Source organism: Mesorhizobium sp. M0659, assembly GCF_040320605.1.
Classification (GTDB): domain Bacteria; phylum Pseudomonadota; class Alphaproteobacteria; order Rhizobiales; family Rhizobiaceae; genus Mesorhizobium.
The window spans coordinates 1-43,923 of record NZ_JAMYPY010000034.1; the positions used below are offsets into that span (position 1 = coordinate 1).

The 43,923-nt window shown below is 63.7% G+C and carries 37 protein-coding genes, 1 other RNA gene and 1 pseudogene; 31 read left to right on the forward strand and 8 right to left on the reverse strand.

Annotation, left to right across the window (positions count from 1 at the left end; translation table 11 throughout):
* Positions 1-137 precede the first annotated feature (137 nt).
* The gene (locus NKI31_RS29715) at positions 138-1,367 is read right to left on the reverse strand and encodes a lytic murein transglycosylase (protein ID WP_502899209.1); all 1,230 of its coding nucleotides are present in this window, start codon (positions 1,365-1,367) and stop codon (positions 138-140) included.
* Positions 1,368-1,399: 32 nt separating this feature from the next.
* Entirely contained in the window at positions 1,400-2,197 is a 798-nt protein-coding gene (locus NKI31_RS29720) for a glycoside hydrolase family 25 protein (protein ID WP_502899210.1), read from the reverse strand.
* A 283-nt stretch (positions 2,198-2,480) separates the two neighbouring features.
* On the opposite strand from NKI31_RS29720, the gene NKI31_RS29725 reads away from it, so the two are divergent.
* Positions 2,481-3,860 carry a serine hydrolase domain-containing protein gene (locus NKI31_RS29725; protein WP_352653254.1) on the forward strand — a complete coding sequence of 460 codons (1,380 nt, stop codon included), beginning with the start codon at positions 2,481-2,483 and terminating at the stop codon, positions 3,858-3,860.
* A 110-nt stretch (positions 3,861-3,970) separates the two neighbouring features.
* Here the strand turns inward: NKI31_RS29725 and NKI31_RS29730 are convergent.
* From NKI31_RS29730 to NKI31_RS29740, 3 genes and pseudogenes are all read right to left on the reverse strand, one after another.
* Positions 3,971-4,630, reverse strand: a pseudogene (locus NKI31_RS29730) (class I SAM-dependent methyltransferase); the annotation flags it as partial.
* Positions 4,627-5,925, reverse strand: coding sequence for a BtaA family protein (locus NKI31_RS29735; RefSeq protein WP_352653255.1), 1,299 nt, complete (start codon positions 5,923-5,925; stop codon positions 4,627-4,629). The gene NKI31_RS29735 and the pseudogene NKI31_RS29730, both read right to left, overlap by 4 nt.
* Before the next feature lie 31 nt (positions 5,926-5,956).
* Positions 5,957-9,916 carry a hydantoinase B/oxoprolinase family protein gene (locus tag NKI31_RS29740; protein ID WP_352653256.1) on the reverse strand — a complete coding sequence of 1,320 codons (3,960 nt, stop codon included), beginning with the start codon at positions 9,914-9,916 and terminating at the stop codon, positions 5,957-5,959.
* A gap of 177 nt (positions 9,917-10,093) precedes the next feature.
* Here NKI31_RS29740 and NKI31_RS29745 point away from each other — a divergent pair, with 177 nt between their 5' ends.
* The 7 genes from NKI31_RS29745 (at position 10,094) to NKI31_RS29775 (ending at position 14,077) form a co-directional block, all read left to right on the forward strand.
* Positions 10,094-10,291 (forward strand): hypothetical protein, encoded by a 198-nt coding sequence (locus NKI31_RS29745; RefSeq protein WP_023668260.1) that lies wholly within the window; start codon positions 10,094-10,096, stop codon positions 10,289-10,291.
* Positions 10,292-10,500: 209 nt separating this feature from the next.
* Entirely contained in the window at positions 10,501-11,220 is a 720-nt protein-coding gene (locus tag NKI31_RS29750; protein ID WP_023725367.1) for a J domain-containing protein, read from the forward strand.
* Positions 11,217-11,984: an N-acetylmuramoyl-L-alanine amidase gene (locus NKI31_RS29755; protein ID WP_023725366.1), complete on the forward strand. Its 768-nt coding sequence runs from the start codon at positions 11,217-11,219 to the stop codon at positions 11,982-11,984. Before NKI31_RS29750 ends, NKI31_RS29755 begins: the two co-directional genes overlap by 4 nt.
* 184 nt (positions 11,985-12,168) lie before the next feature.
* Positions 12,169-12,873, forward strand: a complete 705-nt coding sequence (locus NKI31_RS29760) for a lytic transglycosylase domain-containing protein (RefSeq protein WP_352653257.1) — start codon at positions 12,169-12,171, stop codon at positions 12,871-12,873.
* A gap of 50 nt (positions 12,874-12,923) precedes the next feature.
* Positions 12,924-13,321, forward strand: an RNA gene (gene rnpB, locus NKI31_RS29765) — RNase P RNA component class A.
* Between the two features lie 181 nt (positions 13,322-13,502).
* Positions 13,503-13,787, forward strand: a complete 285-nt coding sequence (locus NKI31_RS29770; protein WP_023668264.1) for a type II toxin-antitoxin system ParD family antitoxin — start codon at positions 13,503-13,505, stop codon at positions 13,785-13,787.
* Positions 13,784-14,077 carry a type II toxin-antitoxin system RelE/ParE family toxin gene (locus NKI31_RS29775; protein ID WP_023668265.1) on the forward strand — a complete coding sequence of 98 codons (294 nt, stop codon included), beginning with the start codon at positions 13,784-13,786 and terminating at the stop codon, positions 14,075-14,077. Before NKI31_RS29770 ends, NKI31_RS29775 begins: the two co-directional genes overlap by 4 nt.
* 9 nt (positions 14,078-14,086) lie before the next feature.
* Here NKI31_RS29775 and NKI31_RS29780 read toward each other — a convergent pair whose 3' ends face one another.
* On the reverse strand, positions 14,087-15,202 hold the full coding sequence (locus tag NKI31_RS29780; protein WP_352653258.1) for a cystathionine gamma-lyase: 1,116 nt from the start codon (positions 15,200-15,202) through the stop codon (positions 14,087-14,089).
* Positions 15,203-15,604: 402 nt separating this feature from the next.
* Here NKI31_RS29780 and mraZ point away from each other — a divergent pair, with 402 nt between their 5' ends.
* The 21 genes from mraZ to NKI31_RS29885 all read left to right on the forward strand — a co-directional run bounded on the left by mraZ (position 15,605) and on the right by NKI31_RS29885 (position 41,760).
* The gene (mraZ, locus tag NKI31_RS29785; RefSeq protein ID WP_023682144.1) at positions 15,605-16,078 is read left to right on the forward strand and encodes a division/cell wall cluster transcriptional repressor MraZ; all 474 of its coding nucleotides are present in this window, start codon (positions 15,605-15,607) and stop codon (positions 16,076-16,078) included.
* A complete protein-coding gene (gene rsmH / locus NKI31_RS29790) occupies positions 16,075-17,091 on the forward strand; it encodes a 16S rRNA (cytosine(1402)-N(4))-methyltransferase RsmH (protein WP_352653259.1) in 1,017 nt (338 codons plus the stop codon). Before mraZ ends, rsmH begins: the two co-directional genes overlap by 4 nt.
* A gap of 4 nt (positions 17,092-17,095) precedes the next feature.
* Positions 17,096-17,488, forward strand: coding sequence for a cell division protein FtsL (ftsL, locus tag NKI31_RS29795; protein ID WP_023682142.1), 393 nt, complete (start codon positions 17,096-17,098; stop codon positions 17,486-17,488).
* Positions 17,489-17,502: 14 nt separating this feature from the next.
* The gene (locus tag NKI31_RS29800; protein WP_023829244.1) at positions 17,503-19,227 is read left to right on the forward strand and encodes a peptidoglycan D,D-transpeptidase FtsI family protein; all 1,725 of its coding nucleotides are present in this window, start codon (positions 17,503-17,505) and stop codon (positions 19,225-19,227) included.
* 54 nt (positions 19,228-19,281) lie between these two features.
* Complete coding sequence (locus NKI31_RS29805; protein ID WP_352653260.1) at positions 19,282-20,736, forward strand: UDP-N-acetylmuramoyl-L-alanyl-D-glutamate--2,6-diaminopimelate ligase; 1,455 nt, start codon at positions 19,282-19,284, stop codon at positions 20,734-20,736.
* Entirely contained in the window at positions 20,733-22,166 is a 1,434-nt protein-coding gene (locus NKI31_RS29810) for a UDP-N-acetylmuramoylalanyl-D-glutamyl-2,6-diaminopimelate--D-alanyl-D-alanine ligase (RefSeq protein WP_352653261.1), read from the forward strand. The genes NKI31_RS29805 and NKI31_RS29810 overlap by 4 nt, the downstream gene beginning before the upstream one ends.
* Positions 22,167-22,184: 18 nt before the next feature.
* Positions 22,185-23,267 (forward strand): phospho-N-acetylmuramoyl-pentapeptide-transferase, encoded by a 1,083-nt coding sequence (mraY, locus tag NKI31_RS29815; RefSeq protein ID WP_023668273.1) that lies wholly within the window; start codon positions 22,185-22,187, stop codon positions 23,265-23,267.
* Positions 23,268-23,275: 8 nt separating this feature from the next.
* Positions 23,276-24,676 (forward strand): UDP-N-acetylmuramoyl-L-alanine--D-glutamate ligase, encoded by a 1,401-nt coding sequence (murD, locus tag NKI31_RS29820; RefSeq protein ID WP_352653262.1) that lies wholly within the window; start codon positions 23,276-23,278, stop codon positions 24,674-24,676.
* On the forward strand, positions 24,676-25,827 hold the full coding sequence (gene ftsW / locus NKI31_RS29825; protein WP_023668275.1) for a putative lipid II flippase FtsW: 1,152 nt from the start codon (positions 24,676-24,678) through the stop codon (positions 25,825-25,827). The genes murD and ftsW overlap by 1 nt, the downstream gene beginning before the upstream one ends.
* 1 nt (position 25,828) lies before the next feature.
* Positions 25,829-26,953, forward strand: a complete 1,125-nt coding sequence (gene murG, locus NKI31_RS29830; protein WP_023733072.1) for an undecaprenyldiphospho-muramoylpentapeptide beta-N-acetylglucosaminyltransferase — start codon at positions 25,829-25,831, stop codon at positions 26,951-26,953.
* Entirely contained in the window at positions 26,953-28,359 is a 1,407-nt protein-coding gene (murC, locus tag NKI31_RS29835; protein WP_023668277.1) for a UDP-N-acetylmuramate--L-alanine ligase, read from the forward strand. The genes murG and murC overlap by 1 nt, the downstream gene beginning before the upstream one ends.
* Complete coding sequence (gene murB, locus NKI31_RS29840; RefSeq protein ID WP_352653263.1) at positions 28,356-29,321, forward strand: UDP-N-acetylmuramate dehydrogenase; 966 nt, start codon at positions 28,356-28,358, stop codon at positions 29,319-29,321. Before murC ends, murB begins: the two co-directional genes overlap by 4 nt.
* A 302-nt stretch (positions 29,322-29,623) precedes the next feature.
* Positions 29,624-30,550 carry a D-alanine--D-alanine ligase gene (locus NKI31_RS29845; RefSeq protein WP_023705549.1) on the forward strand — a complete coding sequence of 309 codons (927 nt, stop codon included), beginning with the start codon at positions 29,624-29,626 and terminating at the stop codon, positions 30,548-30,550.
* Positions 30,538-31,479, forward strand: a complete 942-nt coding sequence (locus NKI31_RS29850) for a cell division protein FtsQ/DivIB (protein ID WP_352653264.1) — start codon at positions 30,538-30,540, stop codon at positions 31,477-31,479. The genes NKI31_RS29845 and NKI31_RS29850 overlap by 13 nt, the downstream gene beginning before the upstream one ends.
* Positions 31,476-32,783 (forward strand): cell division protein FtsA, encoded by a 1,308-nt coding sequence (ftsA, locus tag NKI31_RS29855; RefSeq protein ID WP_023688034.1) that lies wholly within the window; start codon positions 31,476-31,478, stop codon positions 32,781-32,783. Before NKI31_RS29850 ends, ftsA begins: the two co-directional genes overlap by 4 nt.
* 66 nt (positions 32,784-32,849) lie before the next feature.
* Entirely contained in the window at positions 32,850-34,508 is a 1,659-nt protein-coding gene (gene ftsZ / locus NKI31_RS29860; RefSeq protein WP_286488131.1) for a cell division protein FtsZ, read from the forward strand.
* 271 nt (positions 34,509-34,779) lie between these two features.
* On the forward strand, positions 34,780-35,727 hold the full coding sequence (gene lpxC, locus NKI31_RS29865; protein WP_023668283.1) for a UDP-3-O-acyl-N-acetylglucosamine deacetylase: 948 nt from the start codon (positions 34,780-34,782) through the stop codon (positions 35,725-35,727).
* Positions 35,728-35,990: 263 nt separating this feature from the next.
* Positions 35,991-36,860, forward strand: coding sequence for an outer membrane protein assembly factor BamD (locus NKI31_RS29870; RefSeq protein WP_023668284.1), 870 nt, complete (start codon positions 35,991-35,993; stop codon positions 36,858-36,860).
* 218 nt (positions 36,861-37,078) lie between these two features.
* On the forward strand, positions 37,079-38,752 hold the full coding sequence (gene recN, locus NKI31_RS29875) for a DNA repair protein RecN (RefSeq protein WP_352653265.1): 1,674 nt from the start codon (positions 37,079-37,081) through the stop codon (positions 38,750-38,752).
* A 111-nt stretch (positions 38,753-38,863) separates the two neighbouring features.
* Positions 38,864-41,068 (forward strand): NAD-dependent DNA ligase LigA, encoded by a 2,205-nt coding sequence (gene ligA / locus NKI31_RS29880; protein WP_023804333.1) that lies wholly within the window; start codon positions 38,864-38,866, stop codon positions 41,066-41,068.
* Positions 41,065-41,760, forward strand: coding sequence for a DUF2461 domain-containing protein (locus tag NKI31_RS29885; protein WP_023682130.1), 696 nt, complete (start codon positions 41,065-41,067; stop codon positions 41,758-41,760). Before ligA ends, NKI31_RS29885 begins: the two co-directional genes overlap by 4 nt.
* Before the next feature lie 22 nt (positions 41,761-41,782).
* Here NKI31_RS29885 and NKI31_RS29890 read toward each other — a convergent pair whose 3' ends face one another.
* Complete coding sequence (locus NKI31_RS29890) at positions 41,783-42,541, reverse strand: SDR family NAD(P)-dependent oxidoreductase (RefSeq protein ID WP_023688040.1); 759 nt, start codon at positions 42,539-42,541, stop codon at positions 41,783-41,785.
* A gap of 112 nt (positions 42,542-42,653) precedes the next feature.
* Here NKI31_RS29890 and NKI31_RS29895 point away from each other — a divergent pair, with 112 nt between their 5' ends.
* Together NKI31_RS29895 and NKI31_RS29900 are read left to right on the forward strand one after the other, a co-directional pair.
* Positions 42,654-43,382, forward strand: a complete 729-nt coding sequence (locus tag NKI31_RS29895) for an AzlC family ABC transporter permease (RefSeq protein WP_023804334.1) — start codon at positions 42,654-42,656, stop codon at positions 43,380-43,382.
* Positions 43,379-43,675 (forward strand): AzlD family protein, encoded by a 297-nt coding sequence (locus tag NKI31_RS29900; protein WP_023690882.1) that lies wholly within the window; start codon positions 43,379-43,381, stop codon positions 43,673-43,675. Before NKI31_RS29895 ends, NKI31_RS29900 begins: the two co-directional genes overlap by 4 nt.
* A gap of 65 nt (positions 43,676-43,740) precedes the next feature.
* Here NKI31_RS29900 and NKI31_RS29905 read toward each other — a convergent pair.
* Positions 43,741-43,923, reverse strand: a 183-nt coding sequence (locus tag NKI31_RS29905; RefSeq protein ID WP_352653266.1) for a hypothetical protein, incomplete at its 5' end; no start/stop codon positions are given.

Below are 43,923 nucleotides of genomic sequence, written 5' to 3' on the forward strand. Positions count from 1 at the left end.
GGACGACCTGCGCGAGCACAAGAAGCTCGCTCTGCGCCAAGCCGCATGACCAGCATCATGGCCGCCCCATTTTGCAGAACTTGACGCACACAACCGAAACCGGCTGCTCACCCCACAAGGGGAGAAGGCAAGGAGCGCTACAGTTTCCCCAACAGCTCCGGCGTTGGCCAGCCGTCGACCGGCATGCCGAGCCGCATCTGTTCCTTGCGGATGGCTTCGCGGGTGTTGGTGCCCAGAATGCCGTCGACGGTGCCGACGTCATAGCCCCTGGCTTCGAGCTTGGTCTGCAATTCCTTCATCTGGTCGCCATTGAGCCCGGTTTCGGGATTGCGCGGGTCGAACTGCTTTGCCCCGGCCAGCCGGCTGGCGAAGTTGGCGGCGGTCAGCGCGTAGGTGAAGGACTGGTTCCATTCGAGATAGACGTCGAAATTGTCGTAGGCGAGGAAGGCCGGACCTTTGCGGCCCATCGGCAGCGCCAGGCCGGCCTTCAGGCCATTGTCGATCAGCGGCGTGCCATCGGGATTGGTGACGCCCCAGGCGGCCCATTGCGACAGCGGCAGCTTGTTGGTGCGGCCGGTCTGCTCCCAAGGCATGTCCTCGGGCACGCGCACTTCCTCGATCCAGGGCTGGTCGCGTTTCCAGCCGCGCGACAGCACCTTGTTGGCCGTGGTCATGATCACGTCGGGCACACTGCGCCTGAGATCGACGATGCCGTCGCCATCGCCGTCGACGCCGCGCGCGAGATAGTCGGAAGGCAGGATCTGCGTCTGGCCGATCTCGCCGGCCCAGGCGCCGGTGACGTCGGCCGGAACGACGCCGCGATCGATCAGCGTCAACAGCGGCACCAGTTGCGGCCGAAACAGCTGCGGCCGGCGGCAGTCGTGCGACAGCGTCACCAATGCGCTCAGCGTGTGGAAATCGCCCTGTACGGCGCCGAAATCGGTCTCCAGCCCCCAGAAGGCGGTGATGATCGGCGCCTGGACACCGAACTGCTGGTCGGCGCGCGCAAAGATTTCGGCGTATTTCTTCAGATTGGCCGCGCCCTGCTTCAGCCGGTAGGCCGAGATCATGCGGTTGGAGAACTGGATGAAGGTCTGGGCGAAGACGCCCTGGGCGCGGTCACGCGCCAGCACCCTGTCGTCGACGGTGGCGGCTTCCAGTGCGTCAAGGCCGACAGCGCCGACACCGGCCGCCTTGGCTTCCGCCGCCACGCCTTGCTTCCAGGCTTCGAAGTCGCCGCCGCATTCCTGCGCCCCCGCCGGCATCGCCGTAGCGCCGAGCAGCAGGCCCGCGAGCAGCCCGGAGCGCAATCGGCTCCTCGACTGTTTCCGGCGTGGATATCCCAGTGGTTGCAGGTAGGTGCGCATGGGACGTCGAAAAGCAGGCGGCAGAGCCGGTGTCAACGGGTGTTCTGCCGCAGCCACTTTTTCCAGGCTGCCTCAGTGCCGTTGAAGACGTTGATATCGGACTTGCCGGTCATGCCGGGAACGATACCGGTTCCGGTGTATTGCCAGAAGGTGAAGGGGTGGCTGCCGTACTTTTGGCGGGGGTGGCCGGCCACCGAGCGCAGCCAGTAGGGATAGTCGCGGAACGTCGAAAGGTCGTTATCGTCGAAGAAGTCGACCGAGGTGTAGATGATCGGCTTCTTGCCATAGTGCCGCTCGATCATCTCGAGAAAGGTGGTCATTTCGGCCCGCACCGTCGCCGAATCCGGGCGCAGCCGGCAGGTCGGCGATTGCGGGTTCCACTCCATGTCGAGCACCGGCGGCATGGCCGAGCGGTCGACGGGCACGTTCTGGATGAACCAGCGCGCCTGGGTGGCGGCAGGCGTGCAGAAATAGAAGAAATGGTAGGCCGCGCGCGGAATGCCATTGGCCTTGGTGCGCGACCAATGCTCGTTGAAATACTCGTCGAAACGGTCGCCGCCCTCGGTCGCCTTGATGAAGGCAAAGGAGATGCCGCTGGCCTTGGCCGTCGGCCAGTCGACCGAGGTCTGGTATTTGGAGACGTCGGTGCCGTGAACGGCATAGTTCCAAGGCGCGCCGCTATCCCATTCATGCGGCTTGGAATCTTCGAAACGCGGTGCGCGCACGGCAACCGTCGGGCTGCTGGATGGCGACATCGAGGGCACGAGATCGCCGGCGGTCGAGCAGGCGGCCAGCAGCGTCAACGTGATGAGGGCCGCGAAACGGCGCATCGCATTTCCCGAGCCGGAATCAGCCGGTCGCTGTTGGGTTGTCGTTGCAGGTGCCCCTCAGGCGATCGCCCCACAGCATCGCCTGATACGTTATTTTCGTGCATGTCGTTGTTCCAAAACCGCTGAGCACTTTTGGGCGACATGCACCAGTGATCGCCGATCATGGTTGATAACAGGTTGACGGCGCTCGACAAGAACACCGATTTTGCGGAAGCAATGGCGGCAAATCGATGACATAAATCGGGCCGCAAGCCACGGGCAGCGGAAAAGCAGGGGCGGAAAGATGCGGATCGCCGTGAAGATCATCAAATGGCTGCTCGGCCTGGTCGTTCTGGCGGTTGCCGCCCTGTTTGCCTGGCTCTACGTCGCGCCGCCCGACCTGATCCGCGTCGGTTCCGGCTATTCCGCCAAGATTGTCTGCTCGAATGTTTTTATCGCCGGCCGTGATCCCAATGAGGTGCTGGCCATCGACGTGCAGGCGCCCGGCCATCCGCTGCTCAGGTTGATGAAGGTGTCGGTCGACAAGAACAGGGGGACCGTCTCGGCCGGGCTGCTTGGCTTCCTCGGCAAGAGCGTTGCCGTTGCGCGCGCCGGCCTGGGTTGCGCCTCGGTTCCCGATGGCGACGTCCGCAAGGCACGGCGCACGTCAATCCCTGCCGAGGCGTCGGCGGCCACCAAGGGCGATCTGTGGCCCGAGGGAGATCGAGTCGATGCCTCGCAAAATCCCGAAATCAACAAGATCCTCGACGGTGCGGCGATGACCGGCATCGGCATGCGCGCCGTGGTGGTGGTCAAAAATGGCCGCATTGTTGCGGAGCGTTATGGCGACGGCTTTTCGGCGAAAACGCCGCTGCTGGGCTGGTCGATGACCAAGACAGTCAACGCCGCGCTCGTCGGCACGCTGGTCAAGGACGGCAAGATGGCGGTGACCAATCAGGGCCTGTTCGGCTCATGGAAGGCGGACGGCCGCGCCGCCATCAGCCTTGCCGATATGATGGCGATGTCGAGCGGACTCGAGTTCAACGAGGATTATGGCGACGTTGCCGATGTGACGCGCATGCTCTACCTCGAACCGGATATGGCGGGCTTCGCCGAGGCCAAGCCGCTGACCGGCGACGTCGGCAAGGTCTTTTCCTATTCGAGCGGCACGGCGGTGATGCTGTCGCGGCTGTGGCAGGATGCTATCGGCGACAAGGACAAGGCGCTGATGTGGCCAAGGGCAGCGCTGTTCGGGCCGCTCGGCATGCAAAGCGCGGTGCTCGAAACCGACGAGGAGGGTACCTTTGTCGGCTCATCCTACCTCTATGCCACGGGGCATGACTGGGCGCGGTTCGGCCAATTCCTGCTGCAGGGCGGCGTCTGGAACGGCAACCAGATCCTGCCGGCCGGTTTCGTCGACTGGATGCGCGAACCGGCACCGGCCTCGAAAGTCTACGGCAAGGGGCAACTTTGGATCGAAGCCCCGGGGGACGAAGGAAATCCCGGCGCCGGCGTCGCCGCCGGCCTGCCCAACGATACCTACTGGATGGAGGGCCATGACGGCCAGACGGTCGCCATCATCCCGTCGGAGCAACTGGTGGTGGTGCGGCTGGGGTTGACGCCGGCCAAGCTCGGCTACCGGCCGCAGGTGATGGTCGGCGCGCTGATGAAGGCACTGCGCTAGCTCCCTTTACCCTCCCCTTGATGGGGAGGGTCGGCGCGTAGCGCCGGGGCGGGTGCCTGGCCACCGGCGCCTTCGGCGCGACCTCCCCCATCGAGGGGGAGGTAAGAGTGCGCGATCTTGACGACCGCCAGCCAGGCATAGCCGCGATAAAGCGCGCGGAAACAGAAGCTTGCGCCGGTTCGCCGAGATTCCGATTCCAAGACTTCGCGCAATGATTCACGTGGCGTGACATGGAATTTCTTGAGCCAGCCGCGCAGCAATGTCCGGAACCAGTTGGGCAAGCCTTCCTGCTGGCCGAAATCGACGACATGCAGCGAGCCGCCGGGCGCGAGTGCCGCAAGGGCTGCCGAAACCGTCTTTTCCCAACCGGGGATCATCGACAGCGAATAGGACACGAAGATGCGGTCGAAGCGCTCGACGCCGAACAGCGTCTTGGCGTCGAAATCGGTGGCGTCGCCGCGCGCCAGCACGGCGCGGCCGGACAGGCCGTCGCGGCCGATCGCCTTGCTCGCCGTCTCCAGCATCTCGGCCGAGATGTCGAGCCCGTAGAGGCGGGCGTCGGGATAGCGGCGGGCGGCAAGCGCGATGTTGCGGCCGGTGCCGCAGCCAAGTTCGAGCACTCTGCCATTCGCCGGCACATCCAGCCCGGATATCATCTGGTCGCGGCCAAGCAGATAGTATTTGCGGGTCAGGTCGTAGATATGGCGTTGCCAGCGATAGACGCCGTCCATCAGTTCGGCATGGTCGGCCGGCAGCTCGCTCGCGCTCACGCCGCGCGCTTCACATAGAGGTGGAAGCCGCCATAGATGGCCGAGCGGTCGCGGGCCAAACAGTCGCGCGAGGCCTCGTCCTCGTAGGTCCACTGGTCGAGCAGCGAGATCGAGACGCGGCCCGGCAGCAGGCTGGGCTCGGCGGCGGTACGGAAGATGACTCGGGCGCCGACCGAGGCGGTGCGGGTGATCTCCGACCAAAGGGCATTGAGCTGGTCGTTCGTCATCCAGTCCTGCGCGTCGAGCAGGACGAAACTGTCGACGGTGCCTGCGTCCTTGCCGGCCAGAAATTCGATCAGATTGGCGTGGTGGATGCCGACGCGATCGACATTGTTGCGGATCGCCTTGTAGTTGGCCTCTTCTAGATAGGCGGGCAGGGCGGCCTCACCCGGATTGGGATAGCGACGGGCGAAGGCTTGCCAAGCGAAGTAGTTGTTCTTCAGCGGAAAATCGCAAGCGAGCTTTTCCAGCCGGGCCTTCAGCACGCTAGCCATCGAACCATCGCCCGAGGTGATCAGCGAATCGTACTGCGCCGGCGGAATGCCGAGGCCGAACAGCGAAGCCTTGCGCGAGGTAGCCCAGCGCAACAGCTTCTTGTCGAAGACCGGCGCCAGCTCTTCGGTGAAGAAGCGGCGCTGGTCGGCGAGGCTCTTCGACGCCATGAGACCGGCGGGATCGACGCCGAAGAATTTGGCGATGCGGTGGCCCATGGCGATGAACAGGCCGAGCAGGCCGGTCTGGTAGAAATTGCGGTCGAAGACGGTGATGCGCCGGCGGCCGCGCCAGCTGCGACGCTCCCAATAGTGGCGGCTGACCGGGTCGAGATGCGGCGCGATGAAGCGGTCATAGGCTTGCGAATTGTGGTTGGTGTCGGCGGCGCCGAAGAAACGGAACAGATCGCCCTGCGAGGGCAGATGCCGCACCGCCTCCAGCTTCATCCGGTTCAAGGCGATGTGGGCGGCGTTGAGGTCGACCGCATCGACGCGTTCAGGCGAGCGGGTGAGGTAGGCGAGGATGTTGCAGCCGCCCGACGCTATGGTGACGAGGCGGTGGCCCTGGCCAAGCTGCATGGCCTCCATGTCGACTTCAGGGTCTTCCCAGATCTGCGGATAGACAAGGCCGGAAAACAGCAGCGCAAACAGTCGTTCGGAAAGGCCGGCCTGCGAAAGCGGGCGGTTCTGGTAGACGGCTTTTCCAACTTCCTTGCCGCGGCGAAAAACGAGATCCGAGGAGACGTCCGTCATGGCAAAGTGATTCCCCATTTGCTTTGCCGCAAGCGGGTAACTCAGGGGCATGACAGGCGGGTGACAGCCTGTTGACGCGAGTTCAGGCCTTGCCAAATCCCCCCGGTGTCGGCGTCGTCAGGATAACGGCGTCGCCGGCGTCGAGCACGGTCTGGTCGCAGGCCTTCAGCGTCTCGACGCTGCCGTCCTGGCGGCGGACCTTGGTCGAGCCGACCTCGCCGTCACCGCCGCCGTCGAGGCCTTGCGGCGGGCGGTTGCGGTGCGAGGACAGGATGGCGCATTCCATCTTTTCGAGGAAGCGGATGGTGCGCCTGGTGCCGTCGCCGGCGCTCCATTTGCCCTTGCCGCCGGAACCTTCGCGGATGTGGAAATCCTCGAGCATGACGGGAAAGCGCAGTTCCAGCACCTCCGGATCGGTGAGGCGCGAATTGGTCATGTGGGTGTGGACGCCGGATGTGCCGGCAAAGCCGCGGCCGGAGTTCATCCGGCCTGCCGGCGAACCGGAGCAGATGGTCTCGTAATACTGGTACTGCTTGTTGCCGAAGGTCAGGTTGTTCATCGTCCCTTGCGCATTGGCCATGGCACCCATGGCGCCGAACAGGGCGTTGGTGACATGCTGCGAGGTCTCGACATTGCCGGCCACGACCGCGGCGGGGTAGGCGGGCTTCAGCATCGAGCCGTCGGGGATGATGATGTTGATCGGCCGCAGGCAGCCGGCATTCATCGGGATCATGTCCTCGACCATGACACGGAAGGCGTAGAGCACGGCTGCGCGGGCGACGGGCTCGGGCGCATTGAAATTGTTCTTCTCGACCTTCGAGGTGCCGGTGAAGTCCACGGTCGCCTCGCGCTTTTGCCGATCGACGGTAATCTTCACCTTGATCACCTGGCCGGTGTCGGTCGGGTATTCGTACTCAGAACTATCGGGCAGCCGCTCCAGCACGCGGCGCACGCTTTCGGCAGCGTTGTCCTGGACATGGCCCATATAGGCTTCGACGACGTCGAGGCCGAAATGTGTGACCATCTTGCGCAATTCCGCCACGCCCTTTTCGTTCGCGGCGATCTGCGCCTTGAGGTCGGCGATGTTCTGGTGCGGGTTGCGGGCGGGGTAGGGGTGGTCGGTGAGCAGCGTTTGCAACTCCGTCTCGCGGAATTTTCCACGATCGACAACGCGGAAATTGTCGAACAGCACGCCTTCCTCGTCGACCGTGGTGGCAAGCGGCGTCATCGAGCCGGGGGCAGTGCCGCCGATATCGGCATGATGGCCGCGTGAGGCTACGTAGAAGATTACTTCCTCCCCCCTTGAGGGGGAGGTGGCGGCGGAGCCGCCGGAGGGGGTCGTTGCGGCAGTGCTCGACGCTCTTGTGGTGCCTTCTGAGAGAACCCCACCCGGCCGCTGCGCGGCCACCCTCCCCTCGAGGGGGAGGGAAAACACCGGCGTCACCACGGTGATATCAGGCAAATGCGTGCCGCCATTGTAAGGGGCGTTCAGCGCAAAGACGTCGCCGGGATGGATGTCGCCGGAGTTCAGCCTGATGACGGTTTCGACCGAGCGGTCCATGGAGCCGAGATGCACCGGCATGTGCGGCGCGTTGGCGACCAGCGCGCCATGGCGGTCGAAGACGGCGCAGGAAAAGTCCAGCCTTTCCTTGATGTTGACGGAATAGGCGGTGTTCTGCAGGGTGACGCCCATCTGCTCGGCGATCGACATGAAGAGGTTGTTGAAGACCTCCAGCATCACCGGATCGGCTTCGGTGCCGAGGGCAGCCGTGCGCACTTTCCGTTCCGTGCGGCGGATGACGACGTGATTGACATCAGTGATTTCGGCCTGCCAGCCCGGCTCGACGACGATGGTCTGGTTCGGCTCGATGATCAAAGCGGGGCCCGGGACCAGATTGGATGGGCGCAGGTTTTCGCGGCGATGGATGCCGGCTTCATGCCAACGTCCCTCGGTATAGATGCGCCGCGTTCCGGACGCACCGGCTTCAACCCTTGCCGGTCCGGCGGGCGCAACGGCTTCGGCCGTGGTCTCGACGATCTCGGCGCCTTCCACGCCAACGGTCTCGACGATCATCGGCTTGTCGTCATAGACGAACCCGAACTGCGCCTTGTGGGCCACTTCGAAATCGCGCCTGGCCTGGAAGATCGAGTCGCCTTCGAAATTCACCGGCAGCGTGGTGTCCGTGCCGTCATAGCGGATGTGCAGCACCGGCTTTGCCGCAATCTTGTCCTCGGCGATGCCTTGCGCTGCCAATTCGGCGATGACGGCTTTTTTCAACGTGCCGATGAGGCTGCCGATCTCGGTCCTGGATTCTTCGGCAAGCGGCTTCAGGAGTGCCTGCTGGCGTGACGCGAAAACCGACGACAGGCCGATACCATAGGCTGAGAGCAGACCGGAAAAGGGGTGGATCAGTACCGCCTGCATCCCGAGCGCGTCGGCAACCAGGCAGGCATGCTGGCCGCCAGCGCCGCCAAAACAGTTCAAGAGATATTCGGTGACATCGTAGCCGCGCTGCACGGAGATCTTCTTGATGGCATTGGCCATGTTTTCCACCGCGATGGTAACGAACCCTTCGGCGACGGCTTCCGGCGTGCGGCCATCGCCGATTTCGGCGGCGAGCGCCGCGAATTTTTTATGCACGGCGGCGACGTCCAGCGGCTGGTCCTGGCCTGGGCCGAAAATTGCCGGGAAGAAATCGGGCTGCAGCTTGCCCAGCATGACATTGGCGTCGGTGACGGCAAGCGGGCCGCCGCGCCGGTAGGCGGCGGGGCCGGGATTGGCGCCGGCGGAATCCGGCCCGGCGCGGAAGCGGCCGGCTTCGTAATGCAGGATCGAGCCGCCGCCGGCAGCGACGGTATGGATGCGCATCATCGGCGCACGGATGCGCACGCCGGCAACCTCGGTGTCGAAAGCGCGCTCATACTCGCCGTCAAAATGGGCGACATCGGTGGAGGTGCCGCCCATGTCGAAGCCGATGACTTTCTCGAAACCGGCGAGTTTCGCCGTTTCGACCATGCCGACGACACCGCCGGCCGGGCCGGACAGCAGCGCGTCCTTGCCCTGAAACATGTCGGCGGCGGTGAGCCCGCCCGACGACATCATGAACATCAGGCGAGGGTTTTCCCTCCCCCTCGAGGGGAGGGTGCCGGCGGAGCCGCCGGGTGGGGTTGGATCGACCGGGCTCAGCGCATTGGCGGTGCCTTCCGAGAGGACCCCCTCTGTCGGCTTTGCCGACTGCCCTTCGCTATGGCTCCGGGCGTTCGTCGCTGAAAAAGCCAAATCGTTGGCTTTTTCTCGGCCTTTGGCCGACCGCTCCTCACCCCCCACAAGTGGGGAGATTGGCGTCGCGCCCAGTTCTCCCGCCACCCTTTGCACATAGCGCGACAGGATCGGCGACAGATAGGCATCGACCACGGTGGTGTCGCCGCGGCCGACCAGCTTGATCAGCGGCGAGACCTCATGGCTGACCGAGACTTGGCTGAACCCGATCTTGCGGCAGACTTTCGCCACCGCCTTCTCGTGGTCGGGATATTTCCAGGCATGCATGAAGACGATGGCCACCGCATCGATGCCGTCAGCCTTCGCCTGTTCGATGGCGGGGCGGCAGGCGGTGATGTCGAGCAAGCGCTCGACCTCGCCATTGGCGCGCACGCGTTCGTCGATCTCGATGACCCGCTCGTAGAGCTGTTCCGGAAGGATGATCTCCTTGGCGAAGATGTCCGGCCGGGCCTGATAGGCGATTTTCAGCGCATCGCGAAAGCCCTTGGTGATGAGCAAAAGCACACGGTCGCCCTTGCGCTCCAGCAGCGCATTCGTGGCAACGGTGGTACCCATCTTGACGTCACCGACCAGGCCCGGAGGAATAGCGGTGCCGGATTTCAGCCCCAGAAGCTCGCGGATGCCGGCTATGGCCGCGTCGGGATAGGCTTCGGGATTTTCCGACAGGAATTTCCTGGGATGCAAACCCCCTTGCGGATCACGTCCGATCACGTCGGTGAAGGTGCCGCCGCGGTCGATCCAAAAATCCCATTTCTTGTCCACGCAGAACTCCGGCATTGCATTTGGGTCCAGACTGTTAGTTCGGCATCGCCCGGCCCGCAATCGATAGTGCGCGGATGTTACATCAGGAAACGCAACGTTACGAAACTCATGGCCGTTTGATGCATTTTGCCTCCGACCGTTCACCGCAACGTGAGCGTGTGTTGAAGGAGAGATGTCATGAAAAAGCTCATTCTTGCTTCCGTTTCCGCCCTGGCCCTGTTCGGCGTTGCCGCCTGCAGCGACAGCGGTACGGATAACACCACCACCCAGAGCACCAATCCGCCAGCCGCCGAGCCCATGAAGCCGGCGACGCCGGATGCACCGAAGCCTGCAGAACCGGCTCCGGCAACACCTGCTCCTGCCCCCGCGCAGTAGCAGCAGTCTCGGTCACTTTGACGTGACGAGAGAGGAGGCCGGCTTCGCGCCGGCCTTCCTGCGTTTAGGTCGATTCGGGGCTCAAGGGCCTTGAACCGGCTCTTTCCTACGGTTTGGGATCTGGCGCGTCGGTTGCTTGCGTAAATTCGATCCACTCTGCGGCGCTGTCTTGGCTTGATAGCAATGGCCGGCGGCCCTAATAAGCGCTCATGTCGATTTGGGATCGCCTCGGCGACTTCATCACCCGCGTTTCATCTTCAGCCACGTCCGGCGTAGCCGATGTGGTCGAGGCCGTGCGCACGGTTTTCTCCGGTGACGCTGATCTGCGCCGGCGTGTCGCCTTCTCTGTGGCGATGATTGCGCTGTCAGCCAAGATGGCCAAGGCCGATGGCATCGTCACCCAGGACGAGGTTCGCGCGTTCCAGGAAATATTCGAGGTGCCGCGAGAACAGACCCGCAATGTGGCGCGGCTTTACGATCTGGCCAAGCGCGACGTCGCCGGGTTCGAGACCTATGCCGAGAGTATGGCGCAGATGTGCGGCTCGGGCCATTCGAACTGCGTCATGCTGGAAGACATACTCGACGGTCTGTTCCATATCGCCAAGGCGGATGGGCTGGTGCATGAGCGCGAAGGCGTTTTCCTGCACCGTATTGCCGAGATTTTTCGCATCGACGAGGTGCACTACGAGGCCATCATGGCCAGGCACGTCAATCTCGGCGCCGGCGATCCCTATATCGTGCTCGGCATTGAGCGCGGCAAACCGTTCGAGGAGGTCAGGAAGCGGTACCGCAAGCTGGTCTCCGACAATCATCCGGACCGGCTGATCGCGCGCGGCCTGCCGCAGGAATTCATCAAGATTGCAACGACCAGGGTCGCGGCGATCAACGCGGCCTATGAAATGATCGAGCGGGGCCTCAGGCACGCATGAGCGGCTTCCCGCCCGACGAGCCAAGCGCGGAGGTCAGGGTATCGCCGAATTTCGGCCCGCGGCGCGAAACGCTCAGGCCCGACATGATCGTGCTGCACTATACCGGCATGGCGACGGGTGCTGCCGCGGAAGCCTGGTTATGCGACCCCGCAAGCGAAGTCTCGTCGCACTACCTCGTCCATGAGGATGGCCGCATTATCCAGATGGTGCGCGAAAGCGACCGCGCCTGGCACGCCGGTGCAAGTTCCTGGTTCGGGCGTCGCGACATCAACTCCTGTTCGGTCGGCATCGAAATCGTCAATCCCGGCCATTCGCTCGGCTATTCGGCCTTTCCCAAGCGGCAGGTGGAAGCGGTGATCGGGCTTTGCCTTGGTGTCATCGAACGCCATTCCATTACGGCGCAAAGGGTGCTTGCCCATTCCGACATCGCGCCGGGGCGCAAGATCGACCCGGGCGAGAAATTCCCCTGGAAGGCGCTGTTTGCGGCCGGGGTCGGCCATCTCGTGCCTGCGGCGCCGGTCCGGCGCGGCGCGGTGCTGAAAGCCGGCGATACCGGCGCCGAGGTCGAGGCACTGCAGTCGATGCTGGCGCTCTATGGCTATGGCGTCGAGATATCAGGTGTCTTCGACCGCCAGACCGAAATCGTCGTCGAAGCTTTTCAACGGCATTTCCGACCACGCCTGGTGGATGGCGTCGCCGACGGCTCTACGTCTAGCACGCTGCAAAGCCTGCTGACTTCCCTTAGGTCAGTTGCGTCTAAATAATCTTTTCCTGATATTCAAGTTACAGCCTGTCACTGAAAGTGAATTGCCTCGCCTTGTTCGACACAAATTCCGCCCTCAAAGGCAGTTCGTGCAAGTTATCGGACCTCCAGCCCCCCGGATGCTCCGATATTGATTAGGCGTTGCTGCGTGAAGATCTTCGCGCGGCCAAACAGAACGGGACCACATGCAGAAATTGACCGTTGTAACGGCAGCTATTGCTGCCGGCGTAATGACTTTTACCTTCAGCACGGCCGATGCCGCACCACTGAGCCAGAGGGCAGACCAGGGCTTCATCGCCGCACCCGCCAAGGCCACCATGACGAAAGCAAACCCGAAAGCAAAAAGAGCAACCACCGCGAATGTGCGCAAAGCAGCCGCGGTGAAGGCCAGAAAAGCCACGGCCAAGAGGCATTTTAAGCGCAACAGGAAGAGCGTCGACCTGACGACGACCGCATCGATCCGCCCAAGCACCGCTGCGGAGTCGACTGCGGCAGCCGCGCTTGGCGGCCAGTATTCGGCAATCATTGCCCGCTATGCTGCGGCCGAAGGCGTGCCGGTGTCGCTGGCCCAGGCGGTCATCAAGATCGAGAGCAACTACCGGCCGAACATCGTCGGCGGCGCGGGTGAAATCGGCCTGATGCAGATCAAGCCGGCAACGGCGCGGATGATGGGTTATAGCGGCTCCGCCAAGGGTCTGTTCGATCCCGACACCAACATCAAATACGGCATGAAGTACCTTGCCATGGCGCGCAATCTCGGCGGCGGCACCACCTGCGGCACGATCCTGAAATACAATGCCGGCCATGCCGCGACGAGGATGAACCCGGTGTCGGCGGCCTATTGCGGCAAGGTCAAGGTGCAGTTGGCGGCATTGGGATCGCCGGCATAAGTCTGCTTTTTCATTTGCGTTTTGGAACGTGAACCCCTTTATACGCTCTGCCAGCTGGCCGGGCGGCCGCACCCGCAAAGCCGAAAGGCTGCGGGTGAGGAAAGTCCGGGCTCCATGGAAACACGGTGCCGGTTAATGGCCGGCGGGGGCGACCCCAGGGAAAGTGCCACAGAAAGCAAACCGCCACGATTTATCGGGGCAAGGGTGAAAGGGTGGGGTAAGAGCCCACCGCGCGACTGGCAACAGGAGCGGCACGGTAAACCCCACCAGGAGCAAAACCGAATAGGGACGGTGCGAGGGGAAACCTTCGAGGGCTGTTTCCGGCTCACCGTCCGGGTAGGTTGCGTGAGGCGCATGGCAACATGCGCCCAAGATGAATGGCCGCCACGTTCTCGCCCCGAAAGGGGCGAGGGCCATACAAAACCCGGCTTACAGGCCAGCTGGCAATTTTCTCCCCCATATCGCGATTAATCCTTTGGATCAGCAGTCTGCGCCTTCGGGCGCAGCTGGCGATTCAGGTGCTTGAGCGATTGAATCAAGTACGCATGCTGGGGTCGAGACAAACGCATCCTTGAAGCTGGTACGATTTAATCGTACCATGATTGTCATGGTTTGATCAGGAGCGCATCATGGGTCACGTCGACAAACGCAGCATCACGCTTTCGCCGGAACTGGCGGCGGCGGTCGACGATGTCGTGGCCGCCGGCGAATATGCCTCGGCCAGCGAAGTCATCCGTGATGCGCTGCGGCAATGGAAAGACCGCCGCGATCTTCTCGGCTACACGGTCGAGGAATTGCGCAGGCTGGTTCAGGAGGGGATCGACAGCGGACCGGCGGTGGACGGCCAGCCCTTCATGGACCGGCTGCGAGCCAAATATCACAGGATGTCGGAAGCTGCAGGCTCGGAAGAGTGAAATATCGGCTGCTTCCTCAGGCGATATCAGATGTCGAAGGCATCGGTGACTACATTGCGGAACATAGCCCAAAGGGAGCCATGCGCCTTGTGGACGCTTTGGAGAGGCGCTGGACACTGCTCACCTTGCACCCGTTCTCAGGTGCGCCGCGCGATGATATCGCGCCCGGCATTCGTCATCTGATCGTCGGCGAATATGTCACTCTGTATCGCATGGGCGAAGACGCGATCGAGATCGTCCGCGTTTTGCACGGCAGGCGCGATATTGGCGCCGACGACTTGGTGACCTAATCCACCAGTTCAGACGCCGATCTTGTCCAGCGATGCCTCGATCGCCTGCCAGAGTTCTTCCACCGGCTCGCAGCCCACCGACAGGCGCACGAAGCCGGGCGGAACCGAATCTCCTCGCTTGGCCCGCCGCTCGGCGGAGGTGTGGACACCCCCGAACGACGTTGCCGCCTGCATCAGCGTGCAGTTGTTGATGAAATCCTCGGCCTTCTCCTGGGAAGCGAGTTCGAAGGACACGAGGAAGCCGAAGCGCTCCATCTGCGCCCGGGCGAGGTTGTGCGACGGGTCGCCCTCCAGCCCGGGGTAGCGCAAGCCGCTAACGGCGCGATGGTCTTTCAGGCGCTTCACGATCACCTCGGCAGAAGAACACATGCGGTCGAAGCGTACGTCCAGCGTCTCCAGGCCGCGATGCACCAGCCAAGCCTCGAACGGGCCGGGAATGCCGCCCGCGGTCTCGCGCCAGCCGGTGACGGCCGCGATGATGTCTGGGTTGCGGCTGGCGACGTGGCCGAACAGTACGTCGGAATGCCCGTTGGCCGCCTTGGTGTCGGCAGCAACGACGATGTCGGCGCCGAGATCGAGCGGACGCTGGCCGAACGGCGTCATCGTGGTGTTGTCGACGACGACGATCGCGCCCGCTTGGTGCGCGGCCTCGGCGACCGCTGTGATGTCGCAAATGTCCAATCGCGGATTTGACGGGGTTTCAACGTAGACAAGGCGGTAGCCGTCGAAGCCGCCGTCGAGGAATGTAGCTGTCGGCCGCAGATCATAGGCGACGCCGAAGGGCTTGAGGAAACGTTCGGCCAGCGCGCGTGTGGCATGGTAGCCGTCCGAAGGCAAAAGCACGCGGTCGCCGGATTTCAACAGGCCGAAAAACACCGCCGAGATTGCCGCCATTCCTGAAGGGAAGCCGACGCATGGCGCGTCTTCGAGATGCGCCAGCATGTGCTCGACTGCATCCCAGGTGGCGTTGCTGTAACGGCCGTACTGACTGTAGCCGGCGCCGTCGCCCGGGTTGTGGAAAATAGCGGCCATGGTCAGCGGCAATGGGATGGGGTCGCCTTTGGCAAGTCCGTCGCGACGCAGATGGGCAAGGGAGGCCGCGCGGGACCTGGCTGTTTCAGACATGGATTTCTGACCTTGTTGCTCAGCGAAAAGACTGACCACGCTATTCGCGGCAGTGATGCGCGGCAAGCCGCTTCCGCTTGGGCCAGCCCGCTCTAAACGGTTCGTTAGGCTTAATGGGAGATAAAGACGGGAGTGTTGTCAGAGCTGCTCTCACCGGTTGTGGCGCGCGCGTTTGTGAAGCCTGTTCCCGTTGACGCCCATAGTGCCCCATGATATCCCATTTCGATACCAAAGCCTTCGTTCCGCGTCAGGGTAAAGCGTACGCCAATCGGGCAGCCGCGGCGGCTGTGCGTTTGCGGGGTTTTGCCGCTGGGATCGAAGCGGATTTTCGGCAGGGGACGCGCTTCGGCGCGGACGAAAACATGGAGAGGGGTGCGGCGGCGGAAGCGGCTGCAGCGTGTCATGGACCGGTTTCTGTCAAGCGCGGTGAACAGGATCGATGCGAAGGGGCGGGTCTCCGTTCCGGCGCATTTCCGCGCGGTCGTGCAGAAGCGCGGCTATTCCGAACTCTATGCGCTGCGCGGCCTGGACGTGCCTGCGATGGATGTCGGCGGGCTCGATCTGCTCGACCGCTACGAGCAGCGCATCGCGCTGGAAGACCCTTTTTTGCAGACGGCGGACGATATGTCGTTCTTCTGCCATGGCGACGGGACGTTCCTGAAGCTCGATCAGGATGGCCGCATCACGATGAGCGATTTCATCCGCGAGCATACGGGCATCACGAGCGAAGTGGCCTTTGTCGGCCGTGGCAATTTCTTTCAAGTTTGGGAGCCTGGACGGCTGGCCGCCTATGGGGCGCAGGCGCGCGCTCGGCTTTTGCAGCTTCGGCAGGGGACGAAGGCTCACGAGGCCAAGGCTGGGGAGCGGCCGGAATGATGGCGGATCACGGCGATGATCTCAGCGCCGTTGGCGGACCGGTCCGCCACATTCCGGTCCTCCTCGCCGAAGTGCTGGAGGCGCTCTCGCCCAAAGCCGGCGATGTGATCGTCGACGGCACGTTTGGCGCCGGCGGCTACACCAAGGCGATCCTGGCGAGCGGCGCCTCGGTGGTGGCGATCGATCGCGATCCCGATGCGATTGCCGCCGGGCGCGGCCTGGAACAGCAATCCGGCGGCAGGATAAGGCTGGTGCAGGCGCCATTTTCGACGCTGGACGAGCAGGTCGAAAGCGCCGACGGCGTTGTCCTCGACATCGGCGTTTCCTCCATGCAGGTCGACCAGCCCGAGCGCGGCTTTTCGTTCCGCACCGACGGGCCGCTCGACATGCGCATGGCGCAGGCGGGCTTGAGTGCTGCCGACGTCGTCAATTCGTTCAAGATAGGCGACCTTGCCCGCATCTTCGGCTTCCTCGGCGAAGAGCGGCATGCCGGGCGCATCGCCCGCATGATCGAGTCACGCCGCGAAAAACGTCCGTTCGAGCGCACGCTCGATCTCGCCGACGCCATCGAAACGCATATCGGCCGCGCGCCGAAGGACAAGATTCATCCGGCCACCCGCGTCTTCCAGGCGCTGCGCATTTTCGTCAATGACGAGCTGGGCGAATTGGCCAAAGCCCTAATGGCATCCGAGCGGGTATTGAAGCCCGGCGGGCGGCTTGCGGTGGTGACGTTCCATTCGCTGGAAGACCGCATCGTCAAGCGCTTCATCGCCGACCGCGCCGACGTCGCCACCGGCTCACGTCATTTGCCCGAGGCGCACGCGCGCACTGCGACCTTCCGCAAGGCTGGTGGCGGCGTGACGGCAGGCGATGCCGAGGTCGCTGCCAATCCGCGGGCGCGCTCGGCCAGGCTGCGTACCGCCATCCGCACCGAGGCGCCGGCGCGCGCCGGTGATCTCACCATTTTCGGCCTTCCAAAGCTTCCCGGCATCCAGGCGCCGCGAGAGAGGTGAATACGTGTTTCGAACCAGCGACATAGTCCTGATCGCCGTCATGGTCTCGGCCGCGGCCCTGACCTACAAGGCCAAGCGCGAGGCCGAGGAACAGCTGGCTTCGGTGCAGAAGATCGAGGCGCAGATCCGCTATGAGGAGGACACGATCGACCTGCTCAAGGCCGACTGGAGCCTGCTGACCCAGCCGTCGCGCCTGCAGAAGCTGGCTGAAATCTACAAATCGCAGCTCGCACTCGAGCCGGTCAATGCGCGGCAGATCGTCGGGCTCGACGACCTGCCGGCAAAACCGCTCAACATCGAGGACCTGTCGTCGCAACGGCTTGGCGGCATGGCCGACAATTCCGGCAAAGGACCAGCCGACAAGGATCCCGTGGTCACCGGAGCCATCGTCCAATGATCGCTGGATTTCCAATGCGCGCCAAACTTCCGTCGGTCGGCAAATTGCTGAAGCGCCGCGCACGGACCGGCGAGGACGGCTCCATCGTGGTCGAAGGCGCGCGCAAGGCGACCGGCGGCAAGGCCAAGACCCGCATCGTGATGACGATGGCGGTGTTCTTCGGCATCTATTCGACCATCGCCGGGCGGCTGGTCTATCTCGGTTTCCAGTCCCCCGACATGTCGAATGGGCCGCAAAGCCGGGTGACGGCGTCGCGTCCCGACATCGTCGACCGCAACGGCGAGGTGCTGGCGACCGACATCAAGACGGCATCGCTGTTTGCCGAGCCGCGCCGCATCGTCGATGCCGACGAGGCGATCGAAAAGCTGTCGACCATTCTGCCAGATATCGACCCCGAGCAGACCTATCACAAGCTGAAGAGCGGCGCCGGCTTCGTCTGGCTGCAGCGGCAGCTGACGCCCAAGCAGCAGGCCGACATCATGCAGCTCGGCATTCCCGGAATCGGCTTTCGCACCGAAAAGCGCCGCTTCTATCCGGCCGGCGTGACCTCGTCCTACATTGTCGGCCTCACCAACATCGACAATCAGGGCATCTCCGGCATGGAGAAATACATTGACGAGCAGGGCTTAAGCGACCTGCAGGCCTCAGGCCTTGCGATCGCCAAGGATCTGAAGCCGGTTCAGCTGTCGATCGACCTGCGCGTCCAGCATGTGGTGCGCGACGAGATTGCCGCCGGCCTCGAGCGCTATCGGGCCATGGGCGCCGGCGCCGTCGTGCTCAACATCAAGACCGGCGAAGTGGTGGCGATGGCCTCGGTGCCGGATTTCGATCCGAACAATCCCTTCAATGCGCAGGACAAGGATCGGCTGAACCGCATGTCGGCCGGCCTCTACGAGATGGGCTCGACCTTCAAGAGCTTCACCTCGGCCATGGCGCTCGATTCCGGCAAGGCGAACATGAACAGCCGTTTCGACGCCTCGCACCCAATCCGGGTCGGCCATCAGGCGATCCACGATTTCCATGGCAAGAACCGCGTGTTGTCATTGCCGGAGGTGTTCCTTTACTCCTCCAATATCGGATCGGCCCGTGAGGCCGAAATGGTCGGCATCGAAGGGCACCGCGAGTTCCTGCATCGCCTTGGCCTTCTGGACAGGATGCAGACCGAACTGCCTGAAGTCGCCCGCCCGACCGAACCGAAGGTCTGGAAGCAGGTCAACTCCTTCACCATCGCCTTCGGCCATGGCGTGTCGACGACGCCGCTGCAGGCGGCCGTCGGCTGCGCGGCGCTGATGCAGGGCTATTTGATCCCGCCGACTTTCCTGGTCCGCAGCGAGCAGGATGCCATGGCGGTGGCCAAGAGAGTGGTCAGCGAAAGGACTGTGGAGGGCATGCGCTACCTCTATACGCTCAATGCCGAGAAGGGCTCGGCCAGAAACGCCAGGGCCCCCGGCTACCGCGTTGGCGGCAAGACCGGAACCGCCGAGAAGGTGATCAATGGCCGCTACTCGAAGGAACTGAATTTCAACACCTTCGTCGCCGCCTTCCCGATGGACGATCCGCAGTATCTGGTGTTTACGATCGCCGACGCTCCGCACCCGGAAAAGCCCGGAATGACCGACGTTGCCGCCAACAATGCGGGTGTCATGGCCGGAAACATCATCAGGCGGGCAGCCGCCATGCTTGGCGTGAAGCCAGATTTCAGCCATGAAAATGGCGCAACGCTGGTTTCCTATCAGTGATTCTTAGGGCGCGCCGGCAACTGCGCGCCATTTTGTTGAGATAAACGGGGTTCGATGCACCTGAGAGATTTAGCCGGTATCCTGCCTGTCGAGGGAACATCTTCCCGCGATGTGGAGGTAACCGGGATTTCGTCGGATTCCCGCACGGTCAAGACCGGCGTGGTCTTTTTCGCGCTCGCCGGCAGCAAGGCGGATGGTTTGGCCTATGCCGCCGATGCGGCAAAGCGCGGCGCAGCGGCGGTTGTCGTTGGCAACGCCAGCGCCGTTTCCGGCCTGTCCGTCCCGGTGCTCAGCGTCGACGACCCACGCCTGGCGCTGGCGCTGAGCGCGGCACGTTTCTTCGGCAGCCAGCCGGAGACCATGGTCGCGGTTACCGGCACCGCAGGCAAGACCTCGGTCGCCGCCTTCACCAGGCAGATCTGGGAGCAGGCCGGCTTTGCCGCCGCGTCCATTGGCACCACCGGCGTGGTGGCGCCGGGCCGCAACGACTACGGTTCGTTGACCACACCCGATCCAGTGGCTTTGCACCAGTTGCTCAAGGAATTGGCGGAGGCCGGCGTCACCCACGCCTCGATGGAGGCTTCCAGCCATGGTCTCGACCAGCGCCGCCTTGATGGCGTCAAGCTCGCCGCGGGCGGTTTCACCAATCTCGGCCGCGACCATATGGACTATCATCCGACGGTCGAGGACTACCATCGCGCCAAATTGCGCCTGTTCGACACGCTGCTGCCGAAAGGCGCGCCGGCGGTCATCTTTGCCGACGATCCGTGGTCGGCGCCGACCATCCAGGCTGCGCAGGCCGCGGGGCTCAAGGTGCTGACTGTCGGCCGCCATGGCGATTTCCTGCGCCTGAAGCGGGTCGAGCACGAGCGCCACCGCCAGCGCGCCGAGGTCGAAGCCGACGGCGTGCTCTACGAGATCGACCTGCCGCTCGCCGGCGACTTCCAGATCGCCAATGCCCTGGTTTCGGCAGGGCTGGCCATTTCCACTGGAACGCCGGTCGCCAAAGCTTTGATGGCATTGGAGAAACTCCAGGGTGCGCCGGGACGGCTCGACCTGGTCGGCGCCACCGCCAATGGCGCGCCCGTCTATGTCGACTATGCCCACAAGCCGGATGCGCTGGAAAATGTGCTGGCCGCCGTGCGCCCGTTCACCACCGGGCGCGTCATCGTCGTGTTCGGCTGCGGCGGCGACCGCGACCGGGGCAAGCGGCCGATCATGGGCGGAATCGCCACGCGGCTCGCCGATGTCGTCATCGTCACCGACGACAATCCGCGCTCGGAAGTGCCGGAAAAGATCCGTGCCGCGATCCTGGCAGCCGCACCCGGCGCCATTGAAATCGGCGACCGCCGCAAGGCGATCCACGAAGCGGTCGCCATGCTGAAAGCGGGCGATACGCTGATCGTTGCCGGCAAGGGCCATGAAGAGGGCCAGACCATCGGCGCCGAGACTTTTCCGTTCTCCGACCACGAAGAAGTCCGGTCGGCGCTGCGGGAGCGGGCCGCATGAGCGTGCTCTGGACTTCCGACGCGCTGGTCGACGCCATGGGCGGTCGGCCGCTCGGGCCGATGCCGGAGGGAATTTCGGGGATCTCGATCGACAGCCGCAGCCTGCAGCCGGGCGACGCCTTCTTCGCCATCAAGGGCGAGGCGATGGACGGCCATGACTTCGCGACCGCGGCGATCAAGGCCGGCGCCGGCGTTCTGGTCGTCGCCGAGGGCAAATTGCCGTCGCTTGGGCGGCTGACGGCGCCGATGATCGTCGTGCAGGATGTGCTGGCAGCACTGGAGAAACTCGGTGTTGCCGCCCGCGCCCGTTCCAGCGCAAAAATCATCGCGGTGACCGGATCGGCCGGCAAGACCACCACCAAGGAGGCGCTGCGTCATGTGCTGTCGGCCGTCGGCACGGTGCATGCTTCGGCGCAGTCCTTCAACAATCATTGGGGCGTGCCGCTGACGCTGGCGCGCATGCCCGGCGATTGCGACTATGCGGTGTTCGAGATCGGCATGAACCATCCCGGCGAGATCCGGCCGTTGGTCAAGATGGTCCGGCCACATGTGGCCATCGTCACGATGATCGCCGCCGCGCATCTCGGCTTCTTTAGAAATCTCGACGAGATCGCCAAGGCCAAGGCCGAGATTTTTGAAGGCATCGAGCCCGGCGGTGCGGCCTTGCTCAACCGCGACGATGCGCGCTGGAAGCTGCTCGACAAGATGGCGCGAGCCGCCGGCGTCGAACATGTCTTTGGCTTCGGCGAGAATGCACGGTCGACCTACAAGCTGACCAAATGCGAGCTGCATGCCGATCATTCCGACATCACCGCCAGGATCGGCGGGCAGGATGTGACGGCGCGCATCGGCGCGCCCGGCCGCCACATGGTACAGAACGTCCTGGCGGTGCTCGGCGCCGCGCATTTGGTTGAAGCCGACATCGGCAAGGTGGCCTTGGCACTGGCCGATCTGTCGGCCGAGCGTGGCCGTGGGAAGCGCCATATGCTTCGCCACCCCAAGGGACCGATCACACTGATCGACGAGAGCTACAACGCCAATCCGGCCTCGATGGCTGCTGCCATGGCGCTGCTCAACGCGACCCCTGTCACGGGCGAGGGCCGGCGCATCGCCGTGCTCGGCGACATGCTCGAGCTCGGCGACCATTCGGCCAAGCTCCATGCAGCCCTTGCCGAACTGATCGTCGGGACCGGCACGCACACGGTCTTTCTCGGCGGCCCGGAAATGCGGGCGCTGGCAGACATCCTGCCCGACGAGATCAAAACGGAATACCGCGCCGGCGCCGAGGAATTGAAGCCGCTGCTGTTGTCGACGCTGAAGGCCGGCGACGTGGTGATGATCAAATCGTCGAAAGGCATCGGCTTTTCAAAGCTGGTCGAGGCCTTGCTCGGCAAATATCCGGCGGAAGCCGCAGGCACGAAACAGAACTAGTCCGGGGAACGGAATCGTATGTTTACATTGCTCGTCGATTTTGCGGACAAGGTCTCGGTCTTCAATGTCTTCCGCTACATAACTTTCCGCACCGGCGGTGCGCTGATCACCTCGGCGCTGATCGTCTTCATCTTCGGGCCGACCATCATCAATTCGCTTAGGCTGCGACAAGGCAAGGGCCAGCCGATCCGCGCCGATGGCCCGCAGACGCATTTCAAGAAGGCCGGCACGCCGACGATGGGCGGGCTGATGATCCTGTGCGGCATCGTCGGCTCGTCGCTTCTATGGGCGAACCTCTCCTCGATCTATGTCTGGGTGGTGCTCTTGGTGACGCTGGGCTTCGGTTCGATCGGCTTTTACGACGACTATCTCAAGGTAACCAAGCAGTCGCATCTCGGCTTTTCCGGCAAGGCGCGGCTGGCGTTGGAATTCGTCATCGCCGGCATCGCCGCCTGGGCGATCATGCATAATGGCCAGGCGCCGTTCTCGTCGTCGCTGACCTTCCCCTTCGCCAAGGAATTCATCATCAATCTCGGCTGGTTCTTCGTGCCGTTCTCTTGCTTCGTCATTGTCGGCGCCGGCAATGCGGTGAATTTGACCGATGGCCTCGACGGGCTGGCGATCGTGCCGATCATGATTGCGGCGGCATCCTTTGGCGTCATCGCCTACCTCTCCGGCAATGCGGTGTTCGCCGAATATCTGCAGATCCATTTCGTGCCCGGCACCGGCGAGCTGGCTGTCGTGCTTGGCGCCGTCATCGGCGCCGGCCTCGGCTTCCTCTGGTTCAACGCCCCGCCGGCGGCGATCTTCATGGGCGACACCGGTTCGCTGGCCATGGGTGGCCTGATCGGTACGGTCGCGGTCGCCACCAAGCACGAGATCGTGCTGGTCATCGTCGGCGGATTGTTTGTCGTGGAAATCCTGTCGGTCATCATTCAGGTCGGCTACTTCAAGATGACCGGCAAGCGCGTGTTCCTGATGGCGCCGATCCATCATCATTTCGAAAAGCTCGGCTGGACCGAAAGCCAGGTGGTGATCCGCTTCTGGATCATCGCCGTCATCCTGGCGCTGGTCGGCCTGTCGACCCTCAAGCTGAGATAGGGACCCGCTTGATCCCCGCCGCATCCTTTTCGGGCAAACGCGTTTCGCTCTTCGGGCTCGGTGGCTCGGGGATCGCCACGGCGCGCGCGCTGATCGAGGGCCGCGCCGACGTGCTTGCCTGGGACGACAATCCCGATAGCGTCGCCAAGGCTGCTGACCAAGGCATTGCGACCGCCGATCTGCGCGGCGCCGACTGGTCGAAATTCTCGGCCTTCGTGCTCTCGCCCGGCGTGCCGCTGACGCATCCCAAGCCGCACTGGACGGTGGAACTGGCGCGTGGCTCCGGCGTCGAGGTGATCGGCGATATCGAATTGTTCTGCCGCGAGCGGATTGCGCGCTCGCCGGATGCGCCGTTCATCGCTATCACCGGCACCAACGGCAAGTCGACGACCACGGCGCTGACCGCGCATATCCTCAAATCGGCAGGGCGCGACACGCAGATGGGCGGCAATATCGGCCGGGCCATCATGACGCTCGATCCACCGCAGGCTGACCGGGACTATGTCGTCGAGTGTTCGTCCTACCAGATCGATCTCGCGCCCTCGATCAACCCGACGGCCGGCATCCTGCTCAACCTGACGCCCGACCATCTCGACCGCCACGGCACCATGCAGCATTACGCGTCGATCAAGGAGCGGCTGGTGGCCGGCAGCGAGACAGCCATTGTCGGCGTCGACGATAGCTGGTGCGCGCAGATCGCCGACCGGCTGGAGAGGGCGGGCCGGGAGGTGATCCGCATCTCCAAGCGGCTGCCGCTGACCGATGGTTATTTCGCCGACGGCACCGATCTGATGGAAGCCGTGCATGGCCGCTACAGCCGCGTCGCCTTCCTCGAAGGCATCGGTTCGCTACGTGGCCAGCACAATGCGCAGAACGCGCTTGCCGCTGTCGCCGCCTGTCTGAAGGTGGGCTTGAGCCTGGGCGAGATCCAGGCAGGACTTGAGAGCTTCCCGGGCCTCGCGCATCGCATGGAGCAGGTCGGGCGGAAGGACCACGTGCTGTTCGTCAACGATTCCAAGGCGACCAATGCCGATGCGGCGGCACCGGCGCTGTCGAGTTTTTCGCGCATTTACTGGATCGCCGGCGGACTGCCCAAGGAAGGCGGGATCGAGCCGCTGCGCGGTTTCTTCCCGCGCATCGCCAAGGCCTATCTGATCGGCGAGGCGGCGCCCGCGTTCTCGGCGACGCTCGGCGAAGCCGTGCCCTATGAAATCTCGGGCACCCTGGCCGCCGCGGTCGACCATGCCGCGAAAGACGCGGCCAAGGATGACAGCGGCGAGGTGGTGGTGCTGCTGTCGCCGGCCTGCGCCAGTTTCGACCAGTTCAAGAATTTCGAAGTTCGCGGCGAAGCCTTCAGGCAAGCTGCGAATGCTATCGAGGGCGTGAAACCCATCGGAGGGGCACGATAATGCAAAGCCGTCTCGACAAAAGCCCGGTTGCAACCTGGTGGTGGACGATCGATCGCTGGTTCCTGGCGGCGTTCCTGTCGCTGATGGGGCTTGGCATCGTCTTGTCCTTTGCGGCAAGCCCGGCGGTGGCCGAACGCATCGGCCTCGACAGTTTCCACTTTGCCACCAGGCAGATCATCTTCACCGTGCCGGCGCTCGGCGTGATGCTGGCAGTGTCCTTCCTGGAATCGCGGCAGATCCGGCGCATGGCGCTGATCATCCTGGGCATCATGCTGGTGCTGATGGTGGCCGTGCTCTACATCGGCGTCGAGGTGAAGGGCGCGCGGCGCTGGGTGTCGTTTGTCGGCATGTCGATCCAGCCGTCGGAATTTCTGAAACCCGCCTTCGTCATCGTCTGCGCCTGGCTGTTCGCCGAACACAAGCGCCAGCCCGACATCCCCGGCAATTTGTTTGCCATGCTGCTACTGATCCTGGTCATCTCGCTTCTGGTGGCGCAGCCCGATCTCGGCCAGACCATGCTGGTGACCGGCACCTGGGGCGTCATGTTCTTCATGGCCGGCCTGCCCTGGCTATGGATCATCGCGCTTGGCGCCACCGGCGCCGGCGGCCTGTTTGCCGCCTACACTGTGTTCCCGCACGTTGCCGCCCGCATCGACAAATTCCTGACCGGCGAAGGCGACACGTTCCAGGTCGACATGGGCCGCGAGGCGCTGATCAACGGCCACTGGTTCGGCGTCGGGCCGGGCGAGGGCACGGTCAAGCGGGTCATTCCCGACGCGCATGCCGATTTCGTGTTTTCGGTCGCCGGCGAAGAGTTCGGGTTGATCATGTGCTTCTTCATCATGTCGATCTTCGCCTTCATCGTGCTGCGCGGCTTGAGCACGGCATTGAAGGAACATGATGATTTCACCCGCTATGCCGTCGGCGGTCTGGTCACCGTGTTCGGCCTGCAGTCGGTCATCAACATGTGCGTCAACCTGCAGCTGATGCCGGCCAAGGGCATGACGCTGCCTTTCATCTCCTATGGCGGCTCCTCGCAGATCGCCATTGCCATCTCGATGGGCATGGTGCTGGCGCTGACGCGCAAGCGACCGGAAAAGCGCAAGCAGATGGGCTTTGCCCTGTCGCAGCGCGCCCTGCCGGCGGAGTGATATGGCGCGGGGTGTCATCCTTCTCGCGGCTGGCGGAACCGGCGGACATCTGTTTCCGGCCGAGGCGCTGGCGCATGAGCTGATCGAGCGCGGCTGGGGCGTGCATCTGGCGACGGACGACCGCGCCGAGCGCTTTGCCGGCCATTTCCCGGCCGCCGCCATCCATCCGATCCAGTCGGCGACGATGGGCTCGAAAAACCCCGTCGCTCTGCTCGGAGCGTTCTGGAAGATCTGGCGCGGCGTGCGCCAGGCCTCCGCCGTCATCGCCAGGATCAAGCCTGATGCGGTCGTCGGCTTTGGCGGTTATCCGACCTTGCCACCGCTCTATGCCGCGACGCGGCGCAAGCTGCCGACGCTGATCCATGAGCAGAACGCGGTCATGGGCCGCGCCAACCGGGCGCTGTCCGGGCGTGTCGATGCGATTGCCGGCGGCTTCCTGCCGCAAGATGAAAGTGCCACAGGCGCCAAGACGGTGACGACCGGCAATCCGGTCAGGCCGCCAATCCTGGAGGCGGCAAAGACGCCCTATAAGGCATCCCAAGGGGCGGATCCGTTCAGGCTCCTGGTGTTCGGCGGCAGCCAGGGCGCGCAGTTCTTTTCCGATGCCATGCCGGCGGCGATCGCACTTCTGCCGGAGGCGCAGCGCAAGCGGCTGGTGATCACCCAGCAGGCCCGCGCCGACGACGTGGCGCGGGTGAAGGCTGGCTATGCGGCACTCGGCGTCCATGTCGAGGTCTCGCCCTTCTTCACCGATATGGCACAGCGCATGGGCGCGGCGCATCTGGTGATCTCGCGCTCCGGCGCCTCGACGGTTTCGGAGATCGCCGTCATCGGCCGGCCGGCGCTGCTGGTGCCTTATCCCTATGCGCTGGATCACGATCAGGCGGCGAACGCAGCCGCCCTTGCCGCGGCGGGCGGCGGCGAGGTGCATCCGCAATCGTCACTGTCGCCGGAGCGCATCGCGGCTCTCATTGGCGGGCTGATGGACACTCCCGAGCGGCTGACGGCCATGGCTGCCGGAGCGAAGTCGGCTGGCCGGCCCAACGCGGCACGGTTGCTCGCTGATCTCACAGAGGCTATTGCGTCCAGAAAAACCGTTTCGGATTTCAGGAAAGGGACGCATTGATGAAGATGCCGCAGACCATCGGCCTTGTGCATTTCATCGGCATTGGCGGCATCGGCATGAGCGGCATCGCCGAGGTTCTGCACAATCTCGGCTACAAGGTGCAGGGTTCGGACCAGGCCGACAGCGCCAATGTCCAGCGGCTGCGCGACAAGGGCATCGAATGCTTTGTCGGCCACAAGGCCGAGAATATCGGCGCGGCCGAAGTGGTTGTCGTCTCCACCGCGATCAAGAAATCCAATCCCGAGCTGAAGGCCGCGCGCGAAAAACTGCTGCCGATCGTGCGCCGGGCCGAGATGCTGGCCGAACTGATGCGCTTCCGCCAGGCGGTCGCGATCGGTGGCACGCATGGCAAGACCACAACCACGTCGATGGTGGCGACGCTGCTCGATGCCGGCGGGCTCGACCCGACGGTGATCAATGGCGGCATCATCAATGCCTATGGCACCAATGCCCGTATGGGCGATGGCGAGTGGATGGTGGTCGAAGCCGACGAAAGCGACGGCACCTTCCTCAAGCTGCCGGCCGAGATCGCCGTCGTCACAAACATCGATCCCGAGCATCTGGACCATTATGGCAGTTTCGACAAGGTGCGCGAGGCGTTCCGGCAATTCGTCGAGAACGTGCCGTTCTACGGTTTTGGCGTGATGTGCACCGACCATCCGGAAGTACAGGCGCTGGTCAGCCGTATCGAGGACCGCCGCGTCATCACCTATGGCGAGAACGCGCAGGCCGATGTGCGTTTCACCAACCACCGCATGGCCGGTGCCGTCTCGGCATTCGACGTGGTGATCCGCGACCGCAAGACCGGCGGCCAGACGACGATATCGGATCTGCGGCTGCCGATGCCCGGCCGCCACAACGTCTCCAACGCCACCGCCGCAATTGCGGTCGCGCATGAACTCGGCCTGTCGGCCGAAGCGATTAAGAAAGGGCTGTCGTCCTTTGCCGGCGTCAAGCGGCGCTTCACCCACACCGGCTCGTGGAACGGCGTCGACATCTTCGACGATTACGGCCACCACCCGGTCGAGATCACGGCGGTGTTGAAAGCGGCGCGCAGCGCCACCAAGGGCCGCGTCATCGCCATTGCGCAGCCGCACCGCTTCACCCGGCTGCACGATCTGTTCGACGAATTTTCGGTCTGTTTCAACGATGCCGACACGGTGATGGTGGCGCCGGTCTATGCGGCGGGCGAGGAGCCGATCGACGGCGTGACCTCGGAGGCGCTGGTGTCGCGCATCCGCTCCGGGGGCCATCGCGATGCGCGCTACGTCGAAACCCCTGCCGCGATTTCGCCCGTCATCCGCGCGTTGGCGAAACCGGGCGACTTCGTCATCTTCCTGGGCGCCGGCAACATCACCCAATGGGCCTATGCGCTGCCTGGGGAACTCGGCGGTACCGTCTCATGATGCGCGGCCAGGACCTGCTCGACAAACTTGGCGACCGGCTTGCCGGCCTGCGCGGCCGCATCACGCCCAATGCCGAGATGGACAAGATCACCTGGTTCCGCGCCGGCGGTCTGGCGGACGCCCTGTTCCAGCCGGCCGACGAGGAGGATCTGGCTGCCTTCCTGCGCGCCGTGCCGGAGGACATCCCGCTCACCATCGTCGGTGTCGGCTCCAACCTCCTGGTGCGCGACGGCGGCATTCCAGGGTTCGTCATCCGGCTTTCGGCCAAGGGCTTTGGCGAGGCCGAGGTGGTTTCGCCGACCGTCATCAAGGCCGGTGCTGCGACGCCCGACAAGCGCGTCGCGGCCGTCGCTTATGAGGCCGGCATTGGCGGCTTTCATTTCTATCACGGCATTCCCGGCGCCATCGGCGGGGCGCTGAGGATGAATGCCGGCGCCAATGGCGTCGAGACGCGGGAACGTGTCGTCGAGGTGCGGGCGCTCGACCGCAAGGGCAATCTCCACACACTCAGTAACGACGACATGGGCTATGCCTATCGTCACTCGGCCGCACCTGCCGGGCTGATCTTCACCTCCGCGGTTTTCGAAGGTGTTCTGGAAGACCCAGAGGCGATCAAGGCGGCCATGGACGCCGTCCAGACGCATCGCGAGACGGTGCAGCCGATCCGCGAGAAGACCGGCGGCTCGACCTTCAAGAATCCGGAAGGCACCTCGGCCTGGAAGGAAATCGACAAGGCGGGCTGCCGCGGTTTGATGATCGGCGGCGCGCAGATGTCGCCGATGCACTGCAACTTCATGATCAACACCGGAACAGCGACCGGTTACGATCTCGAATATCTCGGCGAGACGGTGCGCGCCCGCGTGCTTGAAAAATCGGGCATCCGCCTGCAGTGGGAAATCAAGCGCCTCGGCAATTTCCGCCCCGGCCATGCCGTGCAGGAATTCCTCGGACAGCTTCTTTAGCGCAAGCTGAACTTCATGTGATGCTTGAACTTCAAACGGTCTGAAACAACAGCGCCACCGTTGCTCCAAAGACTCACAACACGCTTTTTCCGGCCGTTTTCGCGGAAAGTGAATCTGTCGGAATCATAAGCACTTGCCAGCGAATCAACTCTCTGATTCTCTGCCTTAAAGCGTTTCCTGATTTGAGTCGTTCGACGCGTCGACCGCGTTTTCCGTCTGGGGGGCAACCTGCCGGGAGACTCGGACTCAATCTGGTCGCTGAATGCGTGGTTGCGGGCCCGCCGTGAGAGGGATGACGGGATATGAAGAACAAGCATGTGGCTGTCCTCCTGGGCGGATTCTCGTCCGAGCGGCCCGTGTCTCTGTCTTCGGGAAAGGCGTGTGCGGATGCGCTTGAGAATGAAGGCTACCAGGTTACCCGCGTCGATGTTGCGCGCGATGTCGGCGCCGTGCTCGCCGAACTCAAGCCCGATGTCGTCTTCAACGCACTGCACGGCCCGTTCGGTGAAGACGGCACCATCCAGGGCATCCTCGAATATCTGGCCATTCCCTACACCCATTCGGGCGTGCTCGCCTCGGCGCTCGCCATGAACAAGGAGCAAGCCAAGAAGGTCGCCAAGGCTGCCGGCATCGCGGTGGCGGAATCGAAGGTTGCCAGCCGCTTTGCCATCCAGAACAAGCATCCGATGAAGCCGCCCTACGTGGTCAAGCCGGTCAATGAAGGCTCAAGCTTCGGCGTCGTCATCGTGCATGAAGGCCAGTCGCATCCGCCGCAGGTCATCGGCTCGTCCGAATGGAAATATGGCGAGACCGTCATGGTCGAGCGCTACATCCATGGGCGCGAGCTGACCTGCGCCGTCATGGGCGACGTGGCGCTCGGCGTCTGCGAGATCATTCCGACCGGCCATTCCTTCTACGACTATGATTCAAAATACGTCGCCGGCGGATCAAAACACGAAATCCCTGCTAAAATTTCATCAAATATTTACCAAAAAATACAGACACTGGCACTCAAGGCACATCTGGCTATCGGCTGCCGGGGCGTTTCCCGATCGGACTTCCGCTATGACGACCGTCACTCCGAAAACGGCGAGATTGTCTGGCTCGAGATCAACACTCAGCCGGGCATGACGCCGACGTCTTTGGTGCCTGAAATCGCCGCCCAGGCCGGGCACTCGTTTGGCGAATTGTTGAGTTGGATGGTGGAGGACGCTTCGTGTCTGCGTTGAAATGGGGACAGGACAAGGGCAGGGGCGGCGCCGGGCCGGCGCTGTTCGGCATGCCGTTGTCGTTTGACCATTTCGTGCTGCCGCGCGTGCTGCGCCGGCCGGTGCGCGTGCTGGCGCGCCTGGGCGGCGGTGACTTCGTCGCGCCGCGCTTTTCCGCGGCTATCCTGTCAGCTTCGCTCATTGCATCGAGCAGCCTCTATGGCGCCATTCTCGGCGGCCATGCCGACGACATCGTCCAGAGCATCACCGCCCGGACCGGCTTTGCCGTCGACCAGATCAGGGTGGTCGGCAACCGCCAGACTTCGGAGATCGACATACTGGACCGGCTCGAGCTCGACGGCTGGACGTCACTGATCGGCTTCGATGCCGAGGCCGCGCGTGAACGTATTGATACCTTGCCCTGGGTCGAGGTGGCGGCGGTGCGCAAGGTCTATCCACATACGCTGGAAGTGCGTGTCGAGGAGCGCGAGCCCTTCGCGCTCTGGCAGCAGGGCGCGGAGCTTTCGGTCATCGAACGCTCCGGCGCGGTGATCGCGCCGTTCTCCGGCGGCAAGCAGGCGCTGCTGCCGCTGATCATCGGCACCGGCGCGCCGGCCAAGGCCCCCGACTTCGTGGCCAAGATCAACAAATTTCCCGAGCTCGCGGCTCGGGTCAAAGGCTATATCCGCATCGGCGAACGGCGCTGGGACCTTAAGCTGGAAAACGGCATCACGATCAAGCTGCCCGAGGATGGCGAGGATCAGGCGATCGCCGATCTGGTTCGGATGGACCACGACAACGGGCTTCTGACGCGGGACATCGCCGCCGTCGACATGCGCATCTCCGATCGCCTGGTGGTGCAGCTGACGCCGGAAGCGGCGACGCAGCGCCAGGCCGCGCTCAATGAAAAGCCGCAAAATCTGAAGCGCAAGTCGGGGACGAAGATATGAGCTGGCTTGGCGGCAACAGCGATGCCTCTTCGCGGCGTTCCGGCACGCTCACCGTGCTGGATGTCGGCTCAAGCAAGGTTTGCTGCGTGGTGGCGAAACTGAAGCCGCGCGAGGACGGCAAGCTGTTGCGCGGCCGCTCGCACCGCATCCAGGTAATCGGCATCGGCCACCAGAAATCGCAAGGCGTGAAGTCGGGCGTGGTCGTCGATCTCGACCGTGCGGAGCACGCCATTCGCCTGTCCGTCGACGCCGCCGAACGCATGGCGGGACTGACGGTGGATTCGCTGATCGTCAACATGACGGCGGGCCGGCTGAAGAGCGAAACCTATTCGGCCACGATCAATCTCGGTGGCCATCAGGCCGACGAAGCCGACATCAAGCGCGTGCTTGCCGCCGGCGCCAAGCAGGCGCTCAAGGCCGAACGCGACGTGATCCATTCGCTGCCCGTCGGCTTTTCGCTGGACGCCGAGCGCGGCGTGCGCGATCCGCGCGGCATGGTCGGCGACCAACTCGGCGTCGATATGCATGTGCTGACGGGCGATGCCGCGCCGCTGCGCAATCTGGAGCTCTGCATCAACCGCTCGCATCTTTCGGTCGAGCGCATGGTGGCGACGCCCTATGCCAGCGGGCTTGCGGCCCTGGTCGACGACGAACTGGAAATGGGTGCGGCCTGCATCGACATGGGCGGCGGCACGACGACCATCTCGGTGTTTTCGGAAGGCAAATTCGTCCACGCCGATGCCATTGCCATCGGCGGCAATCATGTGACGCTCGATATGGCCAAGGGCCTGTCGACCTCGCTCGACGCCGCGGAGCGGCTGAAGGTGATGCATGGTTCGGCGCTGCCTGGCAGTGCCGACGATCGCGACCTGGTCTCGATCCAGCCGATCGGCGAAGACGGCGAGATGCCGCTGCAGATCCCGCGCTCGGTGATGACGCGCGTCATCCGCGCCCGCATCGACGAGACGCTGGAACTGTTGCGCGACCGGCTGAACAAGTCGGGCTACGGCAATGCCGTGGGAAAACGCGTCGTGCTGACCGGCGGCGCCAGCCAGCTTGCGGGTCTCCCCGAGGCGGCGCGCCGCATTCTGGGACGCAATGTGCGCATCGGACGCCCGCTCGGCGTGGCGGGCCTGCCGGAAGCTGCCAAGGGGCCGGCTTTCTCGACGGCGGTCGGGCTGCTGATCTATCCGCAGATGGCGAGCTTCGAGAGCCATCCGGCGAAAGGAATTTCCGGTCTCAGGATGACCGGGACGGGCGGAAAACTGCATCGCATGAGTCAGTGGTTGAGAGACAGTTTCTAATTGACGGGGACAGCCCCATAGGCGGCCGCGGCGGCGAAGCGGCGGGAAAGGCAAAGGACGGAGACAATGACGATCAATCTGCAAAAGCCGGACATCACCGAGCTCAAGCCGCGGATCACCGTATTCGGTGTCGGCGGCGGCGGCGGCAATGCCGTCAACAACATGATCACCGCGGGCTTGCGCGGTGTCGAGTTCGTCGTGGCCAACACCGATGCACAGGCGCTGACCATGTCGAAGGCCGAGCGGCTGATCCAGCTCGGCGCGCATGTCACCGAGGGGCTCGGCGCCGGCTCGCAGCCTGAAGTGGGCCGTGCGGCGGCGGAAGAGTGCATCGATGAGATCATCGATCATCTCTCCAACACCCATATGTGCTTCGTCACCGCCGGTATGGGTGGCGGCACCGGAACCGGTGCGGCTCCCGTGGTTGCCCGCGCGGCGCGCGAACGGGGTATCCTCACCGTCGGCGTCGTCACCAAGCCGTTCCATTTCGAAGGCCAGCGCCGCATGAAGACGGCGGATCTCGGCATCGAGGAGCTGCAGAAATGTGTCGATACCCTGATCGTCATCCCCAACCAGAACCTGTTCCGGCTGGCCAATGACAAGACCACCTTTGCCGACGCCTTCGCCATGGCCGACCAGGTGCTCTACTCCGGTGTTGCCTGCATCACCGACCTGATGGTCAAGGAAGGTCTGATCAATCTCGACTTCGCCGACGTGCGTTCGGTGATGCGCGAAATGGGCAAGGCGATGATGGGCACCGGCGAAGCTTCGGGCGAGGGCCGCGCGATGGCCGCCGCCGAGGCGGCGATCGCCAATCCGTTGCTCGACGAGACCTCGATGAGGGGCGCCAAGGGCCTGCTGATCTCGATCACCGGCGGCCGCGACCTGACCCTGTTCGAAGTCGACGAGGCCGCGACCCGCATCCGCGAGGAAGTCGATCAGGACGCCAACATCATCCTCGGCGCCACCTTCGACGAGGAACTCGAAGGCGTCATCCGCGTCTCGGTGGTCGCCACCGGCATCGACAAATCGGCAGCTGAAATTGCCGCGGCGCCGATCTCGATCCGGGCCGTGCCGCCGCAGCAGAAGCCGGTCAGCCGCCCAGCGGCTCCGGGGGCGGAAGGCCGTCCGGCACCGGTCCAGCAGCAGACCTATGAGCAGCGCGCGGCCGATCCGGTGGCCGAGGCGATCCAGCTTGCCGAGGCCAATGCGGCGGCAATGGCTCGTCCGGCGCCGATGGCCCAGGCGGAAGATTTCCGCCCGCAGAGCAAGATCTTCCAGGCCCCGCCTGCCCAGCCGCAGCCTGTCGTGCAGCAGGTGATGCAACCGGCGCCGCTGCGGGAAATGCCGCAGCCGGTGGCTGCCGCACCGCAGCGCATGCCGCGGGTGGAGGATTTTCCGCCGGTGGTGCGGGCCGAGGTGGAAGCCAAGGGCCGTCCGGCCGACCATGAAAACAGCGGGCCGATGGGGCTGCTCAAGCGGCTGACCAACGGGCTGACGCGCCGCGAAGAAGAGCCGGCCCGGTTGCAGCCGGCACAGCCGCGCGAACCGAAACTGCGCCAGGCGGCGCCGGAAATGCGCCGCCTTGCCAGCCAGGATCCGCAGCTTTACGCGCCGCGCCGCGGCCAGCTCGACGATCAGGGCCGGTTGACGCCGCAGACCAGGTCGACCCAGGAAGACGACCAGCTGGAGATACCGGCTTTCCTGCGCCGCCAGGCCAACTGAGCCGTTAACGGTATGTAACACTTGTCAACAGGCAGACGAGAGATTGTCTGCCTGTTAACGTTTAAAGTGGTTTAATAACAAGGCGTTACGATGTGACGCTCAAGGTCTGTCGCGGTTACACAGAGTAAGAAACCGTGATTTGGAGTCTCCCTGACAGACCATTATCTTTGCCGCAGCACTTTCGGTGTGCTGGGATTCGGGGAAGTGGCCCTGCCTGCCGATAAAAAAGAGCCGCGCCTTTTGGGTTAAAGCGGACTTAGGCGTTTGGGCTATGGGGTTTGTCTTGCAAGACTATCAGACGACACTGAAATCGCGTGCAACGCTGACCGGTACCGGCGTTCACAGCGGCAAACCGGTCACCGTCAATTTCCTCCCTGCGGACGCCGACACCGGCGTGCTCTTCCACCTTTCGAACGGAAGCGAGAGCCGCGAGTTCCGCGCGCTGGTTGCTGAAGTCGGCGCGACCGATCTCTGCACCATGCTCGGCGATCCGGCAGGCGAGCATATCGCCACCGTCGAACATCTGATGGCGACGCTTTTCGGGCTCGGCATCGACAACATCGTCATCGAGATCGACGGTCATGAGGTTCCGATCCTCGATGGCAGTGCGGTGGCGTTCGTGGAAGCCATCGACCAAGCCGGCATCGAGACGCTGGCGGTCAAGCGCCGCTACATCAGGGTGGTCAAGCCCGTCCGCATCGAGAATGGCGCGTCCTGGGCCGAGTTCAGGCCCTATAGCGGCACGCGCTTCGAGGTCGAGATCGATTTCGAAAGCCCGGCGATCGGCCGCCAGCTATTCGCCTCCGACATCAACCCCGACATCTTTCGCCAGGATATCGCGCGCGCCCGCACCTTCGGCTTCATGAAGGATGTCGAGCGGCTGTGGGCGGCCGGCTATGCGCTGGGCTCCTCGCTGGAGAACTCGCTGGTGATCGGCGACGACAACCGGGTGATCAACATGGGCGGCCTGCGCTACCCCAATGAGTTCGCTCGCCACAAGACGATGGACGCGATGGGCGACCTGGCGCTGGCCGGCGCCCGTTTCATCGGTTGCTTCCGCTCCTATCGCGGCGGTCACCGGATGAATGCGGCTGCTTTGCGGCGGCTTCTGTCCGACCGTTCGGCCTTCGAGGTCGTCGAGACCACGCGCCGCGAGCGCGGCCGCACCGCCGAGATGAGCGCCGTCACCGGCCCTGTCTTTGCGCCCTGGGTGATCTGATTCTTAACGATTTTCTGGCTTTCTGAACGCTGGCCGGTGTTGCACGAAAGCATCACCGGCCAGTGAAAGTGCGTAGCATTCGGGGCAACACCAAGCCGCCACAAAAATGTGCGATTGGCTAGACATAGCGTTGCTGGGCAAGGCAGTTATGGTTTATGGCTGCTGCCGTCTGTTAGGCGCATGTCGCTCAAAAGTGGGGATCAGTTTTGAGGGAACGCCATGCGAAAGGCATTGAACTAACGCCGAAAGGGCGCAATCCGATCATGTTCTTCAAGCGAGTTGGTCAATCGAAAGCGCCGTATCGGGCTGTTTTCCTGGCGCTTTCGGTGGTTGTGCCATCGCTGTTCCTCTCAGCCTGCATGTCGTCCGAGAAAGACGTCGACCTGTCGACCTATGTCGACCAGACCGAACCGGCCGACGTCCTTTACAATCAAGGCCTTGCCAATCTCAATGCCGGCCGCCTGGATGAGGCGAGCAAGAAGTTCGACGCCGTCGACCGCCAGCACCCGTATTCGGAATTCGCCCGCAAGTCGATGGTGATGGGCGCCTTCGCCGACTATCGCGCCGGCCGTTATGACGAAGCAATCGGCTCGGCCAAGCGCTATCTGACGCTTTATCCGTCGACCGACGACGCGGCTTACGCCCAGTATATTATCGGGCTGAGCTACTACAAGCAGATCAAGGACGTCACCCAGGATCAGAAGGAAGCACGCCAGACCGTGCAGACGATGCAGGATTTGGTGACGCGCTGGCCGACGTCGGAATATGTCGACGACGCCAAGGAAAAGATCCGTTTCGCCAACGACCAGCTGGCCGGCAAAGAGATGCAGATCGGCCGCTATTATCTCGAGCGGCGCGAATACATTGCTGCCGTCAAGCGCTTCCGCAACGTGGTCGAGAACTATTCCAACACCCGCCATGTCGAAGAGGCGCTGGCGCGTCTGGCCGAAAGCTACTACGCGATGGGCTTGACCTCGGAAGCGCAAACCGCCGCTGCGGTGCTCGGCACCAATTATCCCGACAGCCAATGGTACAAGGATACCTACAAGCTGTTGCAGAGCAACGGGCTTGAGCCGCGCGAGAATGCCGGATCGTGGATATCCAAGGCCGGCAAGCTGATCACCGGCGCCTGACGCCCGAGCATCGACTGAGGCGGAACGCGCTTTTCGGATTGATCCGACGCTCAAACAAAAAGATAGTGCGGCGCTGCGACTCCATCGGTCGCATGCCGCTTCACAGCGGTTCAGTGGTTTGATTGAGGCGCTGAACCGTCCTAACTTTTTGTTCTACGCAATTCCGGACGGAAAACCGCTACGCACTTTTCCTGGAATTGCTTGAGGTCCGGGTTCTGATGCTTTCCAGACTGTCGATCCGCGATATCGTCCTGATCGAGAAGCTGGATATCGACTTCCAGCCCGGCCTTTCCGTGCTGACCGGTGAAACCGGCGCCGGCAAATCCATCCTTCTCGACGCGCTGTCGCTGGCGCTTGGCGCGCGCGGCGACGCCTCGCTGGTGCGGCACGGTGCTGCCCAGGGCCAGGTCATTGCCGTCTTCGATGTGCCGCGCAACCACCCGGTGCGAGCGCTGCTGGCCGAAAACGCCATCGAGGATGACGGCGACATCATCCTGCGCCGGCTGCAGACCGCGGATGGCCGTACCCGTGTCTTCGTCAACGACCAGCCGTCCAGCGTCACGCTGATGCGCGACATAGGCCACGCGCTGGTCGAGATCCACGGCCAGCATGACGAGCGCGCCCTGGTCGATCCAGGCGCGCATCGCGAATTGCTGGACAGTTTTGGCGGCCATCTCGGCGCCGCCCGCGCGACCGGCGAGGCGTGGCGCTACTGGCGCGGCGCCGAGCAGGAGTTTGCCAGGCACCGCGCCAAGGTCGAGGCAGCGGCGCGCGAGGCCGATTATCTCAGGGCCTCGGTGGCGGAACTGGCAAAGCTCGATCCGCAGCCCGGCGAAGAGACACAGCTGGCGGAATTGCGTGCAACGATGATGCGGGCGGAAAAGATCGCCTCGGAAATACACGATGCACAGGATGTGCTGTCAGGCCCGTCCTCGCCGCTGCCGCAACTGGCCAGCCTGCTGAGGCGCCTGCAGCGCAAGGCCAGCGAAGCGCCGGGACTGCTCGAGGATGTGGTGAAGTCGCTGGACGAGGCGATGCTGTCACTGGATGCAGCGCAATCGGGCGTCGAGGCGGCACTGCGCGCCACCGAATACGACCCGCAGAGGCTGGAGAAGGTGGAGGAGCGGCTGTTTTCGCTGCGTGCGGCCTCACGTAAGCACAGTGTGGCCGTTGACGATTTGGCGCAACTGCGCGACACCATGTCCGCCGATCTCGCCGATCTTGATGCCGGCGAGGGGCGCCTGCATGTCCTGGAAAAGCAGGCCTCAGCGGCGCGAGAAGCCTACGATATTTCCGCAGCCCAGCTCTCCGCCCTTCGCCATGCGGCCGCGGTCGGCCTGACCAAGGCTGTGATGGCCGAATTGCCGGCGCTGAAGCTGGAACGGGCTGAGTTCATCGTCGAACTGGCCAGCGATGGCGAGAACCGCATGGAAGAAGGCATCGACCAGGTCGAGTTCTGGGTGCGCACCAATCCCGGCACCAGGCCTGGGCCGATGATGAAGGTCGCCTCCGGCGGCGAGCTGTCGCGCTTCCTGCTGGCGCTCAAGGTGGCGCTGGCCGACCGTGGCTCGGCGCCGACATTGGTCTTCGACGAGATCGACACCGGCGTCGGCGGCGCCGTGGCCGATGCGATCGGCCAAAGGCTGGCCAGGCTGTCGAAGCGCGTGCAGGTGCTGTCGGTCACGCATGCTCCGCAAGTGGCGGCACGTGCTGCGACGCATTTCCTGATCTCCAAATCCGGCGGCTCGGACAAGGTCGCCACCGGCATCGCCGAAATGGACCGGGCGGCGCGCCAGGAAGAGATCGCGCGCATGTTGGCCGGCGCTACCATCACCGACGAGGCGCGCGCAGCCGCGGAACGGCTGCTGCGCGAGAATATTGCTGCAGCGTAGTCGTCGCAAGGCTTTCGGACTGAGTCAGGATATGGCTCCATCCCGCTGTTCAGGAATGCTTTTTCCGAAATCCTGATTTATGGTGCCTCGCCACTGTCCAGGGACCGCTGCATGTCTGAAAAACCAGTCGAATCGTTGAGCGAAAGCGAAGCCGCGGATGAGCTCCAGCGGCTGGCCGAGGAGATCGCCGGTCATGACCGGCGCTATCATGCCGAGGACGCGCCGACGATTACGGACGCAGAATATGACGCGCTGCGGCGGCGCAATCTTGCCATCGAGGAGCGCTTTCCCGGTCTGGTGCGCGAGGATTCGCCCTCGCTGCGGGTCGGCGCCGCGCCGGCGGAAGGCTTTGCCAAGGTGCGCCATGCGGTGCCGATGCTCAGCCTCGCCAAGGCCTACACAGACGAGGACGTCACCGATTTCATCGAGCGTGGCCGGCGCTTCTTCGACCGCGACAAGGACCTCGACATCGCGTTTACGGCCGAGCCGAAGATCGACGGCCTGTCGGCGTCGCTGCGCTATGAACGCGGTGTGTTCGTGCAGGGTGCTACGCGCGGCGACGGCACTGTAGGCGAGGACATCACCGCCAATCTCAGGACCATCGCCGACATCCCCGCCAAGCTGAAAGGATCGGGCTGGCCCGAGACCATCGAGATCCGCGGCGAGGTCTACATGACCTATGCGGAATTCGAGGCACTGAAGGCCCGCTCGGCGGCGGTGGGCGGCCAGGACTATGTCAATCCGCGCAATACGGCAGCGGGCTCCTTGCGACAGAAGGATGCGTCCGTCACCGCCAGCCGCAATCTTAAATTTTTTGCCTATGCCTGGGGCTATACGACAGCGGATCCGGCGCCGACCCAATATGATTCGGTGCAGAAATTCGCCGAATGGGGGTTCAAGGTCAGCCCATTGATGGTGCGGGCGAAGTCTGTCGAGGAGCTGATCGCGCACTACCACAAGATCGAGGAGCTGCGTTCGTCGCTCGGCTACGACATCGACGGTGTCGTCTACAAGGTCGACCAGCTGGAATTGCAGCGTCGCTGGGGCTTTGTCACCGGCGAGCCGCGCTGGGCGGTTGCGCATAAATTCCCGGCCGAACAGGCGATGACGACGGTGCAGAAGATCGACATCCAGGTCGGCCGTACCGGTACGCTGGCGCCGGTGGCGCGGCTAGCGCCGGTCACGGTCGGCGGCGTGGTGGTCGAAAACGTCACGCTGCACAATGAGGACTACATCAAGGGTTTTGACAGCAACGGCTTGCCGATTCGCGACGGCATCGATGTCCGCATCGGTGACACGGTTGTCATACAACGGGCGGGCGATGTCATTCCGCAGATCGTCAGCGTCGTCGTCGACAAGCGGCCGGCTGATGCGGTGCCTTACGAATTCCCGCACATTTGTCCGGTCTGCGGCTCGCCGGCGACGCGCGAAATCAACGAGAAGACCGGCAAGGAGGATTCGCGCCGGCGCTGCACCGGCGAGCTGATCTGCGCCGCGCAGGCCGTGGAGCGGCTGCGTCATTTCGTGTCGCGCGGCGCGCTCGACATCGAGGGGCTGGGCGCCGAGAATATCGACCTGTTCTTCAATTCGGGACTGGTCAAGACCGCCGCCGATATCTTCACCCTCAGGGATCGCCGCCCGGCCGTCACCAGGGCGCTGGCCGAGCGGCGCGAGGAGCAGGCTAGGCAGCGCGAGGCGGCATCGGGCAAGGCGCGCAAGAATGTGCGCGGTGTCGAGAACCGCAATTATGAAGGCCTCGACAAGCTGTTCGCGGCCATCGATTCGCGCCGCGAGCCGGAGCTCGACCGCTTCATCTTCGCACTCGGCATCCGCCATATCGGCGAAACGACGGCGGCCGTGCTTGCCCGGACGTTTTCGACCATCGAGGAGCTGATCCGCGTCGGCAAGGAAACGGCGGCGGCTGAGGATCCGCACAGCGTCTTCCCCTCCATCAACGGCATTGGCGACACGGTGATCGACGCGTTGCGCGATTTCTTCGGCAATGAACGCAATGACGACGTGCTCGACAGACTGCTCGAACAGGTCAAGCCGAAGCCGTATGTCGTCACCGTGTCGACCGACAGCGAGGTTGCCGGCAAGACCATCGTCTTCACCGGCACGCTGGAAAAGATGACACGCTCCGAAGCCAAGGCGATGGCCGAACGGCTGGGCGCCAAGGTGGCGGGTTCGGTGTCGGCGAAGACCGATCTGCTGGTGGCCGGGCCGGGCGCTGGCTCCAAACTGAAGCAGGCCAGCGAACTCGGCGTCGAAGTCATCGACGAGGACACATGGCTGCAACGGGTCGGCAAGGCATGACCGCCGGTTCGTTCAAAGGGTTCGGGCAAAAGGCCATACCGTTCCTCAAGGCGCTCGACTTCCACCAGAGCCGCGAATGGTTCCAGGAAAACCGCGCGCTTTACGACAGCGAGTTGCATGAGCCGTTCTGCGATCTGGTCGAGACGCTGACCGAGCGCTTCGCGGCGGCGGGTCTGGGCTTGCGCGGAGACCGCAAGAAGTCACTGTTTCGCATCAACCGCGACGTGCGCTTCGCCAAGGACAAGCGGCCCTACAACCAGCATTTGTCGGCCATGCTGTCGCCGGATGGCACCAAGATGGAGCAGGGCGTGTTCTTCGTCTATGTCGGGATCGACCGCTGCTTTGCCGATGTCGCCTGGTGGAATCCGGAGCCGTCCCTGCTGCTGGCGATGCGCAAGGCGATCGTCGCCCGGCCGGCCGAGTTCCGAAAACTGCTCTCAACGCTGAAGAAAAACGGCTTCGAACTTGAAACCGAGGGCCGCATGAAGCGCACGCCGCGCGGCTTCGAGCAGGTCAACGAACCCGATCTTGTCGACGCCATCCGCAACCGGCACTTCTATGTCCAGCACATGATCGATCCGGCTGGAATTCACGCGCCGACGCTGGTCGACGAGCTTGTCGATTTCGCCTTGCGCGCCAAGCCGCTGCTTGACTGGGGCAGGGCGATCCAGGGCACGGCACCGCGGAGCTAAATCAGCCCGGCGCACTGCACGGCTACATCCGCATCAAAAGACCGCCGTCGACTGCCAGTTCGATGCCGGTGATGTAGCTTGCCGCATCGGAAAGCAGGAATAGCGCGGCATTGGCCATGTCCTGCGGCGTGCCGATGCGGCCGAGCGGCGCATAATTGGCAACGGCCGCGCGTTTCTCTTCGGTGTCCCAGCGCGCCTGCAGCGGCGTCAACGCCATTCCCGGGCAGATCGAATTGGAGCGGATGCCATCGCCCGCCAACTGCATGGCGAGCGACTTCGACAGCGCACAGACGCCGGCCTTCGATGCCTGGTAGGCATCCTGCGGGGTCGGATCGCCGCGATACCACTGGATGGTGGAGAAGTGCACCATGGCGCCGCCGCGTCCGCCGGCCCGCATATGCGGAACCACCGCCCGCGCGGTGTGGACGAAGGATTTCAGATTGATGTTGAAGACCTGATCCCAGACATCAAGGTCCATCTCGAGGGCCGACTTGTCGCGGCCGAACCAGAGCACGCCTGCGACATTGGCGAGATAATCGATGCCGCCGCGCTTGCGGCCCGCGGCGTTGATGGTCTGCTCGACAAAGGCGGCGTCGGTGAGGTCGCCCTGGGCAAAGGTGAGCCGGTCGTCATAGGCGGCAAGCGACGCCGGACGCGGCTTGACGTCGATGGCGGTGACCGAGGCGCCGGCCTCGAGCAGCGCCAGCGAGATCGCCTCGCCCATACCGCCACCGGCGCCGGTGACGACCGCGTGCCTGCCGGTGAAATCATAAGCGATCATCCGAACCCCTCATTTTTTACAACATCAGTTTCGCTGATTTGTTGGCTCAAGCGAATTCGTCTGACTTTTCAAACGCCGGCTCCTACATAGCAGCGCGAGATGGGAATGTGACATGTCGGCAGAGACCTTAAGCGAAAATTCCGTGGCCAGCGAATTCTGGGACGGCGTGCGGCTGTCGATGCCGGTGGTTGTCGCCGCGGCGCCATTTGGGCTGCTGTTCGGCGCCATCGCCGTCGACAACGGCTTTTCCGTTCTCGAAGCTTTTTTAATGAGCGCGCTGATCTTCGGCGGCGCCAGCCAGATGGTAGGCATCGAATTGTTCGGCCAGCATGTCGCGCCATGGCTGGTCGTGCTGTCGATCTTCGCGGTGAATTTCCGCCACGTGCTTTACTCCGCCAGCATCGGCCGGCGAATCGCGCACTGGCCGGTTATCAGCCAAGCGCTGGGCTATTTCGTGCTCACCGATCCGCAGTTCGCGGTGGCCGAGCGCAGGGCCGAAGCCGGCGAGACCGTTGGCTTTGCCTGGTATATGGGCCTTGGCCTGCCGGTCTATGTTTTCTGGGGGATCGAAAGCGCGCTGGGCGCGGTGTTCGGCAAGCTGATCCCCGACACGCATGCGCTGGGCATCGATTTCCTGCTGCCGATCTATTTCCTCGGGCTGGTCATGGGCTTTCGCAACCGGCCACTGTGGCTGCCGGTGGTGATCGCCAGCGCCGCGGCGTCGATCATTGCCTACAAAACTGTGGGATCGCCATGGCACGTCTCCATCGGCGCCGTTGCAGGCGTGCTTCTGGCCGTCATCCTGCCGCCGCACCATAGCGGTGTGGAGGCAAAACGATGAGCGCGACTTTGTGGATCATCATTGCCGGCGCGATCGCCACCTATCTCACCCGCGTCGGCGGCCATCTGGTGATCTCGCGCTTCGACCACATCCATCCACGCGTCGAGGCTGGCTTGAACGCCGTGCCGGCCGCGGTGTTGACGACGCTGGTGGCGCCCGCCGCACTCAGCGCCGGACCGGCGGAATGGGCGGCGCTGGTCGTCGCCGCTGTGGTCTCGCTGCGCGGCGGCCTGATGGCGATGTTTCTGGCCGGGGCGGTGGTGCTGATCCTAGCGCGGCAGTTTGTGGCATAGGGCGCCTGCCGGCAGAACAGTTTCGAACTGTCGGCGCCGCCCCTCATTGCCCTGCCGGGCGTTCGTCACTCGAAAAGCCAAGCAATTGGCTTTTCGTCCGCTTCGCGGACCGCTCCCCACCTCCCCGTATAGTGACGGGGAGAAAGAAGCTCATGTCCGAACCGGATAGATAGGTAACAGAATGGACCGATAGCATGGGTGACAGTTTTCTTGTCCGCCGGAGGACCGGCGATGGTTTGGCGAGAGAC

What these genes read in the sequence shown, in the direction of transcription:
- NKI31_RS29715 (WP_502899209.1), bottom strand. Translation starts at nt 1,367, where the DNA reads ATGCGCACCTACCTGCAACCACTGGGATATCCACGCCGGAAACAGTCG.
- NKI31_RS29720 (WP_502899210.1), bottom strand. Translation starts at nt 2,197, where the DNA reads ATGCGCCGTTTCGCGGCCCTCATCACGTTGACGCTGCTGGCCGCCTGC.
- NKI31_RS29725 (WP_352653254.1), top strand. Translation starts at nt 2,481, where the DNA reads ATGCGGATCGCCGTGAAGATCATCAAATGGCTGCTCGGCCTGGTCGTT.
- NKI31_RS29735 (WP_352653255.1), bottom strand. Translation starts at nt 5,925, where the DNA reads ATGCCCCTGAGTTACCCGCTTGCGGCAAAGCAAATGGGGAATCACTTT.
- NKI31_RS29745 (WP_023668260.1), top strand. Translation starts at nt 10,094, where the DNA reads ATGAAAAAGCTCATTCTTGCTTCCGTTTCCGCCCTGGCCCTGTTCGGC.
- NKI31_RS29750 (WP_023725367.1), top strand. Translation starts at nt 10,501, where the DNA reads ATGTCGATTTGGGATCGCCTCGGCGACTTCATCACCCGCGTTTCATCT.
- NKI31_RS29755 (WP_023725366.1), top strand. Translation starts at nt 11,217, where the DNA reads ATGAGCGGCTTCCCGCCCGACGAGCCAAGCGCGGAGGTCAGGGTATCG.
- NKI31_RS29760 (WP_352653257.1), top strand. Translation starts at nt 12,169, where the DNA reads ATGCAGAAATTGACCGTTGTAACGGCAGCTATTGCTGCCGGCGTAATG.
- NKI31_RS29770 (WP_023668264.1), top strand. Translation starts at nt 13,503, where the DNA reads ATGGGTCACGTCGACAAACGCAGCATCACGCTTTCGCCGGAACTGGCG.
- NKI31_RS29780 (WP_352653258.1), bottom strand. Translation starts at nt 15,202, where the DNA reads ATGTCTGAAACAGCCAGGTCCCGCGCGGCCTCCCTTGCCCATCTGCGT.
- mraZ (WP_023682144.1), top strand. Translation starts at nt 15,605, where the DNA reads ATGGACCGGTTTCTGTCAAGCGCGGTGAACAGGATCGATGCGAAGGGG.
- rsmH (WP_352653259.1), top strand. Translation starts at nt 16,075, where the DNA reads ATGATGGCGGATCACGGCGATGATCTCAGCGCCGTTGGCGGACCGGTC.
- NKI31_RS29800 (WP_023829244.1), top strand. Translation starts at nt 17,503, where the DNA reads ATGCGCGCCAAACTTCCGTCGGTCGGCAAATTGCTGAAGCGCCGCGCA.
- NKI31_RS29805 (WP_352653260.1), top strand. Translation starts at nt 19,282, where the DNA reads ATGCACCTGAGAGATTTAGCCGGTATCCTGCCTGTCGAGGGAACATCT.
- NKI31_RS29810 (WP_352653261.1), top strand. Translation starts at nt 20,733, where the DNA reads ATGAGCGTGCTCTGGACTTCCGACGCGCTGGTCGACGCCATGGGCGGT.
- mraY (WP_023668273.1), top strand. Translation starts at nt 22,185, where the DNA reads ATGTTTACATTGCTCGTCGATTTTGCGGACAAGGTCTCGGTCTTCAAT.
- ftsW (WP_023668275.1), top strand. Translation starts at nt 24,676, where the DNA reads ATGCAAAGCCGTCTCGACAAAAGCCCGGTTGCAACCTGGTGGTGGACG.
- murG (WP_023733072.1), top strand. Translation starts at nt 25,829, where the DNA reads ATGGCGCGGGGTGTCATCCTTCTCGCGGCTGGCGGAACCGGCGGACAT.
- murC (WP_023668277.1), top strand. Translation starts at nt 26,953, where the DNA reads ATGAAGATGCCGCAGACCATCGGCCTTGTGCATTTCATCGGCATTGGC.
- murB (WP_352653263.1), top strand. Translation starts at nt 28,356, where the DNA reads ATGATGCGCGGCCAGGACCTGCTCGACAAACTTGGCGACCGGCTTGCC.
- NKI31_RS29845 (WP_023705549.1), top strand. Translation starts at nt 29,624, where the DNA reads ATGAAGAACAAGCATGTGGCTGTCCTCCTGGGCGGATTCTCGTCCGAG.
- ftsA (WP_023688034.1), top strand. Translation starts at nt 31,476, where the DNA reads ATGAGCTGGCTTGGCGGCAACAGCGATGCCTCTTCGCGGCGTTCCGGC.
- ftsZ (WP_286488131.1), top strand. Translation starts at nt 32,850, where the DNA reads ATGACGATCAATCTGCAAAAGCCGGACATCACCGAGCTCAAGCCGCGG.
- lpxC (WP_023668283.1), top strand. Translation starts at nt 34,780, where the DNA reads ATGGGGTTTGTCTTGCAAGACTATCAGACGACACTGAAATCGCGTGCA.
- NKI31_RS29870 (WP_023668284.1), top strand. Translation starts at nt 35,991, where the DNA reads ATGTTCTTCAAGCGAGTTGGTCAATCGAAAGCGCCGTATCGGGCTGTT.
- recN (WP_352653265.1), top strand. Translation starts at nt 37,079, where the DNA reads ATGCTTTCCAGACTGTCGATCCGCGATATCGTCCTGATCGAGAAGCTG.
- ligA (WP_023804333.1), top strand. Translation starts at nt 38,864, where the DNA reads ATGTCTGAAAAACCAGTCGAATCGTTGAGCGAAAGCGAAGCCGCGGAT.
- NKI31_RS29885 (WP_023682130.1), top strand. Translation starts at nt 41,065, where the DNA reads ATGACCGCCGGTTCGTTCAAAGGGTTCGGGCAAAAGGCCATACCGTTC.
- NKI31_RS29890 (WP_023688040.1), bottom strand. Translation starts at nt 42,541, where the DNA reads ATGATCGCTTATGATTTCACCGGCAGGCACGCGGTCGTCACCGGCGCC.
- NKI31_RS29895 (WP_023804334.1), top strand. Translation starts at nt 42,654, where the DNA reads ATGTCGGCAGAGACCTTAAGCGAAAATTCCGTGGCCAGCGAATTCTGG.
- NKI31_RS29900 (WP_023690882.1), top strand. Translation starts at nt 43,379, where the DNA reads ATGAGCGCGACTTTGTGGATCATCATTGCCGGCGCGATCGCCACCTAT.